Source organism: Microbacterium enclense, from assembly GCA_038182865.1.
Classification (GTDB): domain Bacteria; phylum Actinomycetota; class Actinomycetes; order Actinomycetales; family Microbacteriaceae; genus Microbacterium; species Microbacterium enclense_B.
In genome coordinates this window covers 2,285,649-2,342,495 of record CP116226.1, presented here as the reverse complement: position 1 = coordinate 2,342,495, position 56,847 = coordinate 2,285,649, and the positions used below count along the sequence as shown (strand labels likewise).

Below are 56,847 nucleotides of genomic sequence, written 5' to 3'. Positions count from 1 at the left end.
CGTCGGAGAAGGCGGTGACGAACTCACCGCCACCCTCGACCGCGAGCTGGCCTTCGGTCACGCCGGGGAGCAGGAACGCGTAGACGTCACCGTCGGGGGCGACGGTGGGCGTCTGGCCCGCGGCGTTGGTGACCGTGAGGAAGTTCGACGACAGGAACGAGGCCTGGTGCGTCATCGGGCAGCTGCCGTCGGCGACCTTGGCGGCCACGTCGGCGAAGGCGACCGAGTTGATGCTCTTGACGTCACCGAAGCCGGCGTTGACGTATGCGGGGTTGAGCAGGATCTTGCCCGTCGCGTCGAAAGCCTCCTTGATGGGGGCGTCGGTGAACTTGACCTCGTTCGCGACCCACTGGTCGTACACCTCGGGGCCGGACTGGCGGAGAACCATGTCCTCGATCCAGTCGGTGCCGGGCCAGCCGGAGGCGTCTCCGGAGGCGAAGCCGGCACACCAGGGGGCGGCGCCGGTCTTCTGCTGGATCGTGGCGGTCAGTGTCATGAGCTCATCGAGCGTCTTGGGGACCTCGACACCCCACTCCTTGAACTTCGCCGGCGAGTACCAGACGTAGCCCTTGAGGTTGGCGAGCATGGGGGCCGCGTAGAACGTGCCGTCCTCGCTGCCGTAGGACTTCCAGTCCTCGCCCCAGTACTGATCGACGTTGGACGAGACCGTGTCGGACGCCTTCTGCACGTCGCCCGTGCCGATGAGGGTCTTCAGCAGACCCGGCTGAGGGACGATGGCGATGTCGGGAGCGTCGCCGCCGGTCACCTTGGTGACGATGTTTCCCTCGAAGCTCTTGTCGCCGGTGTAGACGACCTTGATGCCGGTGTCGGCGGTGAACTGCTCGAACGACTGGTTCAGCAGATCGGCCTCAGCGCCGGTGATGCCGCCGGAGATGCGGACGGTCGTCTCGCCTCCCGAGCTCGCGCCGCTCCCGCTGTCACCCTCGGCGCAGCCTGCGAGTGCGATCGCCCCGACCGCCAGCAGCCCGACGGGGGCCAGCAGGCGATACCGCTGTGACATACCCATGTGGTCTCTCCTCTTCGAGTTCAATGGTGCATCGGAACCTATCAGGAACCGATTCCAGATCACCGTAGGCGAGAACCAGACCTGGCGCAACGCCGAAAGATCACGAACGCATAACTCGCGGAATGATGCGGTTCGCAGCCCGCGACACTGCGGGGAACCGGTTCCATAAAAACGAGAAGTCGGGTAATCTGCTTCGACGTCGACACGGAGGTCGACCAGACCTCGAGGAACACACCGATGAGCGGAATCGCCGATGTGGCACGCCTGGCAGGCGTGTCGAAATCAACGGCGAGTCGCGCGCTGACCGGCGGCGGCTACGTCTCCGACGACACACGCCGACGCGTGTCCGACGCCGCCTCGGCCCTGGGTTACGTCCCCTCCACCAGCGCGGTGAGCCTGGCGACCGGTCGCACGCGCACCATCGCCCTGATCGTCCCCAAGGTCAACCGCTGGTACTTCGGTGCCATCGTCGAGGGTGTCGAGCAGACGCTCATCCCCCGCGGCTACGACGTCACGCTGTACGTCGCCGAGCCCGGCTCCAACGACCGCGAGAGCCTGTACTCCACGTACCTCGCGCGCAAACGGTTCGACGGCATCATCGCGGTGGCGCTCGAACCCGACGACGCAGATCTCGAGCGTCTGGCGAACATCGGCAAACCCGTCGTCAGCATCGGCAACGCCCTGTCGGGCGTCCCCACCCTCGGTCTCGACAACATCGCGATCACGCGCATCATCACCCAGCACCTGATCGCGCTGGGGCACACCGACATCGCCTTCGTCGGGAGCACGCCCCCCACCGACGCTCCGGCGAAAGACGTCGACGAGCGCTCGATCGGCTATCGCAATGCGATGAACGATCATGGGCTGGCCGTGCGCATCCGCAACGTGCCCTCGACCCTGACGATCACCGACGCGTACGCCGCGGCGGCATCCTTCCTCGCCGACGCGGGTTCGCGACCGACCGGCGTCGTCGCGGCCTGTGACGAGGTCGCCATCGGCGTCATCATCGCGGCGCGACGCATGGGGATCTCCGTTCCGTCCGAGCTCAGCGTCGTGGGAATCGACGGCCACGACTACGCCGAGATGTTCTCGCTGACCACGGTGGAGCAGTACCCCCTCGACCAGGGCGTCGAGGCGACGCGACTGCTGCTGTCGATGATCGAGGGCACCGACGAGCCGATCCGCCGCACCGAGGCCGTCACACGTCTGGTGGTGCGCGCCTCCACCGCTCCCCCACGATCCGCCTGACACGGACGAGACCCCGGATGCCGTGGCATCCGGGGTCTCGTCCTGTCGCCGATCAGTCGGCCTGCCGCACTCCGCGGCGCCGCAGCACCACGCCGAGAGCCAGCAGCGCGAGGGCTGCGAGCACACCGCCGCCCATCCAGGCCGTGTCGGCTCCGGTACGCGGGAGTCCATCGGGGCCGCGCGGAGGAACCGCCTCTCCGTCACCGCCGTCGTCCGGCCCGGAGGGCACGTCGACTCCGCCGACCACGCGGACGGGTACGGTCGCGGTCGACCCGGATGCCGTGGAGACGGTGATGTCGAGCGTGTCCGGCGCTTCGGCGGGCACCGCCGCCGCGACCTCAGCCGCCCCGTCGCGGACGGCCACCGTCTGCGGCTCGGCCGAACCGACCGTGACGGTCGCCTCGGTCGAGGCGGGACTTCCGAGCGAGGTCAGGTCGAGGCCCGACACCGTGAACGCCGCCTCTGCACCCCGCGTCACCTCCGCCGGAGCATCGGTCACCTGCACACCGCGGGCGGTGAAGTCGGGGACGAGTCCGGGGTGGGCCGACAGGTACGCGATCCACCCGTCGCGATCGATGAGCCCGGAATCACGGGGATCCGTGCCCTCGTCGAAGACGGTGAACGCGTCACCGCCCGAGAGGAGGAAGCTGAACGAGCCGACGCGGTACGACGCGGCCGGGTCGACGGGCGCGCCGTCGATCCAGACCCCGGTGATGCGCTCGCCCGCCGCGCGCGTGGCGTCGTAGGTGTAGCGCACGTTCTCCGAGACGCTCAACGACAGTGTCGCCTCACGGCCCGCCGCATCGCCCCACTGCTGCTCGAGCAGGCGGCGCACCTGGTCACCGGTCAGGCTGGTGGTACCGAGGTTGTTGACGAACGGCAGCACGGCGTTGGCCTCGGCGAAGGTGATCACGCCGTCGTCTCCGCGGAGCAGTTCCGCGCGGAGACCACCGGGGTTCACCACCGTGACATCCGCTCCCCCTCGTGCGGGGTCGTCGAGCGTGTCGAGCAGCGCGTCGGCGACGAGGTTGCCGAGGGCGGACTGCTTCGAACGGTCGTCACGGTCACCCCCCTGATACACGCCGTCGACGTAGGATCCTCCGCGGAACGCCGTGGTGATGTCGGCCGCGACCGACCCCACCGGACGCGAGCCGACGCGATCGGCCTCGGCGAGCGCGCGCTCGACGATATCGGCGACCTCGGCCACGCGGGGGTAGGTCGCGATGATCTCGGCGTCCAAGGCCGCGCTGTTCTCGGCGGTCTGCTCGGGGTCGTCCTCGATCACCTCTGCCGAGAGCCGCGGCACGTTGCGCGCCTCGTGGTCGACGACCTCGCCGCTCTCACGGTCCACGGTCAAGACGACCTGGCCGATGTTCTCGCCGTAGTTGCCCGTCTGCAGCACGGGACGCGTTCCCTCGCCGCCGGGGATGGGAGCCTCCCACGCGTACTCCTCATGCGTGTGACCCGTGAAGATCGCGTCGACATCGGCATCCGTCTGCGTGACGATGCGGGCGAACGCTCCCCCCTCGGCGAGGGCTTGCTCCAGTGTCGTCCCGGAGGACTCGCCCTGGGGTGCGCCCTCGTGGTACTCGGCGACGAGGATGTCGACGTCGTCGCGGATCTCGGAGACCACGCGGTTGACCTCGGCGACGGGCTCGCGGAACTCGAGGCCTTCGATGCCGTCGGGACTGACGAGAGAAGCCGTCTCCTCCGTCACGGCCGCGATGATGCCGACCCGGAGGCCGTTCACCTCCACGATCTCGTAGCCGGGGAGCACGGGCTCGCCGTCGCGGTAGACGTTGGCGCCGAGGTAGGGGAAGGCCGCGCGTTCGGCGACACGACCGGTGAGGTCGTCGAACCCCTTGTCGAACTCGTGGTTGCCGACTCCGGATGCCGCGAGCTCCAGCGCGTTGAGCACGTCGATGGTGGGAGCGTCGTCGGCGTTGGCCGATGCGAAGAGCGAGGCGCCGATGTTGTCGCCGTTGGAGAGGAAGAGCGATCGGCTGTCGCCCTTCTGCGCCCGCAACTGCTCGATCGTGCCCGCGAACTTCACGGTGTTGCCGTCGATGCGTCCGTGGAAGTCGTTGATGTTGAGCAGGTTGATCTGTGTCGTGCCGGACAGGTCGATGCCGACGACGACCGGGTCGTGGTCGCTCGAACGGTACGGCGAGGCGTCGTAGAAGCTGCGCACGTTCGCGTTGTACCGGCTGTACTCGAGCGCGAGCGCCTCGCCGGCGTTGATGTTCCAGACGTCGGTCCCGGTGACGAGTTCTCGCGCCGCCGGAGACGCGAGGACATGGTCGAGAGAGCCGGACTGACCGTCGAACGAGTACGTGTACTTCCCGGTGTCGGCCCCGAGATCGGCGTAGCCCGCGTCGCGGAGCACCTGGATCGGGTCTTCCTGCGTGTAGGCGTTGAAGTCACCGAGGAGGAACACCTCCTCGACGCCGAGGGCCTCGCTGCGCGCGTCCGCGAAGGAGACGAGGGCCTGCGCCTGGCGCACACGATCGCCGTTGAAGGCACCCTGGTCACCGTCGGCGTTGTCACCCTCGGCGGCCGGGTCGCTGTCGCTCTTCGACTTGAAGTGGTTGACGATCGCGACGAACGCGGCGTCGTCGCTGCCCGCGGGGGCGAACGCCTGGGCCAGTGGCTGGCGCGCATTGGCGAACGCCGGGTCGTCGAGGATGACGCTGTCGCCGACGGGGCCCACCGCCGCCTTCTTGTAGATGAAAGCGGTGCGGATGACGTCTTCCGATGCGGGCAGCGCGGACGGTGACGGCACGAAAGCCCACACGTCCTCGCCCAGGTCGGCATTGAGGGCGGCGACGAGTGTGGAAAGCGCCTCGTCGCGCGGCTTGCCGAGAGCCGCGGAGTTCTCGATCTCCTCGAGGGAGACGACCTCGGCATCCAGGGCGTTGAGCGCCGCGACGATCTTCGCCTGCTGACGCTGGAGGTTCTCGTCGTTCGCGGCACCGCGAGGCCCCGGCTCGGGGCACCGGTTCGCCGTGATGGGGTTGCCCTCGCGGTCGGTGTAGACGGAGTCGCACCCGACGTCTTCCGCGGTGGTGGTGAAGTAGTTCAGCACGTTGAAGCTCGCGAGCTGCACCGTGCCGCCGACGTCCGCTGGGTGCGGGGTGCGGGTGTTGGCGAACGTCGCGGGCTGCACGTCGGCGGCATTGTCGACGGTGAGCTGCTCGGTCGGCTGGAACTTCCACGCGTCGTTGCGGAAGTCCAGCACCACGGGCCGCGTGAACGTCACGGGCGCACCCACGCGCACCGGATCGGTGAGCGAGAGGTAGGGCAGGGGAACGTCGGTGGCGGAACGCTGGAAGTTCAGCGACGCCCCGTCATCGAGCACCACCCCGCGCGCCGCGTTGTCGACCACGACGTCGTCGAACTCCGGCGTCCCCGGGCGTGCGACCTCGGTGGGGGCGAGCAGCGGCGTCGTGCCGGCGGCGAGGCCGACCTCGGCGTACTGCCCCGTGATGTAGGTGTTCGTCACGGTGAAGTCGCCCTGTGGCTGCAGCAGCATCCCCTCGAGGCGCTCGCGCTCCTCGTCGGTGCGCGGCCAGGCGACGCTGGCGGGCGTGACGGGATCGGCGTCGCCGGTCAGGACCGTGACGAGGTCGGCATCCGAGACGATCTGGGTCAGGCCGTTGTACTCCCCCGCTGTTCCGCTGACCTCGACGTAGTCGCCGACGGCGACCTGGGCGACGGCGCGAGAGCCGTAGACGAAGAGGGCATCGGATGCCACATGGTCGGCGCCCAGCTGGCCGCCGGTCCCGGCGGTCTGGATGAAGAAGCCGTTGTAGCCGCCGGTGGGGTATGCGGCGGTCACGATGCCGCGGGTGGTGACGGTCTGACCGTCGAGCGGGGTGCTGTCGCCGTCGCCCTGGATGTCGCGGATCGGTGTGAGGTCCGCCGCGACGGGGGCCGGTTCCGCGACGGAAGGTTCCGCAGGTGTGGCAGTCTCCGGAGTCGGAGTGGCCGCGGTCGGGGTGACGACGTCGGGGCGGGGAGCCGCGGTCTCCGTCGCGGTTTCCGGCACCGAAGTCGAGACGACGTCGGGAGGCGTGAGCGGCGCAGCGGAGGCGGCGGGGGCGACGAGGGCGGAACCGAGAAGGGCGGCGGCGACGGTCGCGCTCAGCGCGGTCGCGGTGCGGCCCGAGGGTCGCCGAGAAGGCCTGTGGGACATGAGTCTCCTGCGAAACCGACGGACATCGTCGGGTGGGGGGATCGACGGGGGGTCTCTTCGACCGTAGACGACCTCATCAGGAATTCCCAGGGTTCGTTCGTTGCCATCATGTGAACTCCGGCGGAAACGACGAAGGCCCGGATGCCAAGGGCATCCCCGGGCCCTTTGTGCCTGACGACGACGAAGGCCCGGACGCCGATGGCATCCGGGCCTTCGTGATCGCGATACCGCGACCGTGAAGTGAAATTACTTCAGGGTCACCGAAGCGCCGGCCTCCTCGAGGGCAGCCTTGGCCTTCTCGGCGGTCTCCTTGTTCGCGCCCTCGAGCACGGCCTTGGGAGCGCCATCGACGACGGCCTTGGCCTCGCCGAGGCCGAGCGAGGTGAGCTCGCGGACGACCTTGATGACCTGGATCTTCTTGTCGCCGGCGGCCTCGAGGACGACGTCGAACGAGTCCTTCTCCTCGGCCTCTTCGGCGGGGGCAGCGCCACCGGCGGCGGGGCCGGCAACGGCCACGGGGGCGGCAGCGGTGACGTCGAAGGTCTCCTCGAACGCCTTGACGAACTCGGACAGCTCGATGAGCGTGAGCTCCTTGAACGCGTCGAGCAGCTCTTCGGTGCTGAGCTTAGCCATGTTGTATCTCCTTGATCGGGTTAATCAGCCGGGCCGGGTCAGGCCGCGGTGTCCTGCTTCTCGCGCAGCGCGTCGACCGTGCGAACGGCCTTCGACGGAAGCGCCTGGAAGACGTATGCCGCCTTGGTCATCGTCGCCTTCATCGCACCGGCGAGCTTCGCCAGCAGGACTTCACGGCTTTCGAGATCGGCGAGCTTGTTGACCTCATCCGCGGTCAGAGCGGCGCCATCGAAGTAGCCGCCCTTCACCACGAGCTGAGGGTTAGCCTTGGCGAAGGCACGCAGGCCCTTCGCGACGGCGACCGGGTCACCGTGCACGAACGCGATGGCAGACGGGCCCTTGAGCTCGTCGTCCAGTCCCGTGACCCCCGCGTTGGCTGCGGCGATCTTGGTCAGCGTGTTCTTCACCACGGCGTAATCCGCGTCCTGACGGATGTCGTTGCGCAGCTGCTTGAGCTGGGCAACCGTCAGACCGCGGTACTCGGTCAGCAGAACGGCGGTCGAGTTCTCGAAGTTCTTCGTGAGCTCGGCGACCGATGCATCCTTCTGCGCCATGGCCACTCCTTGTGTGTACGAGGCGCTCCGCGGTGGCGGGGCGCCGGCCGAAGACACCGGGGTCCGGGCGAAAAGAAGAGCTCCGGCGCAGGCGCACGGAGCTCGAATTCCCGAAGGAGAGTTACGTTTACCTGCGTAGGTCCTCTGCTTCTCAGCAGACGCTTCGATCGAAGTGCAGGCACTCCGACGACCGACGGTCTTTGGCTTGGTCCCTACTGTACCCGATGCCCGCGCTCCCTTCAAACCCGCCCTCGCGCCCCGCCCGCGCCGCCGTCGCCCGCCCCGCCCCGCCCCGCTCCGCGCGACCCCGGCAGAGTGCCGAGGACGCATGCGTTCGCCGAGACCGCATCCGATTCGAGCCGAACACCTACGTCTTCGACAAACGCATGCGTCTTGGCGCGCATCAGCGGGGCGGTCGCACCCCGAAAGCCGCGAGGCGGGCAGCGAGAGCATCCGGCGAAGCGATATCGACGAAGCCTCCACGGCACAACCTCCATTGGGTGACTCCGCGGATCCAGTCCTCGCGCCGCTTTTCGTCCAGCAGCACGTCCTCGACGGAGCGACCCTGCCGCATCGAAGCGTCCCGATACTTCACTTCCCCGTCGAATTCCCAGAACGTCCGAACGTCGGGCAGGGCGATGTCGACGAAGTAATCGAACCCACGGGGTCCTGCCACGGCCACCTGCAGGTCGAGATCACGGAAACCGAGCCGGTGCAGCTGCAGTCTGCTCACGCTCTCGCCCGGCAGCTCCGCCCGAGCATCGGCGAACCCGACGATCCAGTCGGCGTCGCGCACACCGCGTCGCCCCCTCGCACGCTCGACCCGCTCGCGCATGGCGTCACGCCAGAGCGCCTGCGCATCAAGGTCGAACCGCCGACCCGAGACCGCGACTCGACGCAGGGCCGCATCGGCACAACTCAATGCCACCTCGCGCGACTGGGTGGACGCGATATCGAAAACCGTCCTCTCCAGCGAGGTACAGCGGAGGCCGTCGACGGTGACGATATCCGCCGTATCGAGCGCCCCCGTATGCCGCCGGATCGTCCGCCCACTCGGAGGACGCGAAGCGCGAGGGACTGTCGCGTGCACGGGTCCGTCTCGGAATCGATAGAGCGGCAGACCATGCAGCACGGCCGCCGAGAGGTGGGAGAACACACCGCCGACATCGCGAGCCCGATCGTTGGCGGCCAGGACGCCGTAGAGATGGCGATCGATCGGCCGCGATGCCTGCCACTCTTCGCGCGCGATGTAGACACCAGGTTGGATCCGGTGCCAGGCTCCGCCGGCACCGGCCTTCCGCAGCTCGGCATCCGAGACCCCGCGCTCGCGCAGCTCGACCCGCGAGAACAATGACCTTCGAGCCCGCACGACCGCCGATTCCGCCTGCATGCACCTACCCTGTCGACTCCGGCGAAGCGGCGTCGGTCGTTATCCACAATGGGACTCGGGCCGCGCGGTCCCGACGAAGCGGCCAAGACGTATCCGATGGACGAAGACGCACAGCAATGCGATCCGACGAGTGCGTCCTCGAGAACCAGGTGCGTCGTCGGCGCATCGAGCCGGCGGCGACGAGCTGCGACGAGCCGACGCCCACCCCCGCCGCGTCAGGACACGCGCGCCTCGGGCAGCAACGCCTGCGTCATGCGGACGATGCGCGCGGGGGTCCGAGCGCCGAGCCACACCGTGCAGACGGGCGCCTCGCCGCACGCCCATTCGGCGCACCAGGCGTGGATGGCCCGGGCCAGTCGCTCGCCGCGCGGGCGCCGCTCGCCATGGATCGAGCGGTCGAGCCAGCTCACGCGGGCTTCCCCCGCGTCGAACGCGCCGACCTCGACAGGACCGTCGACCTCGACGAGCACCGTCAGGTGCGCCGCGGGCGACAGGGCTGCCGCGATCCGCTGCATCGCGGGCAGATTCCGCGCATCCCCGCCGAGCAGGACGGCGCCCTCGAGATCACACCAGCGGCCACCGTCGGGGCGACGCAGAGAGGCGGCATCCGGAGTCATGCCATCAACTTAGGTCACCCTTACTTCGACCACAAGACCCCCGGCATCCCGGATGCCGACGCGCCGACGCTCGAATCCGCTCCGAGGCCGCGCGGGGTTAGGGTCGAACGCATGCCCCCCGAGCTCGTCGCCTCCCGCAGCGCCGACCTCGACGCCCGCATCGTCGCCGACTCGCGCGACCGCGTGGCCTGGATCCGGGCGCGCTCGCGTGGGATCACCGCCACCGATGTCGCCACACTGACGAGCCACAACGCGATCTCGCGCGCAGCGGATGCCAAGCTCATGGGCTCGAGCTTTTCGGGCAACGCCTTCACAGCGCACGGCCGTCGCCGCGAGCCCGAGATCGCCGCCTGGGTCGCGGCGACGCACGGCATCCAGCCCTCGTCGGCGCTGTATCACGCGGTCGTCGAGAGACGACACCTCGCCACCCCTGACGGCGTCGTCGTCGATGGAGAGGGACGCGTCGTCCTCGCCGAGATCAAGACGACGAACAAGGCGTGGCGATCGATCCCCCGCACCTACATGCGGCAGATCTGGTGGCAGCAGCACGTCCTCGGCGCCGAACGCACGCTCGTCGCGTGGGAGCAGCACGACGGTTTCATCCCCGTCGACGACGAGCCCCGGTGCCAATGGATCGATCGAGACGAACGGGAGATCGCCAAGCTCGTCGGGCTCGCGACCTCGCTCATCGACGAGCTCTACCGTCGCACCATGGAGTCACGCCGACCGGCACCCGCCCGGCACGAACCGACGGACAGGTACCGCGCTCTCGCGCTCCTCGATTAATAGTTGACGCAAGTCAAGCATCAGGCGTATCGTTGACATCAGTCAACTAATCGCGCCATCGTCGTCGCGGCATCCGTCCCCCTTTCGTGGAGTTCCCGCATGGCAACCACCTCCGTCGACGCGCCCGCTCAGCGCCGCGTCCTCCCGGCCCTCATCGGGCTGCTGCTCGGCACCTTCGTGTCGATGCTCGCCTCGACCGTCGTCTCGACGTCGCTGCCGGTCATCGTGCACGACCTGTCGGGCGATCAGAACGCCTACACCTGGGTCGTCACGGCGACTCTGCTGACCACCGCGATCTCGACCCCCATCTGGGGCAAGCTCGCCGACCTGTTCAACCGCAAGGTGCTCATCCAGATCGCCATCGCGATCTTCGTGCTCGCCACGGCCGCTGCCGGGTTCTCGCAGAACACCGACATGCTCATCGCCTTCCGCGCGGTGCAGGGCCTGGGCGCCGGCGGCCTCGCCGCGCTCAGCCAGGTCATCATGGCCGACATCATCAGCCCGCGCGAGCGCGGCCGGTACATGGGTCTGTTCGGCGCCGTGATGGCCGTCGCGACCGTCGGCGGCCCGCTGCTCGGCGGTGTCATCACCGACGCGTTCGGGTGGCGCTGGAACTTCTTCGTCGCCCTGCCGTTCGCCGTCGCGGCCCTGCTGATCCAGCAGCGCACGCTGCACCTGCCCGCGCGCGCGAAGCGGAAGGTCAAGATCGACTACCTCGGCATCGTGCTGCTCTCCACCGCGGTGTCTCTGCTGCTCATCTGGATCACCAACGCCGGCACCTCATTCGAGTGGGCGAGCACAGAGACCATGCTGATGGTCGGCGGGGCCGTCGTGGCCGCGATCCTCTTCATCGTCGTCGAACTGCGCTCGTCCGAGCCGCTGGTCCCGCTCACCCTCTTCCGCGACGCCACCTTCACCCTCGCCACGATCGCCTCGATCGCCACGGGTCTGGCGATGTTCGGCACCTCGGTCTTCCTCAGCCAGTACATGCAGATGGCGCGCGGCGCGACGCCCACCGAAGCCGGCGTCATGACGATCCCCATGATCGGCGGCCTGCTCGTGGCATCCATCGTCGTCGGCGCTCTCATCTCGCGCTTCGGTCACTGGAAGCCGTTCCTCATCGCCGGTGGCGTGCTGCTGATCGCGGGATCGTTCCTGCTGTCGACCATCCACTACGACACCAACTTCGCCCTGGTCTCGCTGTACATGTTCTTCCTGGGCGCCGGCGTCGGCATGACGATGCAGAACCTCGTGCTCATCGTGCAGAACACGGCCAACCCCACGCAGATGGGTGCGGCGAGCTCGGGAGTGACCTTCTTCCGGAGCCTCGGCGGCACGATCGGCGTCTCGGTCATGGGCGCCGCCCTCGCGAGCATGGCGACGAGCCTGTTCACCGACCGCGCGGCCGACCTGAAGACGGCGATCATGGGGCTCGGTGCGGACGGGGCCGCGGTCGCGCAGTCGCTGCAGTCCGGCGCGATCCCCCAGGTCTCCACGCTCCCTGACAGTGTCCGCGTGATCGTCGAGGACATCTACGCTCAGTCGATCGCGCACTCGTTCCTCATCGCGGTGCCGGTGGCCGTGGTCAGCCTCATCGCGATCCTGTTCCTGCCCAACCGTCCGCTCACCCGCATGACGACCACGGAACGCGTGGCCGCGAGCGAAGCCGACTTCGCCACCGTGTCGGTTCCGGCCGGGATGGCGACGCTCGCCGCGACCGGTTCGGTGCCGACCCAGGATGCCGCTCCCTCGCGCCGTGCGCGCCGCGACGCCGGGATGGGAGAGGATGTCTGACGTGACGAGCGAATTGGACGACGACCGCCGTGAGGCCGTGCAGGCCCTGGAATCGTCGTTCTCGGAGCTCATGACCGTGTTCCGCCGCTTCGTTTCCGAGGCGGCGGAACGCGTGAGTCCCGGGATGCTGCCGGCCACTTTCAAGGCCCTCTCGGTCGTCAGCCGCTTCGGGCCGCTGACCCTCTCGGCTCTCGCCGAACGACTGACAGCTGACAAGGGCTTCCTCAGCCGCTCCATCAGCGAGCTCGAAGACCTCGGCCTGGTGACGCGCACGCCCGACCCCAACGACGGCCGATCGCGCCTGATCTCGGTGACCGAGGTGGGCCACGAACGTCTCGCCGAGGCGCGCGCTCCCCACGAGAGCCGCCTCTACGACGCGATGGCCGACTGGTCGGTGACGGACATCCGCCACCTCTCCACGCTGCTGCACGCTCTCGCCGTCGGTGAGGTCCCCTCGCGCGACTGAGGCCCGCGGACTCGATGCAACCACCGCTCCTTCGCTGAGCGGACCGTCGCGACACGGTGACCGAGGTGTAACACCGCGGAGACAATGGCGAGGTTGACTGGGAGCATCGCGGCGGTGTCGCCGCCGATGCGACCGCACGCGAGAGAGAGCGCCGGATGAGATACCGATCGACGCGTCCCGAGACCATCCTCGAACCCGCACCCGCGGTCCCCGACACGATGCGGGCGTCCGTCTTCGACGCCCCGGGAGCAGCCGACGCGCTCCACCTCGCCGAGGTCGCCGTGCCCACCCCCGTGCTGAGCGAAGTGCTCGTCCGCGTGGTCGCGGCGGGAATCAATCCGATCGACGCCAAGACGCGTGCGGGACGGGGCATGTCCGGAGCGATCGACTCGTGGCCCGCCGTGCTCGGCCTCGACGTCAGCGGCGTGGTCGTGCGCGCCCCGTTCGACGCGCACCCGTTCCCCGTCGGCACCGAGGTCTACGGGATGGCCGCCGTGCCGCGAACCCCCGGCGGCTACGCCGAGTACGTTGTCGTGCCGACCCTCTCGCTCGCCCGCAAGCCCGCCTCGCTCTCGTACGTCGAGGCCGCGGGGGTCCCCGTGGCCGCCCTCACCGCATGGGGACTCGTGGTCGAGACCGCCCTCGCCCATCAGGGACAGCGGATCCTCGTGCACGCGGGCAGCGGCGGCGTCGGACACTTCGCCGTCCAGTTCGCGGCGTACTTCGGCGCCCACGTGATCGCGACGGGCTCGACTCGCAACCTCGACTGGCTCCGCGAGCTGGGCGCCGCCGACGTCGTCGACTACACCACCACCCGCTTCGAAGAGGTCGTGGCCGACGTGGACGTCGTCATCGACCTGATCGGCAACGTCTCCGACGACACCGGCACCCGCTCGCTCGAGGTGCTGCGCCCCGGCGGACTGCTGATCGAGGTCCCCACGGGGGCGTGGCCCGGGTACCGCGAGGCGGCGGCTGCCCGTGGCATCCGGTCCACCGATTACAAGACCATCCCCGACGGCGCCGCGCTGGCGACCATCGGGCGACTCCTCGATTCGGGAGCGGTGCGCGTCTTCATCGACCGGGTCTTCGATCTCGACGACGCCGCCGCCGCACACGCCGAACTCGAGCGCGGCCACACGCGGGGCAAGATCGTCCTGCACGTCAGCGACGACTGACTCAGCCGGACGCCAACACCCGTCGCCCCTCGGCGACGATCTCTTCGGCGACCTCATCGAGCAGGGTCGAGGTGAGGTTCCACTGCTGCCAGAACAGCGGGACATCGATCGGGTCGTCGCCCAGGCGCACGAGTGCGCCCGTGGCGAGCCCCGTCGCCGACTGGAACCGCGGGAGCAGTCCCCACCCCAGGCCGAGCTCTACGGCGGTGGCGAAGTCCTGGGATGCCGGGACCCGATGACGCGGGGGCGCCGTGGGCACGACCCCACGGCGCGCCAGCCACCTCGTCTGCAGGTCATCGCGGCGGTCGAAGTCGACCACCGGCGCCGCTTCGAGAGCGGACGTCTCCACTCCGTCCGGGAACCATCGCTCGACGAAGGACGCCGTCGCCACCGCCTCGTAGCGGAGGACGCCGAGACGGCGTACGCGGCAGCCGGCGACAGGGGTCTCGCGCGAGGTGACCGCGGCCATGACGGTGCCCGCCTCGAGCAGGCCCGCGGTGAAATCCTGATCGTCGCGATGGAGGTCGAAGACCACCGCGCGACGTTCGGCGACCCGAGCGAGCGGGGGCAGGAACCACGTGGCGAGCGAATCCGCATTCACCGCGAGTGGGACGGATGCCACGACTCCGCCCTCCGCTCCGATCGCGGCCAACGCATCGTGTTCGAGCAACGCGAGCTGACGCGCGAGACGAACGACCGCGTCCCCCGCCTCGGTCGTGCGGACGGGCTTCGACCGCACGAGCACGATGCGGCCGAGCTGATCCTCGAGCGCGCGCACGCGCTGGCTCACCGCGGATGGGGTCACGTGGAGGCGGCGGGCGGCGGCGTCCAGGGTCCCCTCCTCGACGACGACGGCGAGGGTCCGGGCGAGATCGAGCGGAATAGACATGAAGTGATGCTAATGGTGCGTGAGAATGCTGAGCTGTTCTTTTCTCGCGCGGAGTCCTACCGTCGAAGCGTGCTCGCTCCCCTGCTCGCCGGTCTCGGCCTCGGCTTCTCGCTCATCGTCGCCATCGGCGCGCAGAACCTCTTCGTGCTGCGCCAGGGCGTACGGCGCGAGCACCTCGTGGCCGTCGTCGCGGTGTGTGCGCTCTCCGACGCCGTGCTCATCCTGTTCGGCGTCTCGGGCATCGGCTTCGTGCTGCAGGCGGTCCCGTGGCTGATCGTCGTCGTGCGCTGGGCGGGTGCGGCCTTCCTCGTCGGCTACGGTCTCCTGGCGGCGCGGCGTGCCCTGCGGCCGAGCGGCGAGACCCTGCGCGTCGACGTGGGGGTCCCGGCGTCCCCGACGACCCCGGATGCCGGCGACACCCTCGTGCGGACCCGCACGGCGCGCTCGACCCTCACGGTGACGGTGCTGACGTGCCTCGCTCTCACCTGGCTCAACCCGCACGTGTATCTCGACACGGTGTTCCTGCTCGGCTCGGTCGCCTCGACCCACGGCGACGGGCGCTGGGCCTTCGCGATCGGCGCGTGCATCGCGAGCCTCGTGTGGTTCTCGGCGCTCGGCTTCGGCTCCCGCTTCCTCGGGCGTTGGCTCGACACCCCCCGCGCGTGGCGCATTCTCGATGCGATCATCGCCATCGTGATGTTCGCGATCGCGCTCTCGCTGGTTCTGCCGCACTGACGGAGCACGGTCCGCGGCTCGAGACCCGCGTCGGCCGACGCGTCGGCTGCGCCGGACGGGGCGCGCCGACGAGAATGAGGGCCATGCGAACGGTGACGATCACGGTGCACGGGCGGGTGCAGGGCGTCGGGTTCCGCTACGCCCTGCAGGCGGCCGCCCGGCGTGCGGGAGCACGCGGATGGGTGCGCAACCGCCGCGAGGGCACGGTCGAGGCCCTCATCGCGGGCGAGGAAGCGGCGATCGACGCCGTCGTCGCCTGGGCCCACGACGGTCCCCCGTCGGCACGGGTCGAGCGCGTCGAGCTCGTCGACAGCGCCGAGACCTCGCCGAGCGGCTTCGAGATCCGTCCGACCGCCTGAGCGCGACAGCGCCGCGCGACTCAGACGGGAAGCCCCGCCCGCAGCTCCGCGAGCACGGCTGCGGCATCGTCTCGACGCGCCAGGCCGGCCGCCTGCCCCGCCCACAGAGAGACGAGGTCGGCGTCGCCCGCCGCGGTCGCCGCGGCGCGGAACACCCCGGTGAGCCAGTTCTGCGCGGGGAAAGGCGCGATCATGCCCGCGGCCTCGAGCTCGCGCATCGCGCGGTTCGGGATGCCACGCGCCAACCGCCCGCTCATCGCACGCGTCAGCACCGTGTCGGTGTCGGCGGCGGCGGCGATCGCGTCCCGGTGACCGGGAGTCGCCGCAGATTGCCGCGTCCGCAGGAACGCCGTGCCGACCTGCACGCCGTCGGCGCCGAGGGCGAGGGCCGCCGCGACGCCCCGCCGATCGGCGATGCCACCGGCCGCGATTACCGGGATGTCGACGGCATCCGCGACCTGCGGGACGAGGGCGAATGTCCCGACGAGCGAGTGCGCCGGATCGCGGAGGAACGAGACGCGATGCCCACCCGCTTCGGCGCCCGTCGCGACGACGGCGTCGACGCCCGCGGCCTCGAGCGCCACCGCCTCGGCGACCGAGGTGGCCGTGCCGATGACGGAGATGCCGAGGTCGTGCGCGCGCGTCAGGGTGGTGGCATCCGGGACTCCGAAGACAACGCTCACCGCCTCGGGGCGCGCCTCGAAGACGGCCTCGAGCTGGGCGTCGAGCGGCGGAAGGAACGCGGCGGGCGTCGTCGGCGGGTCGATCCCCACAGCCTCGAAGAGCGGCTCGGCGGCACGGAGGAAGGGGACGACGTCGATCTCGCCGGGGGTCACCTCGTCGCCGCGCGGCAGCCAGAGGTTCACCGCGATCGGTCGCGACGTCTCCGCCCGCAAAGCGGCCACGGTGTCGCGGATGCGCTGAGGCGTGTACCCGTACAGCCCGAACGAGCCGAGGCCCCCGCCCTCGCTCACCGCGGCGGTCAGTTCGACCGACGAGAGCCCGCCGAAGGGGCCCAGGACGATCGGGACATCGATGCCGAGCAGCTTCTCGAGGCGCATGCTCCGACGCTACCCGGCTCGACCGTCAGGCGGGGTCGGGGCCGTCGAGAGGACGCAGCAGACGGTTGAGGAACCGTCGCGTGCGCTCCTTCTTCGGCGTGCGGAGCAGGTCGGACGGGGCGCCGCGCTCGACGATCACGCCATCGTCGAAGAACAGGACCTCGTCGGCCACCTCGCGCGCGAAACCGAGCTCGTGCGTGACGATGACCATCGTCCAGCCCTCGTTCGCGAGTTCCCGCAGCACGGTCAGCACCTCGCCGACGAGCTCGGGGTCGAGCGCGCTCGTGGGCTCGTCGAACAGAAGCAGCTGGGGCTGGAGCGCGAGAGCGCGCACGATCCCCACCCGCTGTTGCTGGCCGCCCGACAATTCCGCGGGGTACGCGTCTCGCTTCTCGGCGAGTCCCACGCGCGCGAGCAGCGTTTCGGCACGCGAGATCGCCTCGGGCTTGGGGACCCCGTGGGCCTGAACGGGTCCTTCGATGACGTTCTGCAAAACGGTCAGATGCGGGAAGAGGTTGTGGTGTTGGAAGACCATCGCCGACCGGTCCCGCAGGGCGATGCGGTCGGCCTTGGTGATCCGGCCGGCGAAATCGACGGTCGGGCCCTCGGCGAAGGCGACCACACCGGCATCCGGGGTCTCCAACCCGTTGAGGCAGCGCAGCACCGTGGTCTTTCCGGACCCCGACGGACCGATGAGCACGAGCACGTCTCCGCGGCGGACCTCGAGGTCGACGCCGTCGAGGACGCGGTTCGAGCCGAAGCTCTTCTCCAACCCGGTGGCTCGCAGCAGCGGGGCCTGGGCGTCAGTGGGCGACATGACGGTCCAATCTCTTCTCGAGTGCGTTCTGCCCGAACGACAGCACGAGGCAGAACAGCCAGTAGATCAGTGCCGCCTCCAGGTAGACGGCCATGAACTCGTACGAGAACGCCGCGATGTTCTGCGCCTGCCGGAAGAGCTCCGAGACGAGGATGAGGGATGCCAGAGAGCTGTCCTTCACGAGCGAGATGAAGGTGTTGGACAGCGGCGGCACCGAGACACGCGCCGCCTGGGGCAGGATGATGCGCGTCAGGGTCTTCCGGGGAGACAGGCCGACGGTGTGCGCGGCCTCCCACTGTCCCCGGGGGACGGAGAGGATCGCCGCGCGGATGACCTCGGCGGCGTAGCCCCCCACGTTCAGCGAGAAGGCGATGACCGCGGCCGGGAACGGATCGATGGTCACGCCGACGGCCGGCAGACCGTAGAAGATCACGAACAGCTGCACGAGCAACGGCGTGCCGCGGATGACCGAGATGTAGAACCGCGCGAAGCCCGAGAGCACCACGTTGCGCGAGAGCCGCAGCAGCGCCATCGCGAGGGCGATCACGAGACCGATCGCGAAAGAGGCAAGCGAGAGGGGAATCGTGCCCCTCAGGCCCGCCAACACCATCGGCCAGAACGAGTCGAGCATCAGCGACCAGATGTCGTTCATGGGCCTCCTTCCTCACGCGGGCTCTCGGCCCGGATCCTTCCCGCGACGCGGACGCGGACCGACCGCCTCCCACGCTAGAGGCGGCAGGCGGTCGGTCCGCGGGGCTTTACAGCGCCGTCTTCCGGAGTGACGGCGTCACGCCGGCTTACTGCGTGACGTCGGCGCCGAAGTACTTCTGGCTGATCTCGGCGAGCGTGCCGTCGGCGCGCAGGTCCTCGAGAGCGCCGTCGACGGCCTCGGCGAGCTTGTCCTGCCCCTTCTTGAACGCGAAGGCGCTCTCGGAGGTGTCGTCGGTCTGGGCCGCGATCTTCAGGCCCGTGGGGCTGTTCGTCTTCTCGTAGTCGAGGTAGGTGAGCTGATCGTTGATCGTGGCATCCACGCGACCCTGCTTCAGGAGAGCGACGGCCTGCGCCCAGCCCTCGACGGCCTCGACCTGCGCACCGCTCTCGGTCGCCAGCTCGTACCAGTTGCTCGTGAGCGACTGCGCGGTGGTCTTGCCCGCGAGATCGGCGAAGCTCGAGATCGACGTGTCACTGTCGGTGGTCACGATGACGCCGCGCGAGACGGTGTACGGCGAGCTGAAGGTGTACTTCTCCTGTCGCTCGGGGTTGATCGACACCTGGTTGGCGATGACGTCGAAGCGGCCGGCATCCAGTCCCGCGAAGATGGCATCCCACTGCGTCTCCTGGAATTTCACCTGCAGACCGAGCTTGTCGGCCACGGCCTCGGCGATCTCGACGTCGAAGCCGGTGAGGTCACCGGCGCCCTCGTGGAACGAGAAGGGGCGGTAGGTGCCCTCGGTCGCGACCGTCAGGGTGCCGTCGGAGACGAGGTCGTACTCCGACCCGGCTCCGGGGGTGGCCCCCGAGGTGGTGCCGCCGCTGCAGGCGGTCAGCGCGAGGGCACTCAGGCCCAGGGTGGCGGCGAGGACGGTCAAACGGCGACGGGGCATAGCTGTTCCTTGCAGAGGGTGAGGGGGTGGGGGGTGTGGCGCAGAGCGCGCTCTCCATAACAACGCGCTGACCGGGAAGAGTCTTCCCGGACGGCGCCCCGTTGCACGTCCGTGCACGACGGACGGGAGCGGAGAGCGGGAGGGAACACGGAAGCCCCGCCGGCGCGGGGCACGGCGGGGCTTCCGGTGACGAATGTCAGGCGAGGACGTTGACGTCCAGCGGGATGCCGGGACCGAACGTGGTCGAGACGGCGCCCTTCTGGATGTAGCGGCCCTTCGAGCTGGACGGCTTGAGGCGAATGATCTCCTCGAGCGCAGCCTTCAGGTTCTCGTCGAGCTGCTCGGCCGAGAACGACGCCTTGCCGACCACGAAGTGGACGTTGGCGTGCTTGTCGACGCGGAACTCGATCTTTCCGCCCTTGATCTCCTCGACGGCCTTGGCCGGGTTGGGGGTCACGGTGCCGGTCTTGGGGTTCGGCATGAGGCCGCGGGGTCCGAGGACCTTACCGAGGCGTCCGACCTGGCCCATGAGCTCGGGCGTGGCGACGGCCGCGTCGAACGCGGTGTAGCCGCCGGCGACCTTCTCGATGAGCTCGGTGCCGCCGACCTCGTCGGCGCCGGCGGCGAGGGCCGCCTCGGCCGCGGGGCCGTTGGCGAAGACGATGACACGAGCGGTCTTACCCGTGCCGTGGGGCAGGATGACCGTGCCGCGGACCATCTGGTCGGCCTTGCGGGGGTCGACCGAGAGCTTCAGCGCGACCTCGACGGTCGAGTCGAACTTCTTCGAGCCGGTCTCCTTCGCGAGGGCGACGGCCTCGGTCGGGGTGTAGAACGTGTCGGCCGCGATCTTCTCAGCAGCGGCGCGGAATGCCTTGGACTTGGTAGCCATTGTTATCTCCCTCAGTCCTCGACCGTGATGCCCATGGAACGGGCGGTGCCGGCGATGATCTTCGAGGCGGCCTCGATGTCATTCGCGTTCAGGTCGGGCTGCTTCGTGGTGGCGATCTCGCGAACCTGGTCCTTGGTGAGCTTGCCCACCTTGACCGTGTGGGGCGTGGACGAGCCCTTGGCAAGACCAGCCGCCTTCTTGATGAGCTCCGCCGCCGGCGGGGTCTTCAGGATGAAGGTGAAGCTGCGGTCTTCGTAGACCGTGATCTCAACGGGAATGACGTTGCCGCGCTGGGCTTCGGTCGCCGCGTTGTAGGCCTTGCAGAACTCCATGATGTTGACGCCGTGCTGACCGAGCGCCGGACCGATCGGCGGCGCGGGGTTGGCCGCGCCCGCCTTGATCTGGAGCTTGATCAGGCCGGTCACCTTTTTCTTGGGTGCCATATCCTTTTCCTCTCTCGAGCGGGGGCCTCGCGGCTCCCTCTCTCCCGCACACCCGGCGGTTCCGGGCAGCGGTCGCGCCCGTGCTGACGCACGAGCAACCTTCTCATCATACGCCACGCCGTGGAATCCGGCATCCGCGAGTTCGGGCCAGCGTGGCACCGGGCGTAGGCCGCGCGCACCATCGGGCGCGGGCCGCGCGGCGTACAGCCGAGGGCACCGGCGAGTGCGCCCGTCGATCCATCCTCGTTCGTGTGCACGCCTTCGCGTCGACCAGACAGGATGCCGTGTTCTCGCATGAGTCCGCTGCCTCGCTGCTCGGACTCCCCGTCTTCGGGCATCCGCGCGCGATCCACATCTTCGACGGACGTCGCTCGCGGTCCGTGACGTATGGCGACGTCACCGTTGGCGGAGTCACCAGGCGAGTCGATCAGTCGGGCGGTCATCGAGTGGTGTGGATTCCCGGCGCCCACGCTGCAGGAGAAACACCGAGTCGAGGGACGCCTCTACCGGTCGGACTTCTGCTGGCCGGAGCGGAGGGTCATCGGGGAGATCGACGGGTGGGTGAAATACGGCGACACCGACGCCGCCACAGGGGCGGAAGTCGTCCGCGCTGAGAAGCGGCGCGAAGACGCGCTCCGCCGGCACGGGTGGCGGTTCGCGCGATGGGACTACGCGGGCGCGCTCGGCGTCGACGCGCTGCGCGGCGCCCTGCTCGCCGCCGGGCTGCTACCCGTGCGTCGCCCCGAGGCCGGCGCTCTGGCTTTCATCGTGAGGAACACCCGCTCGCGATGACACGCATAAACGCGATCCGCGCGCATAAACGCGGGGCGAGCGCGTTTATGCGCGCCGATTGCGTTTATGCGTGCGCCAGCGAGACGCGCGGACAGCTCGGTGTGCGCCAGCGAGACGCGCCGGCCGCCCCGAGCATGCCCGCGGCGCGCCCGGGCCGCCCCAGGAAAAGGCGAACGCCCCGCGCGGCCGAGGCCGGGCGGGGCGTTCACGACGCGCCGGACGCGTCAGATCATCTTGGTGACCTGGTCGAACGACAGCTCGACCGGGGTCTCGCGCTCGAAGAGCGACACCAGCACCGTGAGCTTGCCGCTCTCGGGCTTGATCTCGCTGATCGTGCCGGGCAGGCCAGCGAAGGAGCCTTCCTTGATCGTGATGGTCTCGCCGGTCTCGAAGTCGACCTCGGCCGGGATGGAGCGGGGCGCCACCGGGGCGCCCTTGGCGCCGCCCGACTTGGCGGGGGCCGCTTCCTTCACCTCGACGAGGCTCTTCAACATGTTGAAGGCTTCTTCGAAACGCAGCGGCGTCGGGTTGTGGGCGTTGCCCACGAAGCCGGTGACGCCGGGAGTGTGACGCACGACCGACCAGGTGTCTTCGTTGAGGTCCATGCGCACCAGCACGTAGCCGGGGATGCGCACGCGGTTGACCATCTTGCGCTGGCCGTTCTTGATCTCGACGACGTCCTCCATCGGGACCTCGACCTGGTAGATGTCGTCCTCGACCTCGAGCGTCGACTTGCGCTGCTCGATGTTGGCCTTCACCTTGCGCTCGAAACCGGCGTAGGAGTGGATGACGTACCACTTGCCCGGGAGCGACCGCAGCTCGGCGCGGAACGCCTCGTAGGGGTCGGCGTCTTCGTCGTCGGCGTCATCGAGGTCGACGGGGGCCTCAGCGGCATCGGCGGGAGACTCGGATGCCTCGACCTCGTCGACCACGCCGGCGGCAGCGTCGACCTCGTCGACGAACTCCTCGTCGAGGACGGGGGCGTCGGGCTCGCCGTTGATGTCGGGACCGTCGTAGGGGGTGACCTCGTCGGCGGCCTCGGCGGCCTCTTCGGCCTCCTCCTCGGCGAGTGCGTCGTTGAGAACCTCGGCGGCGGCCTCGGCCTCGCTGGTCTCGTCGATCTCGAGAGCGTCGTTCACGATCGCGTCAGCCTCCGGGTCGGTGATGTCGATGTCGGCGAGATCGTCGTCGGAATCCGAGTCGTCTGCGTCGTCCACCACGTGGATGGCGCTGTGCTCCGCCGGGTCGGACGCGTGCTCCTGCGAGGCGAGCACGTTGCCCTCCTGGGCTTCGTCGTCTTCGCTGGACTGCTCGGCAGCCGTCGCCCAATCGGCGTCGTCGACATATCTTTCAGACACTGATGATCTCTTCCGTTGAAGTGCGGCCACTCGTGGGGGCCGCGCGTCGCCGAAGCGCCGGTCAGGCGCCGGCGGTGCTCGGGACGCCGAAGACGGCGCTGGTCAGCCACACGAACAGCAGGTCGAGGCCGTACACGAGCGCCATCATCACGACGACGAACCCGAGGACCACGGCGGTGAACTTGACCAGCTCTTGCCGCGTGGGGGTGACGACCTTGCGCAGTTCCGTGAAGACCTGACGGATGAAAAGAGCGATCCGCGCGAAGAAGTTGAGCTTCTTCTCGCGGGGCGCGCCGCGGTCTGCGACGACCTCGCCCTTCGCCTCGTCCTGCGTCATCGAACCACCTAGGTCATTATTCGTTGCCAGCGTGTGCTGTGCGCAGGGCGGACAGGAATCGAACCTGCAACCTGCGGTTTTGGAGACCGCTGCTCTGCCAATTGAGCTACCGCCCTAAGATCCCGAGGGATCCAGGATTCGAGACCGGCACGCTTTCGCCACGGATCTCTCGGGGAGGGATGCCGCCTGTGCGCGAGGCACGGCGAAAGAATGCAGATTTCGACTGCACTGCAAGTGTACGGCATCGCGCGCACCGTCGACGAACGAGCCCCGCGCGGCAGGGTGAGGACGGAGGCCTCTGGATAGGCTGAACGACGGTCGCCGTCCTGGCCCCCGACTGCCCGGCGACCGGCGAGAGATCGAGGAGCACGGATGGATTCGCACGCGCCCGCCCAGCAGTTTCAGGTCGATCTGCGCGGTGTCATCGACCTGCTGAGCCGGCACATCTACTCCGGTCCGCGGGTGTTCCTGCGCGAGTTGCTGCAGAACGCGGTCGATGCGATCGCCGCGCGCCGCGAGGTCGACGGTGGCGGTGGTCGCGTGCGGATCACGCCGGTGAGCGCGGCATCCGAGGAGTTCGTCCTGCGCGACGACGGCGTGGGACTGACTCCCGACGACGTCGCCGATCTGCTCGCAACCGTCGGGCGCAGCTCGAAGCGCGACATGTTCGACCTGCCCCGCTCGGACTTCCTCGGGCAGTTCGGCATCGGCATGCTGTCGTGCTTCATGGTCTGCGACGACATCGTCATCCGCTCCCGCAACGCCCGCGGCACCGACCCGGTCGAGTGGGTGGGCCATGCGGACGGGACGTTCGAGGTCGGGCCGGGTCCCGACGACACCCCGGTGGGAACCAGCGTGCACCTACGCCCGCGGGGTGACAGCCGGGCACTGCTCAGCACCGCGACCGTCGTGGAGCTCGCCGAGACCTTCGGACGCTATCTGCCGATCGCGGTGAGCATCGACCTCCCCTCCGGCGGCGAGACGGCGATCACCACCGCGCCCCCGTTCCTCGGCGACGATCGCGAGGAGCAGACGGCGTACGGGAGGGAGATGCTCGGAGCCGAGCCCCTCGCGATCATCCCGCTCTCCGTCCCCGCGACCCAGACGCGCGGCCTCGCCTTCGTGCTGCCGTTCGCCCCGGCATCCACCGCCCGCCAGAGCACCCGCGTCTATCTCCAGCGCATGCTGCTCACGGAACGGGCCGAGGACCTCCTGCCCGACTGGGCGTTCTTCGTGCGGGCCGTGGTCGACTCGGCGGGACTGCATCCGACGGCGAGCCGCGAGGCGCTCGTCGCCGACGACGCGCTCGAACAGACCCGGTCGGAGCTGGGGGATGCCATCCGCCGATGGATCCTCGACCTGGCGCTCAGCGACCCCCTGCGTCTGGCGCAGGTCGTCAGCGTCCATGAGGTGGCGTTGAAGTCGCTCGTGCGGCACGACGCGGAGTTGGCGCGGTTCATCGTGCCGTGGCTGTCGGTGGAGACGAACGCGGGGCGCCTGCGCATCGACGAGCTCGTGCGCCGCTCCCCCACCGTCCGTTACGCCGAGACCGTCGAGGCCTTCCGTCAGGTCGTCAGCGTCGCCGCGAGCGGCACGATCGTCGTCAACGGCGGCTACATCTACGACGACGACCTGGTCCGGTCGCTGCCCGACGTCTTCCCCGAGGCGCGGGTCGAGGCCGTGGACGTGGTCGACGAGATCGACCGTCTCACCCCACCGCCCCTCGAGCAGCGCGCTGTCGTCCTCGCGTTGGAGAACCGCGCACGGGAGGCACTGAGCACCGTCGACGTGGTGGCGCGCGCCTTCGAACGTCCGGAGGCCGCCGCCCTCTTCGTCGCCGACCCCGAGGTGCTGCGCGCCCTCGATCGCGGCCGCGCACGCAGCGCGGGTGGGGCGCTGTGGGCGGGTGTCCTCGACCGCGCGGGGACTGCCGCGGCGCGCGGGCGGGACCGCGGCGAGGAGACCCCGACGTCGCGCCTGTGCCTGAACTGGACCAACCCGACGGTGCAACGTCTCGCGCACACCCCCGACGGTCGCGCCTTCACCGCCGGCGTCCAGGTGCTGTATGTGCAGGCACTGCTCGCCGGTCATCACCCCCTCGGCCCCGCGGACCGGGCCCTGATGTCGACGGCGCTCGCCGATCTCGTCGACCTCGCCGCCGACGCCACCACTTCTCACCCCGCTACGGAAGGACCCGCATGACCGCCGCCGCCGACAGCATCCGCGCCCTGTTCGACGAGATCGATCGGACACCCTGGGGGCCGCAGGAGAGAGCCCTCGTCGCCGAGGCGGTCGCTCGCGCGCAGGACAGCGGCGATCCTCGTCTCGAGTACGAGGCCCGCCTGCGCCAGACCTCCAGCGCCAACATGATCGGCGACACCGATCTGATGCTGACCTCCTTCGCGTGGTGCCTCGCCCAGCACGACGCCGATCCCGAACGCTTCCCCGCCGAGCTCGAGCCGGCCGGTGATCTGCTGTGGCAGTACAAGTGGATGGCCGGCGCGCTGCGTGGCTCCCCCGAGTTCGCGAGTGAACAGATCGACGCCGTGCTCGACGACATGGAACAGCACTATCGACGAGCGGGCGTCGGCTTGAGCGGCGCGTTGATGGCGCGCTTCGAAGACGCGTGGGCGGCGGGCCGCATCGAGGAGGCCGCCACCCTGCGCGAACGCCTGGAAGCGACCCCGCGCGACGAGTACAGCCACTGCGACGCGTGCGTGCGAAGCCAGTTCGCCGGGTTCTTCGCCGAGACCGGGCGCGAGGACGAGGCGATCCGCCTCGTCGAAGAGATGGTCGAGGGCGGCTTCACGTGCGGCGAGGAGCCCGAGCGCGCACTGGCGCTCGCGCTGCTCCCGCTCCTGCGGGCGGGACGGTTCGATGACGCCCGCGCCTTCCACACGCGCAGCTACCGCCTCGCGCGGGAGAACCCCGACAACCTCACGATCATCGCCGACCACGTCATCTTCTGCACCGTCACCGGCAACGAGGCACGCGCGCTGAGTCTCGTGGAGAAGCACCTGAGGTGGGTGGCGCACGACGGCCTGAACGCCGAGGCCCACCAGGAGGCCCTCGCCGCCTTCGCCCTGGCCCTGGACGCCGTGACCCGTGTCGGTCACGGCGACACCCCCGTACGGGGATCGGATGCCAGCGAGCTCGCGCCGCTGTTCGGGGCACGCGAGGAGCCCGTGACGGCATCCGCACTCGCCGCCCTCTGCTGGCAGCGGGCCGAGGAGATCGCCGCGGCCTTCGATCGGCGCAACGGCACCGACGCTCACGCGCGGCGCCTGGAGCGCACGCGCGCGCTGGCCCACGAGCACTGGGACGTGCCGTTGTCGTCGCCGGGTTTCGCCGCGCCGGCGAGAGCTCCGCGCGAACGGGACCTGCCGGAGCGCATCACGCGCGCCCGCGTGCTGGCCACGATCGGCACGCCGTCGGCGATCGACGCCCTCGCGGACGTGCACGACGACGCCGACGCCGTCGACCGCGTGACGATCACCTTCTTCCTCCTCCGCGGGCTCGTCGCCGAAGACCGTCTCGACGACGCAGCCCACGTGCTCCCCGCCCGCGTGGCCGCCCTGCGCGAGGTCGGGCACGACGCCCGCGCCGATCTCGAGGACGAGCTCGGTCTCGCCCTGTTCGGCACCGACGATGTCTTCGCGGCGGGAGCCCTCGACGCACACCCCGACGCCTCGCCCGCCCTCCGGGCGCAGTTGCTGACGATCGTCGCGTACCGCCACCTCGTCGCCGGTCGCTTCGACGAGGCGCTGACCGCCGGCCGCTCGGCGCGCGAGCTCTTCGTCCAGACGGGCGATGCCGAACGCGTGCACGCCCTCGCCCACATGGAAGCGGACGTGCTCCGGGCGAAGGACGAGCCGGCCCAGGCGATCACCGTGCTCGACCCTCTGCTGGCCGACGAGGGGCTGGACGCCGGACGGCGAGTCCGTGTGCTGATGGATCGGGCGATGATCCTCGATGCCCTGGGCGAGCCGGCGCGCGGCGCCGACGACGCCGACGAGGCCGCCCGGCTCCTTCTCGCCTGGGACGTCGATGACCACGTCGTGGCCAGCGCCGTGTCGTTGGGAGCACAGCTCGCCGAACGGTCGGGCCAGGCCGAGCGGGCCGTCGCTTCGTACCGTCTCGCGGTGCAGCGCCTCGCCGCCGCGGGGGAACCCACGGCCCCCCTGCGGTACGGACTCGGGCGGGCCCTTCTGGCGGCCGACGTCCCGCACGAGGCGATCGACGTGATCGACGAGGTCCTCCAGGACGAGACCGCCGCCGGCGAAGCACCCGGCTCCCGCGCCATCACCGTGGGCTTGCTCGCACGCGCCTTCGAGCACGCAGAGGAGTGGGACAGCGCGCTGCGCGCGTGGGAGGTCACGGCCGAACTGCACGAGGAGGCCCACGAGCCCGCCCGGCGCGCCTCGGCGTTGGTGGCCCTGGCGCAGTTGCTCGGCCGCCTCGGCGAGACGGATGACGCCGTCGAGACGCTCACGACGGCGGTCGACGCCGCGCGGACCGACGACGACAACCGCGGCATGCTCGCCGACGCCCTGCACTCCCTCGCGCAGGTCAAAGCGCATCGCGGTGATGACGACGCCCTGGTGAGCCTCGACGAGGCGCTCGCCATCGGCCGCGCCGACGATGTCCCCTGGCTCGTGGCCGACCTCCTCGACACCCGCGCACGCATCCTGGCGAGCGCGGGCGACGTCGACGAGGCGGTGTCGTGCGCACTCCAGGCCGCGGACGGGTTCCTCGCGGCCGGGAGCGTGCCGCAGGCCGGGGGCTCCGAGCTCGTCGCGGCGCGCATCCTTCTGGGGGCCGGCCGCCCGGAGGAGGCCGTCGCGATCCTCCGTTCGGCCCTGGAGCACGGGGCCGCACAGGAACCGCTGCGCCAGGCGGTCGCGATCGACCTCGGCGACGCCCTCGAGGCGCTCGGTCGCCACGGAGAGGCCGCGGAGGTCCGCGCCACCCTGCCGAACTGACGGCGCTCGAAGACACGAAGACGGCGGCACCCACGGGATGCGGCCGTCTTCGTGTCCGGGTCAGGCCGTGCGGATGAGTTTCTTGTTGACGAACTCGTCGGCGGCCAGCAGCCCGAGTTCGCGCGAGGTGCCGCTGCGCTTGACACCGCCGAACGGCAGCTCGGGCGAGTCGGCGAGCACGACGTTGATGTAGACCATCCCGGCCTCGAGGCGGTCCGCCACGCGCGCCGCCTGATCGGCATCCGTGGTGAAGACGTACGAGCCGAGACCGAAGCTCGTGTCGTTGGCGAGAGCGACGGCCTCGTCTTCACCCGAGACGCGGTAGACCGTGCCGACGGGGCCGAAGAACTCCTCGCCGTACGCGTCCATCTCACTCGTCACGCCGGTGAGGACGGTGCCGGGGTAGAAGGCGCCGTCGCGCGTGCCGCCGACCTCGACGGTCGCGCCCTGCGCGACCGCCCGCTGGACCTGCTCGTCGAGGCGCTCCGCTGCGGCCAGCGACGACAGGGGGCCCAGGACGGTGTCCTCCGCGAACGGGTCGCCGACCTTCGCCTCGCCGAGTGCGGCGGTGAACTTCGACAGGAAGGCGTCGTACAGGTCGTCCACGACGATGAAGCGCTTGGCGCCGTTACACGACTGCCCGACGTTGTCGAGGCGGGCGTCGACGGCGGCCTGGACGGCGGCATCCAGGTCATCGGTGGAGAGCAGGATGAACGGGTCCGACCCGCCGAGCTCGAGCGCGACCTTCTTGAGGTGCCGACCGGCGATCTCGGCGACCGCGGAACCGGCGCGCTCCGATCCGGTGACCGACACCCCCTGCACGCGCGGGTCGGCGATGATCGTCGCCGCCTGGTCGTTCGTGACGCGGACGTTGACGTACGCCCCCTCCGGCAGCCCCGCGTCGCGATAGATCGACTGCAGCGCCTCCGCCGACTCGGGGCACTGGGGAGCGTGCTTGAGGAGGATGGTGTTGCCGACCGCGAGGTTGGGAGCCGCGAAGCGGGCCACCTGGTAGTACGGGAAGTTCCAGGGCATGATGCCCAGCAGCACGCCGAGACCGGACCGGCGGATCACGGCGGTGCCCTCGCCGAGGATGTCGATCGGGGTGTCGCCGGTGATCTCGTCGATGTTGTCGGCGTAGTACTCGGTGATGTCGGCGGCGAAATCCACCTCGCCGAGAGCGGCTTCGAGCGGCTTCCCCATCTCCCGCACGATGATCGCGGCGAGGTCGTCGCGTCGCTCGCGGTGCAGCTGGGCGACGCGGCGCAGACCCTCGGCCCGCTCGGCCGGCGCGGTGCGCGACCAGACGCGGAAGCCGTCGTGGGCCGACGCGATGGCCGCTTCCACTCCCGCGTCGGACAGGGTGTCGTACTCGGCGAGGGTCTCGCCCGTGGCCGGGTTGACGACGGCGTAGTCGCTCATGGGTGTCGGTCCGTTTCTGTCGTTGTCGGTTGTCGGTCGGGGACGGTCAGGGTCGTGGGGCGGGGCGGCGTCCGCGGCGCGCGCTGGCCGGGGCGTCGGTCGAGAGGGTCTCGCCACGGAAGAACGCGGGGCGACGGATGCGCTGCCACACCATGATCGCCACTCCCAGCAGGATGATGGTCATCCCGAGGAGGAAGACGAGTCCCACGCCGCCGATCTCGGAACCGCTCCCGTAAGCGGGGTTCATGCTGTCGACGAGGGTCGTCACGAAGATCACGGCGAGGATGACCCCGCCCACCAGGGGGAACAGCAGAGTGAAGAAGACGTTGCGCACCGAGTCGAACCACTGCTTGCGGAAGTACCAGACGCACGCGAACGCGGTGAGGCCGTAGTAGAAGCAGATCATGATGCCCAGCGTCAGGATCGTGTCGCTGAGCACGTTCACGCTCACCACGCGCATGACGGCGTAGAAGCCGGCGGCGACCACGGCCGACACGATGGTCGCGAACCCCGGGGTGAAGAAGCGCGGGCTGACCTTCGCGAACCACTCCGGCAGCGCGCCGTAGTGGCCCATGGCCAGAAGCGTCCGCGCCGGTCCGACGAAGGTCGACTGCAGCGACGACGCCGAACTGGTGAGGACCGCGAGGGACACGAACGCGGCGAACGGGCCGAGGATGGGGCCGGCGAGCGCGAAGAACGCGTTGTCCTGGATGTCGGGATTGCCGAGGCCGAACTCGCCGTCGCCGATCCCGGCGAACATGATCATCGACACCGCCAGCAGGAGGTACAGCGAGACGATCGTGATCACGGTGATCGTGGCCGCGCGTCCGGGTGTCTTCTCGGGGTCCTTGGTCTCTTCGTTCATCGTGAGCGTGACATCCCACCCCCAGAAGATGAAGATCGACAGCGACACCCCGGCCGCGAAGGCGCTGAACGACGACACCGCGAAGGGGTTGAACCACTCCCACGAGAACGGGGTCGCGTCGAAGGCGTTCCCCTGGACCGCGTGTGTGATCGCGACGACCGCGAAGACGACGAGCACGAGGACCTGGAAGGTCACGAGGACGTACTGCAGCTTCTGCGTGGTCTGCATGTCGCGGTACGACACCACGGTGGCTCCGAGCACGAACAGCAGGCACACGACGATGTTGATGCCGAGGTTCGAGGCGAGATCGGCGATGCCGGGCTGACCGGTCAGCTGCGCGATGAGCAGGAAGAGGAAGTCGACCGCGATCCCGGCGAGGTTCGAGAGCACGATAATGGTGGCGGCGATGAGTCCCCACCCGGCCATCCAGCCGATCCACGGCCCGAAGGCGCGAGACGCCCAGGTGAACGAGGTACCCGAGTCCGGCATCCGGTTGTTCAGCTCCCGGTAGCCGAAGGCCACGAGCAGCATCGGGATGAAGCCCACGAGGATGATCGCCGGCACCTGGAGGCCCACGGCTCCCACGGTCGGACCGATCGCCGCCGTGAACGTGTAGGCGGGGGCGATGCACGAGATGCCGATGACGACGGCGCCGATGAGGCCGATAGTCCCGGCGCTCAGGCCCTTCTTCGACAGACCGCCGGTCTCGGTGGTGAGGGGCGTCGATGCCCCCTGGGATGCGGTCATGGCCGCGATCCTTCCTCGACGCTGGCGTCGGCACGGCTTCGTGGGACGACGACCAGGGGAACGGGCAGTTCGTGCAGCATCTTCGCCGCCGTCGACCCGAGGAACAGGCGCCGCGGCTGCGCGAGCCTGCTCGAGCCGACGATCGCGAGCTCGGCGGGGTCCCACGCGAGCTCCCGCACGGCCTCTTCGATGCTCGCACCGTCACCGACGACGACCTCCGCGGCGACGTCGGCGGGCAGCTCGGCTCGCGCCTGGGTGAGGACCTCCTCCGCGTGGACGGCTCCGGCGACGCGGATCGCGCCCGTCTCGAGTCCCGCCGGCAGGTCGACGGTCACGAGCGAGAGAAGACGGAGAGGGACGGATGCCGCGGCGGCCAGCTGCACGCTCTCCTCGCGGAGCACGTCGGCTCCGGGTCGACTGCCGATCGCGGCCGTGATGCGGCTGACCCCGAGCGCGGGGTCGATGCGCCGCGAGCCTTCCGGCGCGAGGACGACCGGGACATCGGAGGAGTGCAGCAGTTCCGAGGCGACGGTGCCCAGACGGTGACGGCCTCGCAGACCCCCGTTGGCGGCGCCCACGACGATGTAGCCCGCCCCGATCTCGTCGGCGAAGGCGACGAGGCCCTCGGCGAACGAGTCGGCGTGACGGACGCGGGTGCGGTGGGGCACGGCATCCCGAACCTCCCGGGCAGCCTCGCGCAGCCATTGCTCGGCCTGGTCGCGGATGTGCCGCGAGTACGCCGCGTCGGGCGGGGTGATGACGCTGCGGGCGTCGTCGGGCAACACCAGCGCGATCTCGAGGGGAGCGTCGATCGCGCGGGCCAGACGGATGCCGAGGGCGAGGGCGTCTGCCCCGGCGTCGGTCGCGGTGTATCCGACGACGACCGCGGCGCTCATCCGCGTGCCCGTTCGAGGATCTCGTCGGCGGCGCGGTGCCCCTGGCGGATCGCGCCGTCGACGTGCTGGTAGCCGGCGCCGGCCATGTCGCTGCACGCGAGGTGGATCGGCCCCACGGGTTCGCGGAGGTCTGCGCCGTAGCGCCGCAGACCGCCCATGTCGAAGCTCGCGGCGTACGCCCCGCGCGTCCACTCCTCGGTCCCCCAGTCGCTCTCGTAGTAGACGACGGGGTTCTTCGCCTCGGGACCGTAATAGTGCGACAGCGACTCGAGGATCTTCTCCTTGCGCTCCTCGGCGCTCAGACGGAAGAGGTCGTCGGCGTTCTGGTCGGAGACGAAGCCGACGAGCGTGCCGCGCTCGTCACCGTGGTTGGTGTTGTCGTACGCCTCGTGCGACAGCTCGTAGGGGCTGAAGGCGGTGCCCGAGAGCCCCTTCTCGCGCCAGAACGGCGTCTCGTAGACGGCGTGCACCTTGATGACGAAGCCCATCGAGATGTGCTGGTGCATCTGGTGCTGCAGGCGCGGCAGCGGCGGCTCGAACGAGATGCGGGAGTACAGGACGGGAGCGAGGGCCAGGACGGCGAAGCGCGCACGGACGGTCACGCCGTCGGCGATCGCGGTCACGCCCGACGAGGAGTGCTTCGCGGCCTCGACGCGAGCCGTCAGGGCGCGCAGGTCGTCGACCCGCCGCCCCGTCCCCGACTGCGCGAGGCGATCCGGAGCCGCGGAGTCGGTGCCCCAGACGATCCGTCGCACCGGCTCGTTCAGGAACACGTCGTCGCCGAGCCGTTCGGCAAGCAGTTCGGGAACCTGCTGCAGACCGCCGGCGACGCGCTTGTCGAGGATGAAATCGGCGTCGACGAGGTGCGAGTACGACCCCGCCGAGGCGGCCATCAGCAGCGACTGCAGAAGAGAGAACGTGTGCGTGGGCTTGGTGAGCATGGCCGAGCCCGTGGCGAACGCGAGATTGCGCACCGCTTCGTCGTCGTCGGTCTGCTGGCGCAGCCACGCGTCCCACGAGATCTTGTCCCACTCGTCGGCGTTCGGGTGCTCCCACGGCCGGTCGGGGTCGATCTCGGCGACCATGGCATCCAGTCGCGCGGTGATCTCGTCGATGATTCTCTCGGTCTCGGGCGCCACCGGGAACATGTCGCCCGTGAAGCGCTTCGCGATGCCGTCGGGGCCGACGTAGACGCTGTCGCCCTCGCGGTAGCGGCTGTACGTCGACAGCCCCAGGTCGGCGACGGTGTCGATGAGCGCCTGCTGGTCGGGCGAGACCCACTGGCCGCCGAGCTCGAGCATCGCGCCCTCGACGACGTCGGTCCACAGGCGTCCGCCCACGCGATCGCGGGCCTCGAGCACCGCGACCGAGAGGCCGGCCTTGCGCAGGTCGTTGGCGGCGGTGAGGCCGGCGGCGCCGGCTCCGATGACGACCACGTCGCGGGTGATCTCGTCCATGGGATCTCTTTCTTGTCGGTACGTCTGGTGCGAAAGCGCCGGGGTGCGTCCCCCTGTGCGGGATGCCTCCTGCGGCCCGGGCGGGTCGCCGGTGGCCCCGGCGGCGGCGGAGTTCGGGTCGACGCCGCCGCCGGGACGATCGTCAGGAGCGCGCGAGGGCGGCCTCGACGACGTCGAGACCCTCGTGGAGCAGCTCGTCGCCGATCGAGAGCGGCGGCAGGAACCGGATGACGTTTCCGTAGGTGCCGCACGTGAGCACGATCACGCCCTCGGCGATCGCGGCCTTGGCGACGGCGGCGGTGAGGGCCGCGTCGGGGGCGCCGGTGGCGGGATCGACGAACTCGGCGGCGATCATCGCGCCGTGTCCGCGCACGTCGCCGACGCGCGGGTCCTTCGCCTGCAGGTCGTTCAGGCGCGCCTTCACGAGCGCGCCGATCTCCCCGGCACGCTCGACGAACCCTTCGTTCTCGAAGGCGTCGATGGATGCCAGAGCCGCGGCGCACGCGATCGGGTTGCCGCCGTAGGTTCCTCCGAGCCCGCCCGTGTGGGTGGCATCCATGATCTCGGCGCGCCCGGTCACGGCCGCCAGCGGCAGGCCGCCGGCGATGCCCTTGGCGGTGGTGACGAGGTCGGGAACGATGCCGAAGATCTCGCTCGCGAACATCGCGCCGGTGCGGGCGAAGCCCGACTGCACCTCGTCGGCGATGAAGACGACGCCGTTCTCGTGGCACCAGTCGACGATCGCGTTCAGGAACCCCTCGGCGGGGACGATGAAGCCGCCCTCGCCCTGGATGGGCTCGATGATCACGGCGGCGAGGTTTTCTGCGCCGACCTGCTTCTCGATGAGTGAGATGGCCGTGGCCGCGGCCTCGGGGCCGGAGAGCCCGTCACGGAACGGGTACGACAGGGGCGCGCGGTACACCTCGGCCGCGAAGGGGCCGAAACCGCTCTTGTACGGCATGTTCTTCGCCGTCAGCGCCATCGTGAGGTTGGTGCGGCCGTGGTACGCGTGGTCGAAGGCGACGACGGCCTGGCGGCCCGTGTGCTTGCGGGCGATCTTCACGGCGTTCTCGACGGCCTCGGCGCCGGAGTTGAACAGCGCGCTCTTCTTCGCGTGATCTCCGGGGGTGAGGCGGTTGAGGGCCTCGGCGACGGCGACGTACGAGTCGTAGGGCGACACCATGAAGCACGTGTGGGTGAAGGCGGCGACCTGCTCCTGCACGGCCTTCACGACGGCGGGGTGGGCGTTGCCGACGCTCGTGACGGCGATGCCCGAGCCGAGGTCGATGAGCGAGTTGCCGTCGGCGTCGACGACGACTCCTCCACCCGCGGCCACGGCGTGGATCGGCACGGTGTGCCCGACACCGGATGCCACGGCAGCGGCCTTGCGATCGAGCAGCTCCTGCGAGCGGGGCCCGGGGATGGCGGTGACGAGGCGGCGCTCCTGGGCGAGCGAGGGACCGCCGACGGTGGGGAGGGTGTCGAGGCTCATGGCCGCGATGCTACGGACGCCGCTCGGCGAGCCGCACTCTCCCCCCTGTACAGTCGCAGGCACTGTCGTATACGTCTCGTACAGGAGCTCTCATGGTCGACACCGACGTCTCGCCCCCGAACCTGCGTGCCCTCCTCGCGCGCCGCGACCTCGGGCTGCGTCTCGCCGTCGACGAGGCGTCTCTGCCGGTCGGCAGCGTCGACCGTCCCGTGCGGTGGGTGCACTCCAGCGACCTCTCGGATCCGACGCCGTTCCTCAGCGAGGGCCTCGTGCTGCTGACCACGGGGACGCAGTTCGCGCACGCGACCGCTGCCGATTACGACGCGTACGTGGGGCGGCTGCACGCCCGGGGCGTCCGCGCGCTCGGCTTCGGCACGGAGGTCGTGCGCGACGGCATCCCGTCCCCCCTCCTCGACGCGTGCCTGACCGCGGGGATGCCGCTGTTCGAGGTGCCGTACCGCACGCCTTTCATCGCCGTGGCCCGCGCCGGCGCCGAGGCGATCGCCGCCGACGCGTACGCGCGCCGCAGCTGGTCGCTCGCCGCACAGCGAGCCGTCTCGCTGGCGGCACTGCGGCCCGACGGACTCTCGGCGACGCTCGCCGAGCTCTCGCGCCAGCTCGAGTGCTGGGTCGGGCTCTTCGACGCCGCGGGAGCGCTGCGCACCGCCCACCCCGCGGGGTCGCTCCCGGCGGACGAGGTCGAGGCCGTCGCCGCCGAAGTCGAGACCCTGCTCCGGCGCGGCACGCGCGCCGCCTCGACGCTGCGCACCGCGGGAACGTCGGTGAGCGTGCAGACCCTCGGTCGGGGCGGCCACCTGCGCGGTGCTCTCGCGATCGCCGCCGACGACCTCGACCACGAGGCCCGCAGTGTGATCACCGCGGTCGTCGCGATGGCGGCCCTGGCCCTGGAGCAGCAGGACGGCCTCGGCCGCGCCATCGGCACGTTCCGCGCGGGCCTCGTCCAGGCGCTCGGCAGCGACGATCCGACGATGGCCCGTCGCGCGGCTCGCGACCTGTTCGGCCCGCTGCCCACCGCCCCCATCGTCGTGGCGCTCACTCCTGCGGCGTCCGCCCGCTCCACAGCACTCACGGAGTGGCTCGAGATGCGCGCCCACGAGCGGCGCGGCGACCTGTTCTTCGGACGGGGCGACGACGGCGTGGTCGTCGTGGTTCCCGCCGGCGGCCGAGACCTGCTCGACGAGATCGCCGAGCGGTTCGAGACGGTCGTCGGCTGCTCCGCCCCGACCGGGTACGACGGGTTCTCGCGCGCGCTCACGCAGGCGCGCACCGCCCGCGACCGGGTCGCGGCGCCCGGGGTCGCCGACTTCGCCGACACCGCCCGCGCGGGTCTTCTCGCGGCGCTGGGCTCGGAGGCTGCACGCGCGGTCGCCGAGGGCTCCCTGGAACCGCTGCGGCGGTACGACGCGCAGCAGGGCTCGGCGCTGGTCGAGACTCTCGACGCCTGGCTCGCACACGACTGCTCGCACGAGGCGACGGCTCAGGCGCTCGGCATCCATCGTCACACCGTGCGCGCCCGCGTCGCGCAGGCCGAACGCGTGGTCGCGCGCGACCTGTCGTCGTTCGCCGCGCGGGCGGAGCTGTGGGCCGCGCTGCGACTCGCGGGGTAGGGGGGCGGGCCGTCCGGCGGCTGAGGGGCGGGCCGTCCGGCGGAGTTCGTGCCGGACACGCCGGGGTCCCGGCATCCCGGACGGCGTGTCGACCACGAACTCCGCAGGACGGCACAGGATGCCACTGGCCGACGTCTGGACGTCGACCACCCCGGGCCGGACCGTCGAGCGGACCTCATCCCCGACACACCGGGAACCCGGCATCCCGGACGGCGTGTCGACCACGAACTCCGCAAGACGGCACAGGATGCCACCGGCCGACGCCCGGACGTCGACCACCCACGGGCCGGACCGTCGAGCGGACCTCACCCCCGACACACCGGGAACCCGGCATCCCGCACGGCGTGTCGACCACGAACCCCGCAAGACGGCACAGGATGCCACCGGCCGACGCCGCGGAGACGTCAGCCTGCGTCGCCCAGGTTGTCGGACAGGATCTCGAGCACGCGGGCGCGGGCGAGGTCGGCCTCCCCCGCGCGCGCGGCGGCCACGGCGTCGACGAAGGCCTCGGCGAACACGGCATGCGCGATACGGGAGGTGTGCTCGAGCTCGTCGCGGAACGTCCCGCCCGAGGCCAGCACGAGCGAGAGGTCGGCGCGCTCGGTCAGCGGCGAGGCGGAGAACGACGTCAACGCGATCACGCGCGCCCCGGCGGTGCGGGCGGCGGACGCGGCCCGCAAGCTCGCCTCGTTCGCCCCCGACCCGCTGATGACCACGCAGACGTCGTCGGGCGAGAGATGCCGCGCGGCGATCTGCTGGCCGATCGGGTCGCCGATGGTCTCGGCGGGGCGTCCCACCGCGGTCAGGCGCATCGCCAGGTCGGTGGCGACCGGCGCCGAGAGGCCGCTGGCCACGACCAGCAGCCGCCGGGCAGCGACCACAGCGTCTACGGCCTCGGAGACCCCCTCGGCATCCAGCAGGCTCGTGGCCGCGCGCAGGTCGTCGGCGATGCGATCGATCGCGGAGCGGATGCCGCCGAGAGCCCCGTCCTGGGCCACCGGGGGCACCGCCCGGCGCCCCCGTTCGGCGGCGAGCGCGACGCGCAGCTGCGGATACCCGCGGTACCCGAACGTCTGGCACGCGCGCACCACCGTGGAGCGGCCCACGCCCACGCGGTCGGCGATCTGCTGCGCGGTCAGCTCGATCACGGCATCCGGTTCGTCGACGATCAGGTCGGCGACGCGCCGCTCGCTCGGCTGCAGAGAGTTGCGCACGGCGGCGATGCGGGCGGTCACGGGCACCTCAGCGGACACGGGGACCCTCCATGATGCGGCGGCGGATGCGGCCCGACACGGCGTCGATCGCGACGGTGACGACGACCACGACGATCAGGAGCATCCCCACCGTCGACCACTCACGGTACTGGGTGTAGGAGGTGAGCATGTCGCCGATGCCGCCGACGCCGATGAGGCCGAGCACGGCGGAGGCGCGGACGTTGATCTCGAAGCGATAGAGCCAGAAGGAGAAGAACGTCGGCGCCGCCTGCGGCCAGACGCCCCAGCGCAAGACCTGCGCGGTCGATCCGCCCGCGGCCCGCGCCGCTTCGATAGGACCGGGAGCGACGTTCTCGACCGCTTCGTAGCCCCACTTGCCGAGCGTGCCCACTCCCCCGACGGCGAGGGCGAGCGCCCCGGTGAGCGGGGTGAGGCCGGTGACCGACAGGATGATGATCGCGAAGACGAGCTCGGGAACAGCCCTGACGAGCGAGAAGACGAAGCGCAGGGCGACCCGCACCGGTGCCGGACCGAATCCGCGCGCCGCGACGAGCGAGAGCGGGGTGGCGATCAGGATGCCGAGAACCGTGCCGATCCACGCCATCTCGACGCTGCGCCAGGTCTGCCAGAGGGCCTCGGGGAGCTTCTCCCAGTTCGGTGAGAGGAACATCAGACCGAGGTAACGCACGATCTCGGCGGGAAGATCGCCGAGCCGCGACCACGTGATGTCGGCCGACCAGAACGCGGCGACGACCACGACGGTGACGACGACCCACGACAGGGCGCGCAGCGGCCGACGTCGGCGCGCGGGCACGGCGAGCGCCGCCGAGCGAACGGGGGCGAGGACGGTCATACGAGCCTCCGGCGGATCGCGTCGCTGACCGCGTCGAGCACCACGACGATCACGAGGATCTCGAGGATGACGAGCGACAGCTGGTCGTAGCGATAAAAGGTGCGGACGGCATCGATGAGGAGGCCGATGCCGCCCGCGCCGACGAGACCGAGCACCGTGGAGGCGCGGACGTTCAGCTCGAAGACGTACAGCGTCTGCGACACGAACGTCGGCCAGGTGTCGGGGAGGGCGATCGTGCGGTTGATCTGCGCCTGGGTTCCGCCCGCGGCGCGCCCGGCCTCGAGCGGTCCGGCGTCGGTGGCGTCGATCGACTCCGACACGAGCTTGACGACGATGCCGACATTGAACAGCACGAGCGCCAGGATGCCCGGCAGCGCCCCGACCCCGACCATCGCCACGAGCACCGCCGCGTACACGAGCTCGGGCACGGCGCGGATGACGTTCAGGATGCCGCGCACGAGAGCCCGCGTCGGGGTGAACGGATTGGTGGGCCGGGCCGCCCAGAAGCTGACCGGCAGCGAGATCGCCGCGCCCACGGCCGTGCCGATGACGGCCATCTGCAGCGTCTCGAGGATCGGACCGACCGTGCGGGGGAAGAACGTCCAGTCGGGGGTGAGCAGCTCGACGATGCGGAGCGCCCCCTGCTGCCAGTTGCGCGCGATCGCCGCGACGTCGAGGCCGACACCGACGCCCGGCAGGCACATGACCACCGTGACCGCGACGATGACGAGCGCCGCGGTCCACGGCATCCCTCGTCCGCGCGGACGAGGCGGGACGGTGAGCGAGGTCATCGCTCGAGCCTGTCGGCGGCGGTCACGGAGCGTCCGTAGATCTCGGCGAAGTCGGCGTCGGTGGCGGATGCCGCGGGCCCGTCGTAGACGATCTCCCCGGCGCGCATGCCGATCATGCGCGTGCCGTACTCGCGCGCCAGATCGAGCAGGTGCAGGTTGACCAGCACCGTGATGCCGAGGTCGTCGTTGATGCGACGGAGGTCGTTCATGACGCCGCGCGCGGTGGGCGGGTCGAGGCTCGCGACGGGCTCGTCGGCGAGCACGATCCGCGGCTGCTGCGTGAGCGCGCGGGCGATCGCGACGCGCTGCTGCTGGCCGCCCGAGAGAGCGGAGGCCCGGTCCCACACCTTGGGGAGCAGACCCACGCGCTCGAGGGCCTCGAACGCGAGCTGCCGGTCTTCGGGGCGGTAGGCGCCGAGGAGCGTCCGCCACAGCGGGGTGTGCGCGAGGCGCCCGACGAGGACGTTGTTGAGCACGCTCGTGCGTCCCGCGAGGTTGAAGCTCTGGAACACCATGCCGATGTGTCCGCGCGTCTCGCGCAGCCGCCTGCCGGACGCTCCGTCGATGCGGCGTCCGCCGACCTCGACCGTGCCCGAGGTCGCCGGGACAAGACCGTTGATCGTGCGGATGAGCGTCGACTTGCCCGAGCCCGAGAGCCCGACGACGGCGACCAGGTCGCCCGGGGCGATGTCGACGCTCACGTCGCGCAGCCCCATCGTGCCGTTGGGGTAGCGCACCGAGACACCGTCGAGACGGATTCCCCAGGGCGCCGAGGCCTGCACCTCGACGCCCTGGGTCAGTGAACCGGTGGTCACTGGAGTCCGAGCTCCTGCGCGGCGCGGGCGACGACGTCGAGCGACGACGGGTCGGCCGGGGCGAGCTTGGTGATCGAGTACACGGCCTTGAGTGCCGCCGACCCCTCATCGGTGCTGGAGTACTCCTCGAGCGCAGTGGAGATCTTGTTCTGCAGGTCGGCCGAGAGGTCCTTCGACACCGCGACGCCGTCGTTGGGGATCTCGTTGGTCAGGCCGAAGACGACGACCTTCTGGCCCACGTCGGGCTTGTCCTTCTGCACGAGGGTGCGAGCGTCCCAGAAGCTGAAACCGACCTCGGCGTCGCCGTTGTAGACCGCGAGCACCGAGGCGTCGTTGGCGGTGACGGGCACCTTCTGGAAGCCGCTGTCGATGTCGACGCCGGCCTCCTTCAGCGCGAGCATCGGGTAGATGTAGCCGGCGGGCGAACCGGGGCCGAGCACCGCGACCTTCGCACCGGCGATCTTCGTGATCGAGTCGAGTCCGGCCGGGCCCTTCAGCGCGTCGGCTCCGTTGCAGAAGCTCATGCCGTCCCGCTCCACGACGGGCGTCGAGCAGTACTTGTCGGGGTCGTTCGTCATGAACTGGCCGGGGTAGGTGATGTTGCCGTTGCGCTCGGTCTGCAACACGACCGAGGCGCCGTAACGGTCGTTGGCCTGCCACAGCTGCAGCGACGGGAGGAACCCGATCTGCGCCTGGCCCGCGCCCATCGCCTCGACGGCGGCCTGGTAGTCCTTCGACACGACGCCGGTGACCGGGATGCCGAGCTTCTCGGTGAGCATGTCGGTGAGGGGCTTCGCGGTGTCGACGAGGTTCGCCTGGTCCTGGGAGGGGACGAGGGCGAGCACGAGGGAGCTCGGGTCGGCGGCGGGAGCGGCCGAGTCGGCGCCGGCGGTACCGGAGCAGCCGGCGAGGGTGAGGGAGGCGAGGGCTGCCGCGGCGAGCGCCGTGGTGAGGCGGAGACGACGAGTGTTCATGATTCCTTCTGCGGGTCGGGTGGAGATCAGGCGGAGAAAGGGACGTGAGCGGTCGCGACCCACTGGGCGAGCGCCGGCAGCAGCTCGTCGAGGGTCTCGGCGCGATAGGTCGGTTCGGCGGTGGGGTCGGGGTAGCCGCCGACGAGGGCGGTGGCGTGACCGCGGGCATGCGCCGGGGCGAGGTCGTTGCGCCACACGTCGCCGATCGCGAGGACGGGCACGCCCTCATCGAGAGAGTCGAGCAGCGCTTCGAGCCCCGCGGGCTTGGCGGCATCGGTGACGACGCGATCGAAGAGCCCCGCGAGACCCAGGGACGCGAGAGCCTCGTCGAGCCGCGTCGCCGGGGCGTTCGTGACGAGGAGGCGCTCGGCATCCGTGGTCCGCAGGAACTCCGCGAGACCGACGGCGACGGTGACCGGTGCCTCGGGGGTTCCGAGCTGCGCGCGGCTGGCCGTGTAGGCGGCGGCGAGCGCGTCGTCGCCGATCCCCGCGGCGACCGCGACGCGACGGACGACGTCGTAGCCGTCGATCGCGTCACCCGAGGGCGCGGCGAGGTGGGCGGCCACGGCGGTGACCAGGGCGTCGGCGGATGCAGCGTGCGCGGCGACCGCGCGGGCGTAGGCCAGCAGGGGGCCGTCGCCGAGGGCGACGGTACCGTCGAAGTCGAGAATGAGGACGGTGCGAGGCACGGAAGCTCCTGTCGTGGACGTTCCGTCCATGATGCGCTTCCAATGTGGACGGTATGTCCATACCAGATGAACGCCGTGTAAACGATCCGGCGAAGCGTCGTAGCGTGGAGCGGTGCAGAACCTCGACGCCGCGGCGCGTCTCGCCGGGACCGATCCCGCCTCCGCGATCGACTCCCTTCCCTGGCTCGCCGCCGCCCTCGCCGAAGACCGGACCGCGGCACGATTCGCCGCGTGGGGCCGCTCGACGGTCATCGACGAGAACGTCGGCGCAGCGGTACTCCCCCGGGCGGTCTTCGACGAGCTGCACCGTCGCGCGGGCCTGGAGGCGGAGTGGCCGGTGGGAAATGCCGGCGTGCTGCACGTATACGGCTATCTGCTGTCGCTGACCCCGACCCCCTACGGACTCAAGCGCGAGCGGTGGGTGTCGGGCGAGCTGGAGCGCGCGTGCGGACTCGAGGCCGGGGCGCTGCTGCCGTGGACGTCGTCGGAGACGCTCCTGTCACGCGCGACCGCGGCGGCCTCGACCCTGCTGGCCCGCGACGACGCCTTGACCGAGCAGTCGGAGGGCCGCACCGCCCGCATCGCGCTGAGCATCCCGACCCCCGGCGGCACCGCGGCCCTGGCGTACGCGGTGGACGGGCGGATCGTCACGATGTTCCCCGTGGCCGATCCCGCGGCGCTCCGAGCCGGTCTGGGCGCCCCGCGGCTGCGGTGGAACGCGGCCTGAGCCACCCCGCCCCGACCGTCCGGCACCCGACCACGGCGAACCGTTCGGCAACCCCGGCCGCCGTGAGCCGTCGCGAGCCGCCCGGCGGAGATCCCACCCGACACACCGGGTTCCGGCATCCCTCACCGGCGTGTCACCCACGAACTCCGCCGGACGGCACCGCCGCCCCACCCCGCACCCGTGAGCCGTCCGGCGGACTCCCGGACCGACACGCCGCCCTACGACATCCCACAGCGGCGTGTCGCCCACGAACTCCGCCCGATGGCACAGCCGCCCGATGCTTCGGCCGCCGCGAGCCGGACGGCCCCGCACGACGGCACAGCCGCCCGATGCTTCGGCCGCCGCGAGCCGGACGGCCCCGCACGACGGCACAGCCGCCCGATGCTTCGGCCGCCGCGAGCCGGACGGCCCCGCACGACGGCACACCACCCCGCCCCACCACCGCGAGCCGTCCCGCGGCACACCACCGCCGAGCCGGTGCCGACGTCAGCAGCCACAGCTCTCGCGGACCAGCACCCGCGGCTCGAACACCACGTCGAAGACGCCGCCCTCCGGGACCGAACCGGCGGTGCCGGCGAGGATCCGCGCGGCCGCGCGACCCATCGCCTCCATCGGCTGGCGCACGGTGGTCAGCGGTGGCGCTGTCAGGCGCGAGCCGAGTGTGCCGTCGAAACCGGTGACGATCACGTCGGCCGGCACCCGCACCCCCTCGGCGGCGAGCACGTCGAGCAGCGTGAAGGCGTTCTGGTCGGTCGCGCAGACGAAGGCCTGCGGCATCCGCCCCTCCGCGATCAGCGCGCGCACCTGCGGGACGAGCTCGTCGTCGCCACGCACCGTCGCGTCGATGATCTCGGGGCGGGGGCGGATGCCGCGGACCTCGAGCTCCGCGACCATCGCGTCGCGGCGCTCGACGGCATCCGTCGCCTCCAGGCGCCCGACGAAGGCGAGATCGATCGCTGCGTGCTCCTCGACGAGGTGGGCGACCAGCGCGCGCATCCCGCGGGCGTTGTCGACGCGCACGCGGTGGTGGTGGTCATCGGCCGGGGCGGTGCTGAACAGGACGATCGGGATGCTCAGGGAGTGTCGCGCGAGGGTCGGCGCCGTCTGCGGGGAGGGGAAGATCGCCAGCCCGTCGACGCGTCCGACGGTGTCGGCCACCGAGACGTCGGCATCGGATCCGCTGCTCAGCATCACCGGGCGCCCGAGCGCCCAGCACTCCAGCTCGAAGCCGCGCTGCACCTCGTCGACGTAGAGAGGGAACGCGCGCGGGTCCGAGAGCACGTCGTCGTCGGTCTGGCCCCAGGGGATCACTCCCCCGGTGTCCAACGGCGGCGACTGCATACCGCTGAGCGGCTGCGCCATCGGGTCGGCCCGCTCGAGCAGCAGATCGAAGGCGTGCAGGCCCAGGGTGCCGGTGCGGCCGTGCGCGAGCCCGCGGGCGGCGGCACTGGGCGCGTACCCCAGGCGCCGCGCCGCGTCGAGCACGCGCTGGCGCGTGGCGTCGCTGAGCTTGTCGGGCCGACGGAACGCGAACGACACCGACGCGATCGAGACGTTCGCCTCCTGCGCGACGTCGTACACGGTCGGTCGCCGCGTCGCCTGCCCCTCCGCCATCAGCTGCCCTAGCTCCTCTGCCCCGCCGTCACCCCGGCCAGCTCCAGCCCGTGGTGCACGGGGAAGACGGGGTCGCCGGTGTCCGACGGTACATCCTCACGCGAGGAACGCACGGCATCCATCGACCGGGGGATCTCGATCGGCAGGCGCCCGCGCGGGGGGACGCGGCCGGTGAGGGCGTCGAGCACGGCCGTCGACGAGCTGCCGTAGTCGGCGACGATCGCCGCCGCGTGGCCCACGAACGGGGTGAGGATCGCGGGACGGTCGAGGTTCACCACGATCACGAGCGGGCAGGATGCCGCGATCTGGTTGAGCCGGTACACCAGGCCCGGCGCGAACTCGAGGGAGCCCTGGTGGAACCACGCCTCGAGGAAGAGGTCGTCGCGCGGGTCGAACGGGGCGCCGATGCGGACGAGCGCGATGTCGGCCTCGGCGGGGTCACCGACGACCTCACCGAGCTCGGCGACGTCGTCGGTGCGGAAGCCCTCGACGTAGACCTTCCCGACCGGTCGGAGCGGCAGAACCGCGTCCTCGTTCACGAGCACCGTGAGCGAGCGCGCCTGTGCCCGCTCCCCCAGGGCACGGAACTCCGCGTTGCCGACGATGCGCTCGGCCTCGTCGACGTCGACGTACGGGTCGTCGAACAGCCCCAGCTGGAACTTCACCCGCAGCAGGCGACGGACCGACTCGTCGATCCGCCCCTCCGCGACGCGGCCGGAGCGCACGAGGCCGATGAGCATCTCGACGCACTCCTCTCCGCCGAACTGGTCGCTGCCGGCATCCAGGATCTTCTCCATGCGCTCGACGGCCGTGAGGTGCTCGACACCCCACGCGCGTGCGGGCAGCACCTGATCGCCGACATGGTTGTCGTTGACGAGCTCCCAGTCGGTGACGACGACGCCGTCGTAGCCGAGCTGTTCGCGCAGCAGGCCCGTGACGATCTGACGGTTGTAGCCGAAGCCGACCTCCTCGATCGGCTGCCCGTCGACCTCGAGACCCACCGGCATGCCGTAGTACGGCATCATGCCCGCGGTGCCGCGGCGGATGGCCTCGCGGAAGGGCTCGAGGTGGTAGTCGAACATGCCGCCCGGGTAGACCTGCTCCCGGCCGTACGGGAAGTGCGCGTCCTCCCCGTCCAGCTGCGGTCCGCCGCCCGGGAAATGCTTGGTCGTGCAGGCCACGCTGTCGGGTCCGAGCTCGTCGCCCTGGAAGCCCTGCAGGTAGGCCGCGGTGAAGGCCGTGACGCGCTCGGCATCCTGACCCAGGGTCTGGGCCTGCCGGCCCCAGCGCGGCTCGGTGGCCAGGTCGATCTGCGGATGCAGGGCCGCGCGGATGCCGACGGCGACGTACTCGCGGCGCGCGACCTCGGCGAACTCGCGCACGGTGTCGACGTCGTCGAGGGCCGCGAGCCCCAGCCCCTCGGGCCACTGCGAGAAGGGTCCGGCCGAGAACGCCACACCGGTGTTCTCGACGAACGCGTGCCGCGGATCGGTGCTGATGGTGACCGGGATGCCGTGCGGCGTGGTCTCGGCGAGCGCCTGCAGGGCGTTGTTCCAGGTCGCCGCCTGGCGCGCGGTGCGGATCGCATGCACGTTGAAGTGGTTCATCCGCTTATCGACGACGACCGTGGTCGTGGGTGACTTCGAGATGCGACCGGGCGCCTCGAGCACCTCCCCGTCGTCGCCGACCTCGATGACGGTCTGGAACATCAGCCCGACCTTCTCTTCGAGGCTGAGGCGCGCGACAAGATCCTCGGTGCGCTCCTCGACGCTGAGCGTCGGGTTCTCGTACGGGTCCATCACGCCGTTGCCGTTCAGGTCGCGGAAGCGCGTGCCGTCGGGCGCGGTGAGGAAGCGGGCGTGGGTCATGGGGGGGGTCCTTTCGGGGCCGCCGGTCTGCGGACGGGCGGGAGCTCAGAGGGGTGGAGGCGGGGTGGGCGCGGGACCCACCCCGGCACCTCACTTGAGGCCGGTCGAGGCGATGCCCTGGATGAAGTAGCGCTGCAGGAACACGAACAACAGGATGATCGGCGCGATCACCAGCACCGAGCCGGCCAGCAACAGGCCGTAATCGGTGGCGTTCTGCCCCGTCGAGTACAACGACAGCGCGACCGGGAGGGTGTACTTCGCCTCGGTCTGCGCCGCCACGAGCGGCCAGAGGAAGTTGTTCCACGAGGCGAGGAACGTCAGGATGCCGAGGGTCGCGAGCGGCGGCCCGCACAGCGGCATGACGATCCGGGCGAAGATCCGCAGCTCACCGGCCCCGTCGATGCGGGCGGCCTCCAGGAGCGGATCGGGGATGCCGAGCATGAACTGCCGCATGAGGAACACCCCCAGTGGCGTCGTGACGAACGGCAGGATCAGCGCCGCGTAGCTGTCGACGAGCCCGAGCGAGGACACCATCACGAACAGCGGGACGAAGGTGACGACACCGGGGACCATCAGGGTCACCATGACGACGAGGAACAGCGCCTTCTTGCCGGGGAAGTCCATCTTCGCCAGCGCATAGCCGACCATGGAGCAGAACACGAGGTTGCCGGCGACCGTGAACAGCGCCACGAGGATGCTGTTGCCGAAGAACTGCCCGAAGTTCAGCTGCCCGAACCAGGCGCCGAAGTTCTCCCAGGTGAACTCCTGCGGCCACCACGTCGGCGGGCGCTGCAGGATTTCGGCTTGCGTCTTGACCGAGCCCAGGAGCATCCATGCGAAGGGCAGGATCCAGACGATCAGACCCACCACCAGCACGGTGTAGGTGAGCGCGCGACCGGGGGTGACGCGCTTCTCGGAGCGGAGGCGACGGCGTGGCGGCTCGGCGGTCTCGGCGACGACGGCCGGAGCCGCGGGGGACGTGAGTGTCATGGCATCCCTCAATCCTTCGCGCGCAGCACACGGAACTGCACGAGGCTGAGCAGGGCGATCGCGAGGAACAGCAGGTAACTCGCGGCCGAAGCCGTGCCGTACTCGCCGAAACCGAACTGCTTGAACGTGTAATAGGCCACCGACAGGGTGGAGTTGAGCGGGCCACCCTGGGTCATCACGAACGCTTCCTCGAAGAACTGCAGGAAGCCGACCGAGATGAGCACGGCGCCCAGCAGCAACGTCGGACGCAGCAGCGGCAGCGTCACCGAGATCAACCGCCGCCACGACGAGGCGCCGTCCATGAGGGCGGCCTCCTTGACGTCGGTGGGGATCGCCTGGAGCCCCGCGAGGAAGATCACCATGAGCGTGCCGACGTTGCGCCAGACCGCCATCGCGATGAGCGAGGGAAGGGCGGTCGAGGTGTCGTTCAGCCAGTCCGGACCCTGGATGCCGATGATCGCGAGCGCCGAGTTCAACAGCCCCTCGGGCTGGAGGATGTAGCGCCAGACGACCGCGACCGCGACGATGCTCGTCACGACGGGAGCGTAGAAGCCCACACGGAGGACCGAGACGAAGCGTCCCGTGCTGGCGTTGAGGGCGAGGGCCAGGGCGAGGGCGACCGCCATGGTGACCGGGATGCCGACGACGACGAACGTCGCGGTCACGCCCAGCGACGTGAGGAAGACGGGGTCCGACAGGACACCGATGTACTGCTCGAGTCCGACGAAGTTCACCGCGAACGGCGAGCGGATGTCGCGCGCCGTGAAGTCGGTGAACGACATCGCGAACGATCCGACGATCGGCACGACCATGAAGACCGCGAAGACCGCGACGAACGGCAGGGCGAAGCCCCACGCCACCCATCCCTGGCGCCGGCGGCGGCTCGACGCCCCGCCGGCGCGGGCGCGACCGGAGGCGGGAGCCCGTCCGGTCGCGCCCACGACTGCCTGCGTCATGATCTCAGCCCAGGCCCAGCTGGTCTGCGGTGGCCTGAAGCTCCTTCAGACCGTCGGCCGGCGACTGCTGGCCGAGACGGATCTTCTCGAGCATCGCGTCACCGGCCGCGGCGACCTGCACCCAGGTGGTGACGGCGGGAACCGACTTGGCGGTCTCGAGCTGGGTGCCGAAAGCGGCGAGCGTCTTCGACGAGGCCAGGGCGTCGTCCTTCCAGGCATCCTGGACGGCCGGGAGGTCACCGGTCTCGGCGTACCAGGCGGCCTGCGTCTCGGGCTCGGTCAGCCACTGGACGAGCTTCCACGCGCTGGCGGCGTTGTCGGAGTTGTCGAACACCGCGAGGTTCGCACCGCCGCTGAACGACGTGGACGATTCCTTCGCGGGAAGAACCGCGGTGGTGAATTTGTCGCTGAAGCCCTCGCCGCCCAACTCCTCGAGCTGGCCGATCAGGAAGGGGCCGTCGATGAGCATCGGGGTCTTACCCGAGACGAAGTCCGCCTCCTGGGCGCCGGCCGAGCGGTCGGCGGCGGGGTTGGCGACGCCATCGGTGTAGAAGCTCTGGTAGTACTCGAACGCTTCGGCGGTCTCGGGGGTGTCGAGGGTCCATTTCGAGCCGTCCTCCAGCTCGGCACCGTTCGACCACGGCATCCAGACGTTGCCCTGGAACGAGTCGTTGCCGGCGGGGAAGCGGATGCCGTAGTCGGCACCGCCCTTGGACTGCATGTCGGCGGCCATCTGCTTGAGGTCGTCCCACGTGGTGGGCGCTTCGTTCCACCCCGCTTGCGCCGCGATGTCGGTGCGGTAGTACAGCACGCGTGTGTCGACGTACCAGGGCACACCGGTCGCGCGGTCGTCGATCATGGTCGAATCGATCGCGCCGGGGAAGATCCCGTCGGTGGAGAGGTCGGTGGGCACCGTCTGCAGCGCGTCACCGAAGTCGGCCATCCAGGTCGAGCCGACCATGGCGAGGTCGGGGGTGTTGCCGCCGGCGATCGCCGTCTGGAACTTGCTGTACGCGGCATCCCACGGCACGGGCGTGACCTCGACGGTCACTCCGGGGTTCGCCTCCTCGAACTGCTTCACGAAGGCGGGCAGCGCCTCACCTTCGGCGCCCATCGCCCACATCGTCAGCGTGCCCTCGGCCTTGGCGTCACCGATCGTGCTCGCCTCGGCGGCACCTGACCCGGTGTCGGAGGTGCGTCCGCACCCGGTGAGGGCGATCGCGGCGGCGGCGACCACGGCCACAGCGCTCCATCGTGTCTTCTTCATCGTGTTCCTCCTCGAACCAGGGCACCCGTCGTCGGGCGCTTCTCTGCACGTCGTGGTTGAGTTTAAGCGCATAACCTGACGGGTGCAAGCCGTCAGCGGGGTGGCGAACGCCCCTTTCCGGGCCGTCAGGCGGAGTTCGAGCGCGACACGCCGTTGCACGACCCGCTGCGGCGGCGCGCCGGGACCGAACTCCGCCTGACGGCGCGGTCGCCAACCGCCGCCGCCCGCACGCGCCCCAGGCCGCCCGCGTACCGTCGCGCGGAGTTCAAGCGCGACACGCCGTTGCACGACCCGCTGCGGCGGCGCGCCGGGACCGAACTCCGCCTGACGGCGCGGCACCCGGCAACACGGCTCGTGCCGCCGCCACCTCTCCTCCTCAGATGACGAATCCGTCGGTTCATCCACAATTCGAGGTCGGGTCGCCACGAGCAGGAGGCACCTTCCGCCACCCTCGGACGATGTGCATCACGGCATCCGTCCGCACCCGCGCGGAGTTGCTCACCGCGGGAATGACCCGACGCATGATCGATGGCGCGCTCCGGGCGGGGACCCTCATTCGCCTGCGGCGGGGCGTGTACGCGGAGGCTGATACCTGCGAACCCGTCATCCGCGCCGCGCTCCTTGGAGGCGCGCCGGTCTGCGTCAGCGCCGCGCGACATCACGGACTCTGGGTCCTGGCTCACCCGGAGCCCCTGCATGTGGGCCTCAAGCCGAGCGGACATCGACGCGGAAAGGGCGAGGTACCGCACTGGGACCACGACACCGCCGACGCCTTCGGCCTCCCCACGGTCGCGAAAACTCTCCGGCAGGTCCTGCGATGCCGAGGGGTCGAAGAGTTCGTCGTCGCGCTCGAATCGGCGCTGCACCAGAACAAGATTCAGGATGCCGACATCACGTGGCTCGAAGCCTGCACGAACGACGCCGGCCGGGAGGCGATCGCCTTCGCCCGGCGTGATGCAGAGAGCGGACTGGAGACGCTGGTGCGGTGGCGCTTGCGCCACTGGGGAATCGACGTACGGACGCAACAGGGCGTCGTCTCCGTCGGGCGCGTCGACCTTCTCATCGGCGAGCGCCTGATCGTCGAGGTCGACGGCGCCGAGAACCACGTCGGCCCCGATCACCGCCACCGCGACCTCGTCCGAGACGCTCACGCCGCCGCGTGGGGCTTTGCCACCCTCCGCTTCGACTACGCGATGGTCGTGCACGACTGGCCGACGGTCGAGCTCGCCATCCGTGCCCACATCGATCGCGGCCTGCACCGCGCGCGGCCGTAGCCGGGCTCCACCGTTCGCCGCCGAACCGTTTGCCCCCCCTCCGGGTGCTCCCCCTCGCGCTCCCCGGACCGTCCCGCGGAGTTCACCGCCGACACGCCGAGTACCCGGCGTCTGGACCCCGCGCGTCGCCACGAACTCCGCCCGACGGCACACCCCGGCACACCAACCCACGACAATCCCCGCACCCGCCCGCCCCGCACCGTCACGCGGAGTTCCTCGGCGACACGCCGAGTACCCGGCGTCTGGACCCCGCGCGTCGCCACGAACTCCGCCCGACGGCACACCCCGGCACACCAACCCACGACAATCCCGACAGCCGCCCGCCCCGCACCGTCACGCGGAGTTCCTCGGCGACACGCCGAGCCCCGGCATCCGGACACCCGCATGTCACCCGAAACTCCGCCCGACGGCACGCCCGACGACGACCACGGCACACCGTGACCGAATGCCGAGAAAGTCAGGCCGGAGGCCGGAGATACCCCCGCACGAACTCGGCGAACAACGCCGGCATGTCCACCGACTCGTCGAGGAGCCACTGCTGCTGCAGCCCGTCCATCACGGCGCTCAGCAACCGCGCCGCGCGCGCCGGGTCGATGTCGGCGCGGACCTCGCCGGCCGCCTGTCCCGCCCGCAGCAACGCCGCGGCCGTGTCGGCGCTGCGGCGATACCTCTCGGCGAACGCCTCGTGCGAGGGGTGGGCGGGGTCTCCCGCCTCGGCGACGACGAGGGTGTACAGCGAGGTGAGGCCGCGGGCGGTGGCGTTGTGCGCGACGACCTTTTGCATCTGCTCGACGAGGCCGTGCTCGTCAGGGTCGCCCGCGGCGGCACGCACGCGCTCGTCGCGTTGACGCAGCACCTCGGCGAACAGGTCCTCTTTCGAGGCGAAGTGGTGCATGAGTCCTGCGGGTGTGAGGCCGACACGCGTCGCGACTTCACGCAACGACCCCGCGGTGACGCCCGATCGAGCGAAGACCACGACGGCCTCGTCGACGATCCGCTGGCGGGTCTGCTGCCCTTTGGCGTAACTCCCGCGGCGCGCGCGGGGAGTGGCGGCGTCGGTCATCGGCATCCTCTCCCCCTCCGCACACACCGGTGCCCGGCACCTCCGCGAGGCACCGGGCACCGAGCGGGCGGACCGTCAGTGACGCGAGGCACCCCACGACGAGCCGAAGACCTGCTGCTCGATGGCGGGCCGGAGGTTCTGCTCCATCCTGTCATCGACCATGTAGTCCTTGAGGGAGTCGTCGGTGAGCGCGTTGCCGATCGCCGCCATGATCATCGACTGATCCAACGAGAGGTACCGCTCGGCGATCGTGCCGCTCGTGACGGCGACCGCGTCGTAGAAGCCGCCGGGACCGTATGCGCCGAGCTTCTTCTCGATTCCCCGGAGGTTCTTCAGCACCCCCTGCCGGTCGTAGGGCAGGGCGAGGAACGCCGCGTGCGGGGTGACGACCCCGTCGCCGAACGTCGGGTTCGGGTTCTTCCCGTCCGTGCAGCCGGGACGGTCGATGTCGACGTCGGTCTTCTCGGCATCCGAGGTGTACCCGTCGGACCGGATGCCGGCGATGTCGACGCCGTACTCGCTGTACCCGCCGAACGGGTTGCTGGCCGGCGAGAAGCCCCAGTAGCCGTAGCCGGCCTCTTTCAGGCCGTGACGCTTCTGCACCTCGACGGTGATCGGGTGATTCACACCCCAGGAGCGCGGGCCCCACTCGGCCTCGGGGATGAGCAGGTCGGGCATGAGCGCCTCGAACATACTGCCGCCCCAGCTCGGCGCGAACGACATGCCCTCGTAGGAATACACGCCCTCGTACACGTCGACGTCGTCGTAGGTGCGGGTCACTCCCGTGGGAAGTTGCTCCTGCCAGGCCCAGTCGCATCCCGCGGGCATGGTGCGGTGTGTGCCGTAGAGACCGGACGCCGGGATGGAGCCGTCGGAGATGCCGAGGTACGTGGCGATACGGCTCTCGCTGACGGTGGTGTCGTAGTGGTGGCACGTATAGAACGCCGTCTCGCCGCTGCCGTTGTACATCGGCGCTTCGACGGCGCATCCGTCGCCGGGAGGGGCCTCCCAGAAGCCGCCGCGGTTGGTTCCGGCGGGCAGGCCCGCGGCCCCCGCGGCGTCGAAGAAGGCCGAGAAGTCCATCGAGCGGTACAGCGCGTCGGCTCGGTCGGCGAGCGTCGGCTCCGCCTCGCGGACGATCCGCAGCCCCGCCGCGAGCCACCCGTTGTCGACGGTGCTGAGGAAGGGATGAATGACCTCGCCCGAGGTGGGGAAGATCTCGAGCTTGGCTCCGGTGTCGGGCGCGTACCAGTTGTAGTACATGCCGCTGCCCTCGTTGCGCTCCATCGTCTCCAGCGTCGAGACCGTCGCGGTCAGCCGCTCACGCGCCTCGTCCGCGTCGATGATGCCGAGGTCGCGCGCGGTCACCGTCGACCAGAGGTACCCGCCGATGTTGGTCGGCGAGGTGTAACCGGATGCCGTGGACTCATCGAGCGCGCCGCCGATGTTGTCGTCGGGAAGACCGGTGTTCTCATGGGCCATCGCCGCGAGGGAGGTCCAGGTGTCGTCGGCGTAGCGTTCGAGGTCGCGCGCGCCCGGGCCGGCGTGGGCGGGTGGACCAGGGTGTTCCGGGGGGCCGGGTTTCGTGGACGGTGCGGCGGGCGGCACCGCAACGGCCGGGGACGCCGCGGCGAAACCGCCCAGGACGAGTCCGACGATCGCGGTGGATGCCGCGAGGGTGTGCTTCATGACTGGCTCTCCTCATCGAAAGCGCTCCGGGGGGATGGAGCTCACTGGTCAGAAACCTTACACGCGTCAGGTATTCGCGCAACCCCTCCACCCTTCCGAACCGTGCGGGCCTGGACGTCACCGCCGACCACCGCGTCGTCAGGCGGGGATCCGGGCCGACAGCCGAACCGTCAAGCGGAGATCCAGACCGACACGCCGAGGACATGGCATCCGAAACCCGCGTGTCGAAGAAGAACTCCGCCCGACGGGACCGACCGGTGGGCGCCCGACGGGCACCGCCCGGCGGGAGCGCACCGCCCGTGCCGACCCGTCAGGCGGAGTCCCGGGCCGACACGCCGGGGAGGTGACGTCTGAAACCGGCATGCCGAAGACGAACACCGCACGACGGCACAGCCGGGGCAGGCGCACACCCGCACCGCACGACGGTACAGCCGGGGCAGGCGCACACCCGCACCGCACGACGGCACAGCCGGGGCGGGTGCCCACCCGCACAGCACGACGGCACAGCACGACCGCAGCACAGCACGACCCTGCAGCTCAGCACGAACGCAGCACAGCACGGCCCCGCAGCACAGCACGATCGCCGCCCACCAGGGCCGCAGATGTCACCGCCGCCGCTCACTCCGGCGCGTGCGCCTGCAGGAACTCGTACAGCTCGGTCGTGTCCACCCCCGGAAACGCCCCGGTCGGCAGAGTGGCGAGCAGTGTCCGCGGCGTGCGTACGTTCGGCCACGCCTGCCCGCGCCACGCGGCCTCGAGGTCGGCGGGCGCGCGGCGGCAGCACGTCTCGACCGCGTGCCGAGAGACTCCCCGATTCGGCGTATCGCGCCCGCGGAACCACCGCGTGTCGTCGAAGCGCACCCCCACGCTCACCGAGTGCGCGCCTTCGCTCGACTGCTCCACGCGCGCGGTGCACCAGTACGTCCCGTTGCCGGTGTCGGTGTACTGGTAATACGGGTTGAAGAGGTCATCCTCCTCGAAGACGACGCGACTCGTCCAGCGCCGGCAGCACATCTGCCCCTCGATCGAGCCGAGGCGATCGGTCGGGAAGTTCACGTCGTCGTTCTCGTACGCCTTCGTGATCGTCCCCGACTCGTGCACCTTGAGGAAGTGCACCGGGATGCCGAGATGCACCGTCGCGAGGTTGGTGAACCGGTGCGCGGCCGTCTCGTACGACACGGCGTAGGCGTCGCGGAGATCCTCGATGCTGATCGAGCGCCGTTCCTTCGCCTCGCGCAGGGCGGCGACGACGTGCGCCTCGGGCATCAGCAGCGCCCCGGTCAGGTAGTTCGTCTCGACGCGCTGGCGCAGGAACTCGTCGTAGCTCGTCGGTTCGCCATGTCCGAGGATCCGGCTCGACAGCGCCTGCAGCACCGCCGCGCGCGGGTCGCCCTTCGCGACCTTCGTCGACAGATACAGCCGCCCGTTCTTCACGTCGGCGATGCTCCGCGTCGACGACGGCAGATCGGGCACGTAATGCAGGGTGAAGCCGAGGTGGGCGGCGATGTCGCTCGCCCCCCGCTGGGTCAGCGGCCCGCCGGGGTGGTCGACGGCTTCGAGGATCCCGGATGCCACGCTCTCCAGCTCCGGGAAATGGTTGTCCTGCGTGCGCATCAGTCGACGCAGGGCCACATTCGCACGACGAGCCTCCTCGGGCGTCGCGGAGCGCTCCTCGCGCAGGCGCTCGATCTCGGCTTGCAGAGCGAGCATCGCGGCGAGCGCCTCGTCGGGCACCGACCGCCCCACGCGGAACGGGGCGATTCCCAACGCCTGGAATGTCTGACCGCGCATCGCCCGCTCCACCGACAGCTCGAGCGTGGTGCGGGCGTCGAGGGGCTCGGCATCCAGGATCTGATCGAGCTTGCACTCCAGCGCCCGGGCGATCGCCTGCAGCAGCGTGAGCTTCGCCTCGCGGCGACCGTTCTCGATCATCGACATCTGACTGGGGGCGCGGCCGACGGCGCCGGCGAGGTCATCGAGCGTCATTCCCCGCGCGGTGCGCAGTTGCCGGATGCGTCGGCCGATGGTGAGGGTGTCCACCTCCTCATCGTCGAGCGGGAGGGATGCCGCGGAAGCACGAACGCCGGTGTCCATACCGGAAGGTTCTCACACAAGCGGAAGATCGCGCGATCTTCACTCAAGGAATGTGGTTTCGACCCCGCATTCTTCGCGGATGGTGGTCTCCACGGGGCACCGAGGCCCCGGCATCCCGAAGGAGAACGCTCATGACGATCCAGGCCACCCCCGGTCAGCCCGCCCTGCGACCCGGGGACCAGACCGAGACCGCCGACGAGATCCGCGCCTCGTGGGAGAACGACCCCCGCTGGGACGGCATCGAGCGCACGTTCTCGGCCGACGATGTCGTCCGCCTTCGCGGCACCGTCCGCGAGGAGGCGACCCTCGCCCGCCGCGGGGCCGAGAACCTCTGGAACCTCCTCCACACCGAGGACTACGTCCGGGCGCTCGGCGCCTACACCGGCGGTCAGGCCGTGCAGCAGGTGCGCGCCGGCCTCAAGGCCATCTATCTCTCCGGCTGGCAGGTCGCCGCCGACGGCAACCTCGCGGGGCAGACCTACCCCGACCAGAGCCTGTACCCGGCCAACAGCGTCCCCGCGGTCGTGCGTCGCATCAACAACGCGCTGCTGCGTCAAGACCAGATCGAGCGCGCGGAGGGAGAGGTTACGCAGGACTGGCTCGCTCCGATCGTCGCCGACGCCGAAGCCGGCTTCGGCGGGCCGCTCAACGCCTACGAGCTCGCGCAGTCGCTGATCGCGGCGGGGGCCGCCGGCATCCACTGGGAAGACCAGCTCGCGAGCGAGAAGAAGTGCGGCCACCTCGGCGGCAAAGTGCTCGTGCCGATCCAGCAGCACATCCGCACCCTCAACGCCTCGCGTCTCGCCGCCGACGTCGCGGGCGTGCCGACCGTGATCATCGCCCGCACCGACGCGCTGGCCGCCGACCTGCTCACGAGCGACGTGGACGAGCGCGACCGGGAGTTCCTCACCGGCGAGCGCACGAGCGAGGGCTTCTACCGGGTGCGCCCGGGCCTGGAAGCCGTGATCGCGCGCGGTCTCGCCTTCGCCCCGTACGCCGACCTGCTGTGGGTCGAGACCGGCGAGCCCGACATCGAGCTCGCCCGCCGCTTCGCCGAGGCGATCCACGCTCGCTTCCCGGGCAAGAAGCTCGCATACAACTGCTCGCCGAGCTTCAACTGGAAGCGTCACCTCGACGACGCCCAGATCGCGACGTTCCAAGCGGAGCTGGCGGCGATGGGCTACGCCTTCCAGTTCATCACCCTGGCCGGCTTCCACGCCGTGAACCACTCGATGTTCGACCTCGCCCGCGGCTACGCCGAGCGCGCCATGAGCGCGTACGTCGAGCTGCAGGAAGCCGAGTTCGCCGCCG

Annotated in this window: 48 protein-coding genes and 1 tRNA gene (2 of these 49 running past the window's edge); 14 read left to right on the top strand and 35 right to left on the bottom strand. The window is 70.4% G+C overall.

All coding sequences use genetic code 11. The features are described from left to right. Positions 1-1,027: the 5' portion of an extracellular solute-binding protein gene (locus PIR02_10935; protein ID WZH35294.1), read on the bottom strand. 302 nt of this gene lie to the left of the window's left edge; the window shows 1,027 of its 1,329 coding nt (coding positions 1-1,027); its start codon is at positions 1,025-1,027; its stop codon lies off the left edge, out of view. A 237-nt stretch (positions 1,028-1,264) separates the two neighbouring features. Between PIR02_10935 and PIR02_10930 the strand changes: the two genes are divergently transcribed. Next, the gene (locus PIR02_10930; GenBank protein ID WZH35293.1) at positions 1,265-2,275 is read left to right on the top strand and encodes a LacI family DNA-binding transcriptional regulator; all 1,011 of its coding nucleotides are present in this window, start codon (positions 1,265-1,267) and stop codon (positions 2,273-2,275) included. A gap of 52 nt (positions 2,276-2,327) precedes the next feature. On the opposite strand, the gene PIR02_10925 is transcribed toward PIR02_10930, so the two are convergent. The 5 genes from PIR02_10925 to PIR02_10905 all read right to left on the bottom strand — a co-directional run bounded on the left by PIR02_10925 (position 2,328) and on the right by PIR02_10905 (position 9,664). Next, a complete protein-coding gene (locus PIR02_10925; protein ID WZH35292.1) occupies positions 2,328-6,470 on the bottom strand; it encodes an ExeM/NucH family extracellular endonuclease in 4,143 nt (1,380 codons plus the stop codon). Positions 6,471-6,716: 246 nt separating this feature from the next. Further along, a complete protein-coding gene (gene rplL / locus PIR02_10920) occupies positions 6,717-7,103 on the bottom strand; it encodes a 50S ribosomal protein L7/L12 (GenBank protein ID WZH35291.1) in 387 nt (128 codons plus the stop codon). Between the two features lie 38 nt (positions 7,104-7,141). After that, positions 7,142-7,657, bottom strand: a complete 516-nt coding sequence (gene rplJ / locus PIR02_10915) for a 50S ribosomal protein L10 (GenBank protein WZH35290.1) — start codon at positions 7,655-7,657, stop codon at positions 7,142-7,144. 403 nt (positions 7,658-8,060) lie between these two features. After that, complete coding sequence (locus PIR02_10910; protein ID WZH35289.1) at positions 8,061-9,047, bottom strand: hypothetical protein; 987 nt, start codon at positions 9,045-9,047, stop codon at positions 8,061-8,063. A gap of 215 nt (positions 9,048-9,262) precedes the next feature. Continuing rightward, a complete protein-coding gene (locus PIR02_10905) occupies positions 9,263-9,664 on the bottom strand; it encodes an SIP domain-containing protein (protein ID WZH35288.1) in 402 nt (133 codons plus the stop codon). A 111-nt stretch (positions 9,665-9,775) separates the two neighbouring features. On the opposite strand from PIR02_10905, the gene PIR02_10900 reads away from it, so the two are divergent. From PIR02_10900 to PIR02_10885, 4 genes are all read left to right on the top strand, one after another. Next, a complete protein-coding gene (locus tag PIR02_10900; GenBank protein ID WZH35287.1) occupies positions 9,776-10,450 on the top strand; it encodes a YqaJ viral recombinase family protein in 675 nt (224 codons plus the stop codon). A gap of 99 nt (positions 10,451-10,549) precedes the next feature. Further along, the gene (locus PIR02_10895; protein ID WZH35286.1) at positions 10,550-12,244 is read left to right on the top strand and encodes an MDR family MFS transporter; all 1,695 of its coding nucleotides are present in this window, start codon (positions 10,550-10,552) and stop codon (positions 12,242-12,244) included. Continuing rightward, on the top strand, positions 12,237-12,710 hold the full coding sequence (locus PIR02_10890) for a MarR family transcriptional regulator (GenBank protein ID WZH35285.1): 474 nt from the start codon (positions 12,237-12,239) through the stop codon (positions 12,708-12,710). The genes PIR02_10895 and PIR02_10890 overlap by 8 nt, the downstream gene beginning before the upstream one ends. A 155-nt stretch (positions 12,711-12,865) precedes the next feature. After that, positions 12,866-13,885, top strand: coding sequence for an NADP-dependent oxidoreductase (locus PIR02_10885; GenBank protein WZH35284.1), 1,020 nt, complete (start codon positions 12,866-12,868; stop codon positions 13,883-13,885). 1 nt (position 13,886) lies between these two features. Here the strand turns inward: PIR02_10885 and PIR02_10880 are convergent, their stop codons facing one another. Next, positions 13,887-14,774 (bottom strand): LysR family transcriptional regulator ArgP, encoded by an 888-nt coding sequence (locus PIR02_10880; protein ID WZH35283.1) that lies wholly within the window; start codon positions 14,772-14,774, stop codon positions 13,887-13,889. A 69-nt stretch (positions 14,775-14,843) separates the two neighbouring features. Between PIR02_10880 and PIR02_10875 the strand changes: the two genes are divergently transcribed. Then, complete coding sequence (locus PIR02_10875; GenBank protein ID WZH35282.1) at positions 14,844-15,509, top strand: LysE/ArgO family amino acid transporter; 666 nt, start codon at positions 14,844-14,846, stop codon at positions 15,507-15,509. Between the two features lie 83 nt (positions 15,510-15,592). Next, the gene (locus PIR02_10870; GenBank protein WZH35281.1) at positions 15,593-15,868 is read left to right on the top strand and encodes an acylphosphatase; all 276 of its coding nucleotides are present in this window, start codon (positions 15,593-15,595) and stop codon (positions 15,866-15,868) included. Positions 15,869-15,888: 20 nt separating this feature from the next. Here PIR02_10870 and PIR02_10865 read toward each other — a convergent pair whose 3' ends face one another. From PIR02_10865 to rplK, 6 genes are all read right to left on the bottom strand, one after another. Next, the gene (locus tag PIR02_10865; protein WZH35280.1) at positions 15,889-16,929 is read right to left on the bottom strand and encodes a nitronate monooxygenase; all 1,041 of its coding nucleotides are present in this window, start codon (positions 16,927-16,929) and stop codon (positions 15,889-15,891) included. A gap of 25 nt (positions 16,930-16,954) precedes the next feature. Further along, a complete protein-coding gene (locus PIR02_10860; protein ID WZH35279.1) occupies positions 16,955-17,746 on the bottom strand; it encodes an amino acid ABC transporter ATP-binding protein in 792 nt (263 codons plus the stop codon). Then, positions 17,733-18,398 (bottom strand): amino acid ABC transporter permease, encoded by a 666-nt coding sequence (locus PIR02_10855; GenBank protein WZH35278.1) that lies wholly within the window; start codon positions 18,396-18,398, stop codon positions 17,733-17,735. The genes PIR02_10860 and PIR02_10855 overlap by 14 nt, the downstream gene beginning before the upstream one ends. Positions 18,399-18,543: 145 nt before the next feature. Beyond that, positions 18,544-19,350 (bottom strand): amino acid ABC transporter substrate-binding protein, encoded by an 807-nt coding sequence (locus tag PIR02_10850; protein WZH35277.1) that lies wholly within the window; start codon positions 19,348-19,350, stop codon positions 18,544-18,546. A 196-nt stretch (positions 19,351-19,546) separates the two neighbouring features. Next, entirely contained in the window at positions 19,547-20,239 is a 693-nt protein-coding gene (gene rplA / locus PIR02_10845; GenBank protein ID WZH35276.1) for a 50S ribosomal protein L1, read from the bottom strand. Between the two features lie 11 nt (positions 20,240-20,250). Then, complete coding sequence (rplK, locus tag PIR02_10840) at positions 20,251-20,682, bottom strand: 50S ribosomal protein L11 (GenBank protein ID WZH35275.1); 432 nt, start codon at positions 20,680-20,682, stop codon at positions 20,251-20,253. A gap of 387 nt (positions 20,683-21,069) precedes the next feature. Between rplK and PIR02_10835 the strand changes: the two genes are divergently transcribed. Beyond that, positions 21,070-21,474, top strand: a complete 405-nt coding sequence (locus tag PIR02_10835) for a hypothetical protein (GenBank protein WZH35274.1) — start codon at positions 21,070-21,072, stop codon at positions 21,472-21,474. Positions 21,475-21,698: 224 nt separating this feature from the next. Here PIR02_10835 and nusG read toward each other — a convergent pair whose 3' ends face one another. The 3 genes from nusG to PIR02_10820 form a co-directional block, all read right to left on the bottom strand. After that, positions 21,699-22,832 carry a transcription termination/antitermination protein NusG gene (gene nusG, locus PIR02_10830; GenBank protein ID WZH35273.1) on the bottom strand — a complete coding sequence of 378 codons (1,134 nt, stop codon included), beginning with the start codon at positions 22,830-22,832 and terminating at the stop codon, positions 21,699-21,701. Between the two features lie 61 nt (positions 22,833-22,893). Next, on the bottom strand, positions 22,894-23,169 hold the full coding sequence (gene secE, locus PIR02_10825; GenBank protein ID WZH35272.1) for a preprotein translocase subunit SecE: 276 nt from the start codon (positions 23,167-23,169) through the stop codon (positions 22,894-22,896). A 43-nt stretch (positions 23,170-23,212) separates the two neighbouring features. Continuing rightward, positions 23,213-23,285: transfer RNA gene (locus PIR02_10820), tRNA-Trp, on the bottom strand. A 256-nt stretch (positions 23,286-23,541) separates the two neighbouring features. Here PIR02_10820 and PIR02_10815 point away from each other — a divergent pair. Together PIR02_10815 and PIR02_10810 are read left to right on the top strand one after the other, a co-directional pair. Next, entirely contained in the window at positions 23,542-25,371 is a 1,830-nt protein-coding gene (locus tag PIR02_10815) for an HSP90 family protein (GenBank protein WZH35271.1), read from the top strand. Further along, complete coding sequence (locus tag PIR02_10810; GenBank protein WZH35270.1) at positions 25,368-28,151, top strand: hypothetical protein; 2,784 nt, start codon at positions 25,368-25,370, stop codon at positions 28,149-28,151. The genes PIR02_10815 and PIR02_10810 overlap by 4 nt, the downstream gene beginning before the upstream one ends. A gap of 60 nt (positions 28,152-28,211) precedes the next feature. On the opposite strand, the gene PIR02_10805 is transcribed toward PIR02_10810, so the two are convergent. The 5 genes from PIR02_10805 to gabT form a co-directional block, all read right to left on the bottom strand. Continuing rightward, complete coding sequence (locus tag PIR02_10805) at positions 28,212-29,573, bottom strand: NAD-dependent succinate-semialdehyde dehydrogenase (protein ID WZH35269.1); 1,362 nt, start codon at positions 29,571-29,573, stop codon at positions 28,212-28,214. Between the two features lie 46 nt (positions 29,574-29,619). Beyond that, a complete protein-coding gene (locus tag PIR02_10800) occupies positions 29,620-31,185 on the bottom strand; it encodes an APC family permease (protein WZH35268.1) in 1,566 nt (521 codons plus the stop codon). Further along, the gene (locus PIR02_10795; GenBank protein WZH35267.1) at positions 31,182-32,081 is read right to left on the bottom strand and encodes a universal stress protein; all 900 of its coding nucleotides are present in this window, start codon (positions 32,079-32,081) and stop codon (positions 31,182-31,184) included. Before PIR02_10795 ends, PIR02_10800 begins: the two co-directional genes overlap by 4 nt. Next, the gene (locus PIR02_10790) at positions 32,078-33,538 is read right to left on the bottom strand and encodes an NAD(P)/FAD-dependent oxidoreductase (protein WZH35266.1); all 1,461 of its coding nucleotides are present in this window, start codon (positions 33,536-33,538) and stop codon (positions 32,078-32,080) included. The genes PIR02_10795 and PIR02_10790 overlap by 4 nt, the downstream gene beginning before the upstream one ends. Before the next feature lie 142 nt (positions 33,539-33,680). Continuing rightward, a complete protein-coding gene (gabT, locus tag PIR02_10785; protein WZH35265.1) occupies positions 33,681-35,030 on the bottom strand; it encodes a 4-aminobutyrate--2-oxoglutarate transaminase in 1,350 nt (449 codons plus the stop codon). 92 nt (positions 35,031-35,122) lie between these two features. Here gabT and PIR02_10780 point away from each other — a divergent pair, with 92 nt between their 5' ends. Then, on the top strand, positions 35,123-36,658 hold the full coding sequence (locus PIR02_10780) for a PucR family transcriptional regulator (GenBank protein WZH35264.1): 1,536 nt from the start codon (positions 35,123-35,125) through the stop codon (positions 36,656-36,658). Between the two features lie 404 nt (positions 36,659-37,062). On the opposite strand, the gene PIR02_10775 is transcribed toward PIR02_10780, so the two are convergent. From PIR02_10775 to PIR02_10750, 6 genes are read right to left on the bottom strand one after another with little or no spacing between them, the layout of a single operon-like run. Next, positions 37,063-37,911, bottom strand: coding sequence for a MurR/RpiR family transcriptional regulator (locus PIR02_10775; protein ID WZH35263.1), 849 nt, complete (start codon positions 37,909-37,911; stop codon positions 37,063-37,065). Next, entirely contained in the window at positions 37,901-38,725 is an 825-nt protein-coding gene (gene phnE, locus PIR02_10770; GenBank protein WZH35262.1) for a phosphonate ABC transporter, permease protein PhnE, read from the bottom strand. The genes PIR02_10775 and phnE (PIR02_10770) overlap by 11 nt, the downstream gene beginning before the upstream one ends. After that, a complete protein-coding gene (phnE, locus tag PIR02_10765; protein WZH35261.1) occupies positions 38,722-39,516 on the bottom strand; it encodes a phosphonate ABC transporter, permease protein PhnE in 795 nt (264 codons plus the stop codon). Before phnE (PIR02_10765) ends, phnE (PIR02_10770) begins: the two co-directional genes overlap by 4 nt. Next, a complete protein-coding gene (gene phnC / locus PIR02_10760; GenBank protein WZH35260.1) occupies positions 39,513-40,331 on the bottom strand; it encodes a phosphonate ABC transporter ATP-binding protein in 819 nt (272 codons plus the stop codon). The genes phnE (PIR02_10765) and phnC overlap by 4 nt, the downstream gene beginning before the upstream one ends. Then, positions 40,328-41,305, bottom strand: coding sequence for a phosphate/phosphite/phosphonate ABC transporter substrate-binding protein (phnD, locus tag PIR02_10755; protein WZH35259.1), 978 nt, complete (start codon positions 41,303-41,305; stop codon positions 40,328-40,330). The genes phnC and phnD overlap by 4 nt, the downstream gene beginning before the upstream one ends. Positions 41,306-41,331: 26 nt before the next feature. Then, a complete protein-coding gene (locus PIR02_10750; protein WZH35258.1) occupies positions 41,332-41,994 on the bottom strand; it encodes a hydrolase in 663 nt (220 codons plus the stop codon). A 112-nt stretch (positions 41,995-42,106) separates the two neighbouring features. Between PIR02_10750 and PIR02_10745 the strand changes: the two genes are divergently transcribed. Further along, positions 42,107-42,721 carry an amino acid deaminase gene (locus tag PIR02_10745; protein ID WZH35257.1) on the top strand — a complete coding sequence of 205 codons (615 nt, stop codon included), beginning with the start codon at positions 42,107-42,109 and terminating at the stop codon, positions 42,719-42,721. 486 nt (positions 42,722-43,207) lie between these two features. Here the strand turns inward: PIR02_10745 and PIR02_10740 are convergent, their stop codons facing one another. The 5 genes from PIR02_10740 to PIR02_10720 form a co-directional block, all read right to left on the bottom strand. Continuing rightward, the gene (locus PIR02_10740) at positions 43,208-44,335 is read right to left on the bottom strand and encodes a LacI family DNA-binding transcriptional regulator (protein ID WZH35256.1); all 1,128 of its coding nucleotides are present in this window, start codon (positions 44,333-44,335) and stop codon (positions 43,208-43,210) included. Positions 44,336-44,343: 8 nt separating this feature from the next. After that, on the bottom strand, positions 44,344-46,203 hold the full coding sequence (locus PIR02_10735; protein WZH35255.1) for a glycoside hydrolase family 3 N-terminal domain-containing protein: 1,860 nt from the start codon (positions 46,201-46,203) through the stop codon (positions 44,344-44,346). A gap of 90 nt (positions 46,204-46,293) precedes the next feature. Continuing rightward, the gene (locus PIR02_10730) at positions 46,294-47,193 is read right to left on the bottom strand and encodes a carbohydrate ABC transporter permease (protein ID WZH35254.1); all 900 of its coding nucleotides are present in this window, start codon (positions 47,191-47,193) and stop codon (positions 46,294-46,296) included. A gap of 8 nt (positions 47,194-47,201) precedes the next feature. Continuing rightward, positions 47,202-48,149: a sugar ABC transporter permease gene (locus PIR02_10725; GenBank protein ID WZH35253.1), complete on the bottom strand. Its 948-nt coding sequence runs from the start codon at positions 48,147-48,149 to the stop codon at positions 47,202-47,204. A 4-nt stretch (positions 48,150-48,153) separates the two neighbouring features. Next, positions 48,154-49,416, bottom strand: coding sequence for an extracellular solute-binding protein (locus PIR02_10720; GenBank protein WZH35252.1), 1,263 nt, complete (start codon positions 49,414-49,416; stop codon positions 48,154-48,156). A 458-nt stretch (positions 49,417-49,874) separates the two neighbouring features. Between PIR02_10720 and PIR02_10715 the strand changes: the two genes are divergently transcribed. Continuing rightward, positions 49,875-50,690 carry a type IV toxin-antitoxin system AbiEi family antitoxin domain-containing protein gene (locus PIR02_10715; GenBank protein WZH35251.1) on the top strand — a complete coding sequence of 272 codons (816 nt, stop codon included), beginning with the start codon at positions 49,875-49,877 and terminating at the stop codon, positions 50,688-50,690. 457 nt (positions 50,691-51,147) lie between these two features. On the opposite strand, the gene PIR02_10710 is transcribed toward PIR02_10715, so the two are convergent. From PIR02_10710 to PIR02_10700, 3 genes are all read right to left on the bottom strand, one after another. Further along, complete coding sequence (locus PIR02_10710) at positions 51,148-51,759, bottom strand: TetR family transcriptional regulator (GenBank protein ID WZH35250.1); 612 nt, start codon at positions 51,757-51,759, stop codon at positions 51,148-51,150. A gap of 69 nt (positions 51,760-51,828) precedes the next feature. Continuing rightward, the gene (locus PIR02_10705) at positions 51,829-53,442 is read right to left on the bottom strand and encodes a glucoamylase family protein (protein ID WZH35249.1); all 1,614 of its coding nucleotides are present in this window, start codon (positions 53,440-53,442) and stop codon (positions 51,829-51,831) included. 618 nt (positions 53,443-54,060) lie between these two features. Further along, positions 54,061-55,536 (bottom strand): helix-turn-helix domain-containing protein, encoded by a 1,476-nt coding sequence (locus tag PIR02_10700; GenBank protein WZH35248.1) that lies wholly within the window; start codon positions 55,534-55,536, stop codon positions 54,061-54,063. Positions 55,537-55,667: 131 nt separating this feature from the next. On the opposite strand from PIR02_10700, the gene aceA reads away from it, so the two are divergent. Then, positions 55,668-56,847, top strand: the 5' portion of a protein-coding gene (aceA, locus tag PIR02_10695; GenBank protein ID WZH35247.1) for an isocitrate lyase. Its footprint extends 137 nt past the window's final position; the window shows 1,180 of its 1,317 coding nt (coding positions 1-1,180); its start codon is at positions 55,668-55,670; its stop codon lies beyond the right edge, outside the window.

What these genes read in the sequence shown, in the direction of transcription:
- PIR02_10710 (WZH35250.1), bottom strand. Translation starts at nt 51,759, where the DNA reads ATGCCGATGACCGACGCCGCCACTCCCCGCGCGCGCCGCGGGAGTTAC.
- PIR02_10725 (WZH35253.1), bottom strand. Translation starts at nt 48,149, where the DNA reads ATGACGCAGGCAGTCGTGGGCGCGACCGGACGGGCTCCCGCCTCCGGT.
- PIR02_10865 (WZH35280.1), bottom strand. Translation starts at nt 16,929, where the DNA reads ATGCGCCTCGAGAAGCTGCTCGGCATCGATGTCCCGATCGTCCTGGGC.
- PIR02_10885 (WZH35284.1), top strand. Translation starts at nt 12,866, where the DNA reads ATGAGATACCGATCGACGCGTCCCGAGACCATCCTCGAACCCGCACCC.
- rplA (WZH35276.1), bottom strand. Translation starts at nt 20,239, where the DNA reads ATGGCTACCAAGTCCAAGGCATTCCGCGCCGCTGCTGAGAAGATCGCG.
- PIR02_10890 (WZH35285.1), top strand. Translation starts at nt 12,237, where the DNA reads ATGTCTGACGTGACGAGCGAATTGGACGACGACCGCCGTGAGGCCGTG.
- PIR02_10810 (WZH35270.1), top strand. Translation starts at nt 25,368, where the DNA reads ATGACCGCCGCCGCCGACAGCATCCGCGCCCTGTTCGACGAGATCGAT.
- PIR02_10735 (WZH35255.1), bottom strand. Translation starts at nt 46,203, where the DNA reads ATGACCCACGCCCGCTTCCTCACCGCGCCCGACGGCACGCGCTTCCGC.
- PIR02_10910 (WZH35289.1), bottom strand. Translation starts at nt 9,047, where the DNA reads ATGCAGGCGGAATCGGCGGTCGTGCGGGCTCGAAGGTCATTGTTCTCG.
- phnE (WZH35262.1), bottom strand. Translation starts at nt 38,725, where the DNA reads ATGACCGTCCTCGCCCCCGTTCGCTCGGCGGCGCTCGCCGTGCCCGCG.
- phnD (WZH35259.1), bottom strand. Translation starts at nt 41,305, where the DNA reads ATGAACACTCGTCGTCTCCGCCTCACCACGGCGCTCGCCGCGGCAGCC.
- rplK (WZH35275.1), bottom strand. Translation starts at nt 20,682, where the DNA reads ATGGCACCCAAGAAAAAGGTGACCGGCCTGATCAAGCTCCAGATCAAG.
- PIR02_10805 (WZH35269.1), bottom strand. Translation starts at nt 29,573, where the DNA reads ATGAGCGACTACGCCGTCGTCAACCCGGCCACGGGCGAGACCCTCGCC.
- PIR02_10700 (WZH35248.1), bottom strand. Translation starts at nt 55,536, where the DNA reads ATGGACACCGGCGTTCGTGCTTCCGCGGCATCCCTCCCGCTCGACGAT.
- PIR02_10850 (WZH35277.1), bottom strand. Translation starts at nt 19,350, where the DNA reads ATGCCCCGTCGCCGTTTGACCGTCCTCGCCGCCACCCTGGGCCTGAGT.
- PIR02_10795 (WZH35267.1), bottom strand. Translation starts at nt 32,081, where the DNA reads ATGAGCGCCGCGGTCGTCGTCGGATACACCGCGACCGACGCCGGGGCA.
- PIR02_10720 (WZH35252.1), bottom strand. Translation starts at nt 49,416, where the DNA reads ATGAAGAAGACACGATGGAGCGCTGTGGCCGTGGTCGCCGCCGCCGCG.
- secE (WZH35272.1), bottom strand. Translation starts at nt 23,169, where the DNA reads ATGACGCAGGACGAGGCGAAGGGCGAGGTCGTCGCAGACCGCGGCGCG.
- PIR02_10780 (WZH35264.1), top strand. Translation starts at nt 35,123, where the DNA reads ATGGTCGACACCGACGTCTCGCCCCCGAACCTGCGTGCCCTCCTCGCG.
- phnE (WZH35261.1), bottom strand. Translation starts at nt 39,516, where the DNA reads ATGACCTCGCTCACCGTCCCGCCTCGTCCGCGCGGACGAGGGATGCCG.
- PIR02_10835 (WZH35274.1), top strand. Translation starts at nt 21,070, where the DNA reads ATGGCGACGTCACCGTTGGCGGAGTCACCAGGCGAGTCGATCAGTCGG.
- PIR02_10895 (WZH35286.1), top strand. Translation starts at nt 10,550, where the DNA reads ATGGCAACCACCTCCGTCGACGCGCCCGCTCAGCGCCGCGTCCTCCCG.
- PIR02_10900 (WZH35287.1), top strand. Translation starts at nt 9,776, where the DNA reads ATGCCCCCCGAGCTCGTCGCCTCCCGCAGCGCCGACCTCGACGCCCGC.
- PIR02_10790 (WZH35266.1), bottom strand. Translation starts at nt 33,538, where the DNA reads ATGGACGAGATCACCCGCGACGTGGTCGTCATCGGAGCCGGCGCCGCC.
- PIR02_10730 (WZH35254.1), bottom strand. Translation starts at nt 47,193, where the DNA reads ATGACACTCACGTCCCCCGCGGCTCCGGCCGTCGTCGCCGAGACCGCC.
- PIR02_10715 (WZH35251.1), top strand. Translation starts at nt 49,875, where the DNA reads ATGTGCATCACGGCATCCGTCCGCACCCGCGCGGAGTTGCTCACCGCG.
- PIR02_10815 (WZH35271.1), top strand. Translation starts at nt 23,542, where the DNA reads ATGGATTCGCACGCGCCCGCCCAGCAGTTTCAGGTCGATCTGCGCGGT.
- PIR02_10860 (WZH35279.1), bottom strand. Translation starts at nt 17,746, where the DNA reads ATGTCGCCCACTGACGCCCAGGCCCCGCTGCTGCGAGCCACCGGGTTG.
- PIR02_10740 (WZH35256.1), bottom strand. Translation starts at nt 44,335, where the DNA reads ATGGCGGAGGGGCAGGCGACGCGGCGACCGACCGTGTACGACGTCGCG.
- PIR02_10870 (WZH35281.1), top strand. Translation starts at nt 15,593, where the DNA reads ATGCGAACGGTGACGATCACGGTGCACGGGCGGGTGCAGGGCGTCGGG.
- PIR02_10855 (WZH35278.1), bottom strand. Translation starts at nt 18,398, where the DNA reads ATGAACGACATCTGGTCGCTGATGCTCGACTCGTTCTGGCCGATGGTG.
- PIR02_10705 (WZH35249.1), bottom strand. Translation starts at nt 53,442, where the DNA reads ATGAAGCACACCCTCGCGGCATCCACCGCGATCGTCGGACTCGTCCTG.
- PIR02_10880 (WZH35283.1), bottom strand. Translation starts at nt 14,774, where the DNA reads ATGTCTATTCCGCTCGATCTCGCCCGGACCCTCGCCGTCGTCGTCGAG.
- PIR02_10800 (WZH35268.1), bottom strand. Translation starts at nt 31,185, where the DNA reads ATGACCGCATCCCAGGGGGCATCGACGCCCCTCACCACCGAGACCGGC.
- PIR02_10930 (WZH35293.1), top strand. Translation starts at nt 1,265, where the DNA reads ATGAGCGGAATCGCCGATGTGGCACGCCTGGCAGGCGTGTCGAAATCA.
- PIR02_10925 (WZH35292.1), bottom strand. Translation starts at nt 6,470, where the DNA reads ATGTCCCACAGGCCTTCTCGGCGACCCTCGGGCCGCACCGCGACCGCG.
- PIR02_10905 (WZH35288.1), bottom strand. Translation starts at nt 9,664, where the DNA reads ATGACTCCGGATGCCGCCTCTCTGCGTCGCCCCGACGGTGGCCGCTGG.
- gabT (WZH35265.1), bottom strand. Translation starts at nt 35,030, where the DNA reads ATGAGCCTCGACACCCTCCCCACCGTCGGCGGTCCCTCGCTCGCCCAG.
- rplJ (WZH35290.1), bottom strand. Translation starts at nt 7,657, where the DNA reads ATGGCGCAGAAGGATGCATCGGTCGCCGAGCTCACGAAGAACTTCGAG.
- rplL (WZH35291.1), bottom strand. Translation starts at nt 7,103, where the DNA reads ATGGCTAAGCTCAGCACCGAAGAGCTGCTCGACGCGTTCAAGGAGCTC.